The organism is Rhodoferax sp. U11-2br, assembly GCF_018619435.1.
In the GTDB taxonomy this organism is placed as follows: Bacteria; Pseudomonadota; Gammaproteobacteria; order Burkholderiales; family Burkholderiaceae_C; genus Rhodoferax.
On record NZ_JAHFZF010000014.1, the window covers coordinates 1 to 57671 of the forward strand.

Consider the following 57671-nt stretch of genomic DNA (forward strand, 5'->3'; position numbering starts at 1 on the left):
GGAGCTGGCCTTGCGCCAACTGGAGGCCGAACAAAGGCGCCAGCAGCTGGCTACCCAGGAACGCGAGCAAATGGCCTGTGAACGCCGCTTTGGCCAGACCGTGCGCCAGTACAAACAAGCCCTGGAACAGGTGCACAGCAACCCCAGGGAAGTGATGACGCAATGCCGGGGTATGGTCGATGGGTTTGTGACCGACATGTTGAGCTCGGGTGAGTCTGCCATCCGCCTGCTCTCCGACAGCATGGGTGACAAGCTGGCGCTGCACCCGGTCAACGTCAGCGTGATCGCCCTGCTGCTGGGCAAGCAGCTGGGCCTGAGCGCATCGGAGCTGACCGACCTTGGGCTGGCCGCGTTTTTCCATGACATTGGCAAATCCGAATTGCCGGATCGGGTGCGCTGGCTGGAGGACAGTTTTTCGGCCCACGAGAACAAGGCTTACCAGGAACACGTGGCCCTTGGCGTCATTCTGGGCAAACGACTGGAGCTGCCGCCCGCCGCCCTGGTTGCCATCGCCCAGCACCACGAGATGGCAGACGGCAGCGGTTTTCCCAAACGCATCCAGGGCGAATCGATGTCGAAGCTGGCCAAGATTCTGGCGCTGGTCAACCGCTACGAGGGCTTGTGCAACCCGAGCCGTCCCGCCGCTGCCATCACCCCGCATGAAGCGCTGGCACTGATTTTTGCCCAGTACCGGCCGCGCTTTGATACCACCGTGCTGCGCACCTTCATCCGCATGATGGGGGTGTACCCGCCGGGCTCGGTGGTGCAGCTCAGTGATGAGCGTTTTGCCACCGTGGTCTCGGTCAATTCGGCCCGGCCTCTCAAACCACGGATTTTCATTTTTGACCCACAGGTTCCCAAACACGAAGCCCTGTTGCTGGACCTGGAAAGCATGCCTGAACTGGGCATCAAACGCAGTCTCAAACCCAGCAGCCTGCCGCGTGCTGCATTGGATTACCTGTCACCGCGCCAACGCATTTGCTACTTTTTTGAGCGCGCCGTGGACCCCGCATTGGAAGGAACAGCAGCATGAAACGCATCTCCTGGAAGCCCCTGATCGAAGGGCTGCTGGAATCGGTCTGGCTGGTAGACCCGGTGGATTTGCGCATTCTGGCGGTGAACCAGGCCGGCTGTGACTTGCTGGGCCTGAGCCGGGACCAGATGCTGGGCAAACCCGTCATCGAACTGGCCGCATCCCCCGAAGACCAGTTCTTCTGGGAAGACGTGGCCCAGGGGCTGGTCGACAGCATCCATTCAGAAACCCTGTTGCGTGGCGCCGATGGGGTGGCGGTGGCCGTGGAGCGGCGTGTCAGCCTGGTCTGGCCGGAGGCTGACCGCTCGGTCTACTTGGTGGGCCTGCGCGACCTGCGCCAGCAGCGCCACACCGAAAACGAGCTGGAGAAACGTGTGGCCGAGTTGCGTGCCACGCTGGAGTCCACCGCCGACGCCATCCTGGTGAGTGACCTTGACGGTGTGATCCGCAACTACAACCGGCACTTTGCCAAACTGTGGTCGGTGCCCGAGGCGATGCTGCTGCACCGCGACGACAAGGCCCTGTACGCCCATCTGGCCAGCCAGGTCAGCGACCCTGCGCACTACCAGCAACGCCTGCAAGAGATCAACAACAACCCCTTGCTGGAAACCTCCGACATCCTGGTGCTCCACAGCGGCCGCGTGCTGGAGCGGGTCACCCAGTCGCAGTACAGCCGTGGCCAAGCCACCGGGCGGGTGTTTTCGTTTCGGGACATCACCCAGAGCCTGCAGACCGAATCCCAGCTCAAACTGGCGGCCAAGGTTTTCGAGTCCAGCCTGGAGGCGATTTTCATCACCAACCAGGAGCTGCGTATTCTGGCAGTCAACCCGGCCTGCGAAACCCTGACCAAGGGAGCGCAGGACAAGCTGCAGGGGGCCACCCCGAGCGACCTCTTTTTTGACCCGCAACACGCCGAGGTGGTCGCCGACGCCCACAGCAAGCTGCTCGAACACGGGCTCTGGCGCGGCCAGCTCTGCCTTCGCAAGTCAGACCTGTCGACCTGCGCGGTCCATGTCTCCTGGGTGCTGCTGCGCGACGACCACGGCCAGGTGTCACACACCATCTGCTTTTTCCGTGACCTGACCGAAGAACATGCGGCGCAAAAACGCATCGAACAGCTGGCCTACCACGACGCCCTGACCGGCCTGCCCAACCGCCTGCTGCTGTCGCAGCGTGCCGGTTTTGCGTTGCGCGTGGCCGAGCGCAATGGCTGCGAATGTGGTGTGTTTTTCATCGACCTGGACCGCTTCAAGAACATCAACGACTCGATGGGCCACACCTTTGGTGACCGAGTGCTGGTGGATGTGGCACAGCGGATCAAGAACTGCCTGCGTGAGACCGACACCCTGTGCCGCCTGGGAGGTGACGAGTTTGTGATCTTCCTGCAGGAGCTCGACGCCCGCGGTGCCGAGGTGCTGGCGCAGCGCATCCTGGACGCGATGGTGGAGGCCTTCCAGATCGACGACATGTCGTTTTCAGTGGGTTGCAGCATCGGTGTAGCGCTGTACCCGGAGGACGGCAAAACGCTCGACACCCTGATCAAATGTGCCGACACCGCGATGTACCTGGTCAAGTCGCGTGGCCGAGGCAGCTTCCGGTTTTACCAACCGCAGATGAATGTCAACCTGCTGTCACACCTGAAAATGGACCACGCCATGCGCCAGGCCATGGACAAGGGCCTGTTCCGGCTGCATTACCAACCGCAGATTTCACTGGCCAACGGCAGCCTGCAGGGCGCCGAGGCGCTGGTCCGCTGGACCGACGACGAACTCGGTGAGGTGCCACCCAGCATGTTCATACCGCTGGCCGAAGAGTCAGGTTTCATCACCACCTTGGGCACCTGGGTGCTGGAAGAGGCGGTGCGCCAGGCCAGCGTGTGGCAAAAGCGGGGCACACCCGTCACAGTGTCGATCAATGTGTCGGCGCTGCAGTTCCACCAGGCCGATTTTGTCGAGACGGTGGCGGCTGTGATTCGTACCGCCGGGCTGGCGCCGCAGCTGCTGGAACTCGAACTCACCGAGTCGATCCTGATCCGCGATGCCAACGAGACCATGGCCCGCCTGCACGCCCTGGCCGACCTGGGCGTGGCGCTGTCGATTGATGACTTTGGCACCGGTTACTCCAGCCTGGCGTATCTGAAGCGTTTTCCGATCTCCAAACTCAAGATCGACCGCTCCTTTGTCACCGGCCTGCCCGACGACGAGGGTGACCGCGCCATCGTCAGCGCCACCATCGGTATGGCGCGCGGGCTCAAATTGAAGGTGGTCGCCGAAGGGGTTGAGACCGAAGCCCAGCGCGACTACCTGGCCAGCCTGGGCTGTGAGTCGTTCCAGGGCTTCCTGTGCACCCCGGGCCTGGGTGTGCAAGCGTTTGAACACTTCATGACCCAGTTGCCTGACACAGCCAGCATGCCGCTGGACCGCCAGAGACTTACAATCTCATAAGCAAAAATAGGCATTCGCCCTTGCATACAAAGCCAAAATAGCTCCATTTTTTATAGCAGCTATCCATCCACACTGCCCCATGCAAGTCACCCGCATCATTGCCATCCGCCACGGTGAAACTGACTGGAACGTGGACAAGCGCATTCAGGGCCAGCTGGACATTCGCCTCAACGATGTGGGCCTGTGGCAGGCCACACGGGTGGCGCAAGCGCTCGGTGACGAAGTGGTGGACGCCCTCTACGCCAGCGACCTGTTGCGCGCCTGGCAAACCGCCCAGGCCATCGCCGAGGTGACGGGCTGCCCACCCAGCCCTCACGTGGGTCTGCGCGAGCGCGGGTTCGGCCAGTTTGAAGGCCTGACCTATGCCGAGATCGAGGCCAGCTGGCCCGACATGTCTCGGCAATGGCGCCAACGCGAACCGCTATGGGCCCCGCCAGGCGGTGAATCCCTGGTGGCGCTGCGCGAGCGGGTGTTGGCCACGGTCAGCGGCCTGGCAGCGCAACACATCGGCGGGCAGATCATTGTGGTGGCGCACGGTGGTGTGATGGACATGTTGTACCGGCTGGCCACCGGGCAGGGCCTGCAAGCCCCACGCGCCTGGGAACTGGGCAACGCCGCCATCAACCGCCTGCTGTGGACCCCCGACGGGCTCACCCTGGTGGGCTGGGCCGACACCAGCCACCTGGATCAGGCCGTGCGTGACGAAAGCATCAGCTAAAGCCAAGCAGCATCCAGGCGGCCCACCGGCCGCCTGAAACCCTACCCCTTTGGGGATAGAAGCCTTGTTTCCCAGCGACATTGGCAGCATTCTTGCGACGGCCATCCTGGCGCGTACCTGCGCTGCCGTCCTCTTTGTTGCTGAACTACCCAAGGAAACACTGTCATGAAACTGCGTCACTATCTGGTGCTGATGGGCCTGAGCTGTGCACTGGCCTCCCAGGCGGCCGAACTGCCCGAACTGCGTATTGGCACCGATGCCACCTACGAGCCGTTTGAATACAAAAGCCCCGACGGCAACATTGTCGGTTTTGAAGTTGACCTGGCCAACGCCTTGTGCGCCGAGATGAAACGCCGCTGTGTGTTTGTCGAATCGCCCTGGGACGGCATCATCCCATCCCTGATGGCCAAGAAGTTCGACATGATCCTGTCGGGCATGACGGTGACCGATGCACGGCGCAAGACCATCAACTTCAGCGACAAGATCACCGACATCCCCTACCGCGTGATCATCAAACGCGGCAGCGGCCTGGACGGCTCACCCAAGGCCCTGGCCGGCAAACGCGTGGGTGTGCAAAAAAGCACCACTGAAGCCGACTTTGCCGACAAATACTATGCCAAGGCCGGTGCCACCGTGACCCGCTACGACTCCACCCAGGACAGTTACCTGGACCTGGCCGCCGGTCGGGTGGACGCGCTGGTGGGCAACCTGGTGGAGATGCAGATGGGTTTTCTGGACAAGCCCGAAGGCAAACCCTTTGAGTTTGCCCCCTATGAACTCAAGGACCCGGTGATCCTGGGCTACGGCACCGGCATTGGCATGCGCAAGAGCGACACCAAGCTGTTGGCGCAGGTCAACGCCGCCATCAAAGCCATCCACACCAACGGCAGCTACAAAACAATTGCGGCCAAGTACTTCAGCTTTGACGTCTACGGCAAATAGGCCCAGCCGGGGCCCGGACCTCAGGTCACCGAATAACGCCCCGGCTTGTGGTTGACCCACAAAAACAGGCTCATCAGCACCGCCGCCAGCACCGAATAGGCCACCCGCTGCGGCGTCACCACCAGCAGCGCCAGCAGCACCACCACCGAGTCCACGATCATTTGCACCTTGCCCGCGCGAATGCCATGGGCTTTTTGCAGGTACAGCGTGACGATGGTGGCACCACCCAGGCTGGCCCGGTGGCGCGCCAGAAACAGGCAGCCCGAGCCCAGCAGCAAACCACCCACAATGGCCGCGTACAAGGGGTGGATCTGGCCAATCTCAAACACCTGGGGCGACCACTCGGTCATCAGCGACAACAAGGCAATCGCCAGAAAGGTCTTGAGCGTGAACTCACGCCCCATACGCGTCCAGGAAAACCAGTAAAACGGCAGGTTCACCACAAAAAACAGTTTGCCAAAACTCACGCCGGTGGCGTAGTGCAGAACAAAGGCCAGACCGGCCGTGCCCCCGGTCAGCAAACCGGCCTGGTTGAACATCAACAAGGCGAGTGACACAAACAAGGTGCCGGTAAAAATGCCTTGTGTGTCATCAAACACAGTGTGGCGCTCAGGAGGTTGTGGGTGGGGCGTGTCCATGGGTGAGGTCTTGCATGATTTGTGCCAAAAAGGGGGATAGTGTCGGTGCGAAAACCAGCCAAGGGGCGGCCCGGAACCTGAACGGTAGCGCGTTGTTCACAATAACCCACACGGCAGCCCACACCAAACGCCACAACGGCGCCACCTGAAACCGACTAAAACCATAGCTGCAACCCCAGGAAAGATCTGGGCTGAAGGCCAAATCCTGATACAAACCGGCAAAGCAGCCTGGCCCAGCAACAGGCTGACACGGAACTCATTTAACCTGGCCAGACTCCATCCTTCTTTGTGAACCAAGGACCGACCATGCAGCTTTCCAGATTTGCCCCCTTGTGCGTCGCGGCGGCGTGGGCCGCCAGCACCCTTGGCAGCCCCGCCTGGGCGCATGACGAGGCCACGCTGGACGCGATGGTCTCTGCCCACGGTGGGCAATTACGCATGGCAGGCATCTACCACTTCGAGCTGGTGGTGGCGCCTGTTGCGATGGCAGGCCAGGGGGTGACGGTTCAGGTGTATGTGACCGACCACCTGGGCCAGAACATCAACACCACCCAGGCCAGCGGTTCGGTCAGCTTCGTGAGCGGCACCCACCGCACCCAGGTCAGCCTGAGCCCCCAGGGCGACAACGCCCTGGCAGGCAGCCTGGCGCAGCGCCCCAAACCGGGCACCCAGGCCGTGGTGTCAATTGCCCCCGTGCCTGGGCAAGCCCCGCTGCAGGCCCGGTTCACACGTCTACAGGCCAAGCCGATACCGGCAGGCCACAAACCCACGAACCACGCGGAGATGCCCAAGGATGCGGCGCATCAGCATTGAGCCCCGTGGTTGGTGCGCCCCACCGGCCACGGCACGCTGACCTTGTGCACCCGTTGTGGACAATCTCACCGGCTTTTTGGGACACACTTTTTCAGCAGCACCAGGAGAATCTCACATGGCACAGTACACCGCCGACATCGTGTGGCAGCGCGAGGGCCAGGACTTCCTGGACAACCGCTACAGCCGCAAACACCTGCTGCGTTTTGATGGCGGCGTGGAGGTGGCGGGGTCCTCCTCGCCCCATGTGGTGCCACTACCGATGTCGGATGCAGCGGCCATCGATCCGGAAGAGGCTTTTGTCGCCTCGCTGGCGAGCTGCCACATGTTGTGGTTTCTGTCGATCGCGGCCAAAAAGCGCTTCTGTGTGGACCGCTACCATGACTCGGCAGTGGGTGTGATGTCCCAAAACGAGCAGGGCAAGTTGGCCATGACGGTGGTGACCTTGCGCCCGGCCGTCAGCTTTTCTGGCGAGAAGCAACCAACCCGCGCGCAGATTGAAGCCTTGCACCATGAGGCACACGAGGCCTGTTACATCGCCAATTCGGTGAAATCCGAGGTTCGCTGCGAACCCGTTGTCTGAAGCAGCCACCTGGCGCAGCCATTCGTCACCTCGCCAAACACTATCTAAGCGATAGCTTTCAGCCCTTATCTCAAAAGGGCTAGAGGCCAATTTCTTCTATAAAACCCGTGGACCAGCCAAGCCCGGCTCAGACACTGAACATGTCCACCCCACCAGCCTGATTCGCGGGGGGCGTCACGCCCAGATGCCGGTAGGCGGCCAGGGTTGCGATACGGCCGCGCGGGGTGCGTTGCAGGTAGCCCTGCTGGATCAGGTAGGGTTCGATCACGTCTTCAATCGTTTCACGCTCTTCACCGATGCTGGCGGCGATGTTGTCCAGCCCCACCGGGCCACCGTCAAAGCGGTGGATCACCGCCTCCAACAACTTACGGTCCATCAAATCGAAGCCTTGCGGGTCCACGTCCAGCATGGCCAGTGCGCGGTTGGCAATGTCGAGCGTGATCTCACCCACGCCTTTGACGTCAGCATAGTCGCGCACCCGGCGCAGCAGCCGGTTGGCGATGCGCGGTGTGCCACGGCTGCGCCGGGCAATCTCGAAACCGCCCTCTGGGTTGGTCGGCACATTGAGCAGGCCGGCGCTGCGTTTAACAATGCGCGCCAGCTCCTCAGACGTGTAGAACTCCAGCCGCGCCACGATGCCAAAACGGTCCCGCAGCGGGTTGGTCAACATGCCGGCACGGGTGGTGGCTCCCACCAGGGTGAAGGGTTGCAGGTCGAGCTTGATGCTGCGCGCCGCCGGGCCTTCCCCAATCATGATGTCGATCTTGTAGTCCTCCAGCGCGGGGTAGAGGATTTCCTCAACCACCGGGCTCAGGCGGTGGATCTCGTCGATGAAGAGCACATCGTTTTTTTCCAGATTGGTCAGCAGCGCCGCCAAATCCTTGGGTTTTTCGAGCACCGGGCCGCTGGTTTGCCGCAGATTGACGCCCAATTCGGCGGCGATGATGTGGCTCAGCGTGGTTTTGCCCAGGCCGGGCGGGCCAAACAGCAGCACATGGTCCAGCGCCTCGTCGCGTTTTTTGGCAGCGCTGATAAAAATCTCCAGCTGCTCGCGCGCCTTGACCTGGCCCACATAGTCGTCCAGCAACTTGGGGCGCAGGGCGCGCTCAATCGCCTCCTCGTTGGGTGAGGCGGGCGCGTTGGACACCACCCGTTTGGCGGGCGCCGGGGCAAAATCGTCGGTTTGGATACTCACTGCGGGCTCGGTTTCTGGGCAAAACAGGCACTATAGCGCTCAATACCTGGGCCAACTCTGCCGATAACATGCCATGCCCTCTTTTCATCGCCGTCAATCAGCCCGGGATTTGACATGAACACACCCCCCACACTGCAGCAGCCCAGACCACACAGCCTGGTGTTGGCCGCCAGCCGGTTTCACGCCCGTGGGTCGCGCCTGGCCTGGGCGCTGATGCTGGGTGGCTTGATGTGTGCCGGTGGCTGGTCGGTAAGCCACGCGGCCGACACCACCGACCACAGCGCCAAACCGACCACCGCCGCCAAGACCCCGGCCAAGAGAGTCTCGGCCCCGGTGGAAGCGAGCGCCGAGGCCGAACCGGTCGACCTGGGACAGGACATCAAAAAAGCCCTGCGCGACAAACTGATTGACCGCAAAAAACTGACCTTGGTGATCTCGGACAAACCCGAACCCGCGCCCAAAACCAGCAGCCCCACCCGATCAACAACACCTGCCGCCGCCAGCAGCCGCGCCAAAGCAGAAGAAGTTGTCATGCCCGAGCCCGCCGCACCGGCTGCCGTGGTGCGCCCGCCCGCTGTGGTCGGACGCCCTGCCCCGGTGGCGCACGGGCCGGTGATCAACCCACGCGACAGTCGCGAGTACATCCGGGCCAAGGCCGCCGCGCTGACCGGCCACACCTCACCAGCAGCTGCACACGACAAAGCTGACAGCGGCCATGGCGAGGTGCACTGGAGTTATTCGGGCACCACCGGGCCACAGGCCTGGAGCAAGCTGCAGCCAGAGTTCAGCACCTGCGCGGCAGGCCAGCGCCAGTCACCGATCAACATCGACGACACCGCCACCCTGCAAGGGCCGGCCGAAGCCCTGCAGTTCAACTACCAACCCTCCAACGCGGTGGTGGTCAACAACGGCCACACCATCCAGGTCAACCTGCAGGGCAACAACACCCTGACCGTGCGCGGCAGCACCTACACACTGCTGCAGTTTCACTTCCACACCCCGTCCGAAGAACAGGTCAACTACCGCAACTTTGCGATGGTGGTGCACCTGGTGCACCGCAATGCCGAGGGCCAACTGGCGGTGGTGGCGGTGCTGCTGGAGCCGGGTGAGGCCAGCCCACTGCTCGACAAGGTCTGGACCTACATGCCCTTGGATGTGAATGACACAGTGCGTACCCCTGCCGGGCTGATTGACGTGAGTGAACTGCTGCCCAAAGACCAGCGGTATTACCAGTTCATGGGCTCACTGACCACCCCACCGTGTACCGAAGGGGTGTTGTGGATGGTGCTCAAACAACCCAGCCAGGTCAGTCAGGCGCAGCTGCGCCTGTTCCAGCAGCTCTACCCCAACAACGCCCGCCCGGTGCAACCGCTCAACAACCGGCCAGTGCGCAGCGCCATGTAGCGCGGGCTGGCGGTTTTATTTCGCCAGGCTTTTGAGCGCCAGCTTGATGCCATCACTCACGCCCACGTCCTGCGGCAGGGCTTTGAGGGCAGCGGCGGCTTCGCGGTCGCTGTAGCCCAGCGCCAGCAGGGCCTGCAGGATGTCGGCCTGGGCGTCACTGGCCACACTGGCCACCACACCGATGTCTGGCCCGAGTTTGCCTTTGAGCTCCAACAACAGACGTTCGGCGGTTTTTTTGCCGATGCCCGGCACCTTGATCAGGCGCCCAGCTTCCTGCAGGGTGATGGCTTGTGAGAGTTCGGTCACACTCATGCCCGACAGCACCGAGAGCGCGGTGCGTGGCCCGACACCACTGATCTTGATCAGCTGGCGAAACGCCTCACGCTCGGCCGTGTTGGCAAAGCCATACAAAATTTGCGCATCTTCACGCACCACAAAATGGGTCAGCAGCGTGACCTTGGCGCCAATCTCGGGCAGGTTGTAGAAGGTGCTCATGGGCACCAGCACCTCGTAACCGACGCCGTGGCAGTCGATGATGACCTCGGGCGGGTTTTTGTTGTCCAGCGTTCCGGTGAGCTTGCCTATCATTTTTTACCTATCATCAAAAAGTCTTTGGGTCTGACGGAAAATCGACCCACGCAGGCAGGCCCAACAACCCAGCCGCCAGCCACGGCATGTTGGCCCAACCCCACGGAGCGGTGAAACCGCCGCCCCTATTCAGAGAATTATCAACGTGATCCTTCGCCACCTGTTTTCGCCCCTCAACAACACGCGCCTGAGCCACCTGTGTGGCCCGATGGACGCGCACCTGCGCACCATCGAGACCGCGCTGCAGGTGCGTATTGCACACCGGCACGAGCAGTTCAAGGTGGAAGGCCTCAAGATCCACGCCCAGCGTGCGATGGAGATGCTGCAAGCGTTGTACGAGATGGCAGCACGCCCGATTGAGCCACGCACGGTGCAGCTGATGCTCTCGGGCGACGGCGACGTGAATGGTGCCGACGGCCCATCCCTCAAAACCCGCCGCGCCGATCTGAAACCGCGCTCGATGAACCAGGCGCATTACCTGGACTGCATCGCCAGCTGCGACATCACCTTTGGCATCGGCCCGGCCGGCACCGGCAAAACCTACCTGGCGGTGGCCATGGCGGTGGACGCCCTGCAGCGCAGCACGGTGCAGCGCATTGTGCTGACGCGCCCGGCGGTCGAGGCCGGTGAACGCCTGGGCTACCTGCCCGGTGACCTGGCGCAAAAGATCGACCCCTACCTGCGCCCGCTGTACGACGCGCTGTATGACCTGATGGGTTTTGAGGCGGTGCAAAAAGCTTTTGAGCGCCAGACGATTGAGATTGCGCCACTGGCCTTCATGCGCGGGCGCACGCTCAATACCGCGTTTGTGATCCTGGACGAGGCGCAAAACACCACGCCCGAGCAGATGAAGATGTTCCTGACTCGTATCGGTTTTGGCTCCAAGGCGGTAGTGACGGGCGACGTGAGCCAGATCGACCTGCCTGCCGACCAGCTCAGCGGCCTGATCGACGCCGAACGCGTCTTGCGTGGTGTGGACGGCATCGCCATGTGCCGACTGACCAGCCAGGACGTGGTGCGCCACCCGCTGGTGGCCCGCATTGTGGACGCCTACGACGCACCGGGCCGTTTTAACCCGCACCCCCGTGTGGATGCCGACATCCTGCCCACATCGGTGGTGCCGGCACCACGTACCCGCAATCGCAAAGCGGCACCGTGATAGGCCACACAACTTATTGATAGCAACCAACCCTTATGCCATCAGGGCCAGAGGCCAATTTCTTAGACAAACCCGCCCCAACACACCATGAACCAACTCACCCTGTCCCTGCAATTTGGCAAGCTGGCTGATGCCGAGTTACACCGCGCTGCGCTGCCGCGCCACAAGGTCACCAAATGGATTCGCCACGCGCTGCAAGACGACGCCGAAATCACCGTGCGCATTGTTGACGCCGACGAGGGCCAGGCCCTGAACCGCGACTACCGGCAAAAAGACTACGCCACCAATGTGCTGACCTTTGACTACACCCAGGAACCCATCGTCACCGCCGACCTGGTGTTGTGCGCCCCGGTGGTGGCCAAAGAAGCCAAAGAGCAGAACAAGACCCTGGAAGAACACTACGCGCACCTGCTGGTGCACGGCGCCTTGCACGCCCAGGGCTGGGACCACGACGAGGACGAGGACGCCCAAGTGATGGAGCTGCGCGAAAGCGAGATCATGGCGCGCCTGGGGTTCGAGAACCCGTATTGACCCCGCCCCGGAACTCTGCGCCGCCACCCGACTCTGAGAGTCTTATGACGTTTCCAAAGTACCTGACCCGCTGGCTGATTGCTGTTTTATTCATAGCTATCAGCCCTTTACCTACCTGGGCTCAGGCACCAAAAAGCATCACAAACGTGGTCACCACCGAACAGGTGCGCGCCGAACTGATGGCCTACGCGCCCGATGGCGTGGACCCCGGCAAAACCGTCTGGGTTGGCCTGCAACTGGCCCACCAGCCACATTGGCACACCTACTGGAAGAATTCCGGCGACTCGGGCCAGCCCACCAGCCTGAGCTGGACTTTGCCCACCGGTGTGCTGGCTGGCGACATTGCCTGGCCCACACCCAAAATCCTGCCGACCGGCAACCTGGTGACCTATGGCTTCAACGGCACGGTGCTGCTGCCGGTGCCGCTGACCATCACGCCCGATTTCAAACCCTCGCTGCTTTCTTCGGAATTGGAAGTCAAGTTACAGGCCAGCTGGCTGGTCTGCAAACTTGAATGTGTGCCGCAGGACGGTGAATTTGTGCTGCGCCTGCCCACCAAAAGCTCTACAGCGCTCAACGCAGGTGTGTTTGAGGCCAGTTTCCAAGCCAGCCCCAAACCACTGGCTGGCCAAAGCCAGATCAGCATCGAAGGCCAGCAGCTCAAGCTGAGCGTCACAGGTCTGCCCGCCGCGCTGCAAGGCCAGAAGCTCGAACTGTTCCCCGAAGTCCCCGAACTGGTGGACGCTGGCGCCGTCTGGACGCAAGCCTGGACCGGTGCAACCTGGACCGCCAGCCTGCCGATCTCACCCCACCGCAGCGACAGCCCCACAGCGCTGCCACTGGTACTGGTGGCTGATGTGGCTGGGCAACGCAGCGGTTTTGCCACCTCCGCACCGATTCAAGGCACCTGGCCCGCCAACCCGCCACCCGGCCAGGCCGCAACAACGCCCGCTCTGCTGAACCCAACGCTGACCGCCGTTCCTGCCACACCCAGCGTGCCCACCAGCTTCTGGCTGGCACTCTTGGGCGCGCTGCTTGGGGGGATGTTGCTGAACCTGATGCCCTGTGTGTTCCCGGTGCTGGCGATCAAGGTGGTGGGTTTCACCCGCCACGCAGACGACCGGCACGGCCATCGGGTGAGCGGCCTGGCCTACAGCGCCGGGGTGGTGCTGTCATTCCTGGCGCTGGGCGCGCTGATGCTGGTGCTGCGCAGCGCGGGTGAACAACTCGGCTGGGGCTTTCAGCTGCAGTCCCCCGCCGTGGTGGCGGCGCTGGCAGCGCTGTTCACACTGATCGGGCTGAACCTGGCCGGGCTGTTTGAGTTTGGCCAGCTGCTACCCAGCCGTCTGGCCACGCTGCAGTCCAGAAACCCTGCCGTCAACGCCTTCCTCTCCGGCGTGCTGGCGGTGGCGATTGCCTCCCCCTGCACCGCGCCGTTCATGGGGGCGTCGCTCGGGTTGGCGCTGGCTTTGCCGCCCTTGCAGGCGCTGCTGCTGTTTGCGGCCCTGGGTGTGGGCATGGCGCTGCCGTATCTGGCGGCGAGCTGGTCACCCGCGCTGGCGCGCAAACTGCCCCGCCCCGGCCCCTGGATGGACACCTTCCGCCGCGCCATGGCCTTCCCGATGTTTGCCACCGTAGTCTGGCTGGTGTGGGTGCTGGGCCAACAAACAGGCATTGACGGCGCAGGCGCCCTGCTGGCGCTGCTGGTAAGCCTGGCGCTGGTGATCTGGGCGTTCACGCTGCGTGGTGCTGCACGCCTGCCAGTTGCTGCTGTATCGATAGTGATCTTGCTAGCTTTGACCTGGGCTATTGGCAAAAATGTCGTGCATTTTGCGGAGCCCACCAGCACCGCCAACACCAGCGCCAACAGCCGGTGGCAGGCTTGGGCGCCCGGCAAGGTGGACGAACTGCTGGCCAGTGGTTCACCCGTGTTTGTGGATTTCACCGCCGCCTGGTGTGTGACCTGCCAGTACAACAAAAAAACCACCCTGGCCAACATCGAACTGCTGGCCGACCTGGAAGCCAAAAAGGTAGTGCTGTTACGCGCCGACTGGACCCGCCGCGACCCGGCCATCACCACCGCGCTAGCGGCACTCGGGCGCAACGGCGTGCCGGTCTATGTGATGTACCAGCCCGGCAAAACGCCGGTGGTGTTGTCTGAGATCTTGTCGGTGGCCGATGTGCGCGGCGCGATGGTGGGCTTGTGATCTCCCCCTGCACACACGCCAGCCTAGCTGTCGAAAGCGCCCGCTTGACGACGACACCCATGTTACGAATTTTTACACTGCCTGCTTGAGCACTGCCCTCGTCCCCACGCGCAGCGCTCACAGGTGCCTTCTCCCAGCTGTTTTGCCGTGATCAGCCCCCAAAAACCTCCGTCCTGAGGGCCGTTGTGCCCCCTCAACGCTTCACATTGATCCGCGACAATGCTCGCTCCTCCTGAAAACACCATGAAAAACAAGACTTTTTCCCTTCTCCCTATCGTCCTCGCCATCGCTGCTGGCTCCATGTTTCCTGGCTCTGCCAGCTTCGCGGCAACACACAAAGCGACCAAACCCGCAGCTCACGCCACCAAAGCCACCGCCACCAAAAAGGTCGCCGCTGCCGCAAACGCCCTGCCGCCACTGGCTGCAGACAACACCTTGGCAGGCACGCCGCCCGCACTGCCCGCCAAAGCGTGGCTGTTGATGGACTTCGACTCTGGCGAGGTGCTCGCCTCGGCCAACGCTGACGAAGCACTGCCACCCGCCTCACTGACCAAGATGATGACCAGCTACATCGTCGAGCAAGCGTTACGCACCGGCAAGCTCAAACCAACCGACCTGGTCTCGGTCAGTGAGAACGCCTGGTGCCGAGGCTCCAGCACCGAGTCGTGTATGTACCTGCCACTCAACAGCCAGGCGACGGTGATCGATATCCTGCGCGGCATCATCATCCAGTCGGGCAACGACGCATCCAAGGCGATTGCCGAGCACATGGCCGGCTCCGAAGAGGGTTTTGCCAAGCTGATGAATGCCGAAGCCCAGCGCCTGGGCATGACCCACACCCATTTCATGAACCCCACCGGCCTGCCCGACCCGGACCACAAGTCGTCGGCGCGTGACCTCGCGATCCTGGCGCGCGCCATCATCCGCGACAGCGTGGACTACTACCCGATCTACGCGGAACGCGAGTTCAAGTACAACGGCATCAAACAAGGCAACCGCAACGCCCTGCTCTACACCGACCCGTCCGTGGACGGGCTGAAGACGGGCCACACGGACGCCGCCGGCTACTGCCTGGTCACCTCAGCCAAGCGCAACAACATGCGCCTGATCTCGGTGATCCTCAACACCCAAAGCGCGCAGGCGCGGGCTGATCAGACGCGAACCCTGCTGGGTTGGGGCTACAGCACTTTCGAGAAGGCCACCCCGATTCAACCCAACACCGTGGTCACCAAGGCCAAGCTCAGCTTCGGCAAGGCAGACACGGTCGACGCAGGCCTGGCCACACCGTGGATGTTGACCGTGCCACGCGGCCAGCAAGTGCAAACGGCGGTGGAACTCAAGTCGGACCTGGAGGCACCGCTGACCAAGGGTGCGGTGGTCGGCAAGGTGGTCGCCACCTCCAACGGCAAGCCCATCGGCGAAACCCCGCTGGTCGCGCTGGCCGATGTGGAACGCGCGGGTCTGATGCTGCGTTTGTGGCAACACGTCAGCCAGTTGTTTGGAAAGTAAACGCAGTCAACGTGGCATGGTCAGTGCTGACCATGCCAATTGCCACTGCATTGATAGCAGCCTCGTCAACAATAACGAGGGCTATCAGCACATGACGTGCTAAACACCTTAAAACCCAGTGACGCTTGCGCTGGCGTTTAGACCCACAGCTGGTGGTTGGGCTGGGTAATCGGCAAAAGCAGGCGGGTTGTCACTTTCCCCTGCTCAATCCCTTTGGGTGAAAAAGGGAGTTGGTCAGAGACGGGGGGCGGGTATTGCAGCGGAAAAGTCAGTCGCCAATACCCATTTCCAGGCAGTCAAGTGGTAGCCCTCCATCTACTCAAACATCCTACCTGCCACCCACATCTGAGCCCCAATCAAACTAACGTTTTCGACATCACTCCACCACTGCGACACCCTTTGCCGCCACAGTTCTGAACTCCCAATTTGTTAGCATCCAGAGCGCAACTATTGCCCTCGACCGCTGTTCAAGAAGAGATAAAGGGAGCGCATCTGATGAAACGACTGTTGGCCATGAGCCTATTGCTAGCGAGCGCAGCCATAGCGCAAGCAGCTACCACCTCGTCAGTTGCATCGGATAACGAACTGAACGCGTTCAAGGAACTGCAACAAAGCAAGTGGGAAGCTCAAAAAGAGCTTCAGTCCAAAGACATTGAGGCGGTTCGCCAACAAATCGCCGCCGTGGACAAGCGCGTAGATGACCAACTGGCGCAGCTAGGACAAAGCGTTGATCGCTTTGGCATGGTAATTTCCGTGCTGGGCATTGCCATCACGGTGCTACTGGTGTCGGTTGGGCTTCTAGGGTACCGCAATGCCCAATCTGATGCCAAACAAGCAGCGACTGATGCTGCAAAAAACAGCGCGGAAGAATGGCTTAAATCCAATACAACCAATCTCAACGCGCAAATTGAAACGCTAGAAAAAAAAGCTGCCCAAGTGCATGGGCAAATGGATCAGACTAAACAGAGCGTCATTGAGCACGAAGCTAAATTTAAGCAAGAAGCAGAGGAGGCAAGCCGCACCCTACAAGAGCACATTAACAAAATTGGGTCAGTCACCGCCATGAATAACGACCAATCCCAAGCGCTCGCGAGTCGTGACAGTGAGTTGAAAAACATCAACGAAGACAGCTACTCTTTCGACGACTGGAACACTCGCGCTTTCGCTGCCTACTCTGCTGGGAAATTGGATGATGCGGCCTATTTCTGGGCCAAAGCCTCAAATGTGCCGAATGCCGGCGCCACCAATGTCGCGCAGGTGCTATTCAATCGCGGCATCTCCCAAGCCAAACTGAACCAGCACGAAGCCGAAATTGCCACCTATGACGAGGTGCTGCGCCGCTTTGATGAGGCAACCGAGCCTGCGCTGATCGAGCAGGTCGCACGGGCCTTAGTCAACAAGGGCACAGCCCAAGGCCACCTGAACCAGTACGAGGCTGCCATTGCGACCTATGACGAGGTGCTGCGCCGCTTTGGTGAGGCAACCGAGCCTGCGCTGCGCGAGCAGGTCGCACGCGCCGCAAACGGTGCAGGCTTTGGCCGTTTGCTGATGGCTAAAACGCTTGGGGGGCCCAACGAACCGGCGGCGCAATTGCTATTGCAAGCTGCTTTGGCCAATCTGAACGATGGCGCGGCACGCTGCATCCAGCCCAACGGCATGCTGCTGGGCAACCGGGCTTATGTGCAATGTTTGCTTGGCAACACGACCGCAGCCGAAGGAGACTTTGCTGCGGCACTGCGAGCACCAGTGAATGGTGGCCGAGAGCTTTATGAAGAGACATTGAAGGACCTTGATAAGCATCCTTTGGCAGAGGATGCGAACATGCGTGCATTGGTGGAGCATGCCTGGGCAACTTATCAGTCAGAAAGAGCCTAGATCAGCGGGGCCTTGGACGACTGAGTTTTTGATCGCAAAACGCGACACAGGCGCACATCACGCCATTCATAAGAAATCAGCCTGTAGCCCTCATATCAAAAGGGCATGCAGCTATGATTTTTATATTTCATACATGCTCCTGATCCGATCAGCACCCCACCCAATAAGACTTTCTTAAGACGCCCTTTTTAAGCTTGTCCCCAGTTCATCACTGAGGGTCAAGCATGAAATTCCAACACCACATCCGCACGCTGTTCACCAGCCTGGCAGTTGCCCTGCCGCTGCTGGCCAACGCCAACCCGATCCTGGACAGCTACAAAGCCCAGGCCAAAACCGAGAACCCCGCGTTCAAGGACTTCAGCGCCGCTGCCGGGCAAAAGCTCTACAGCACCCAGGGGCCGAACCAGTTGTCGTGTTCGTCCTGCCACTCCGATTCCCCCAAAAACGCCGGTCAACACGCCAAGTCCAACAAGGTCATCGAACCGATGGCGCCCAGCGTGAACCCGCAGCGTTTCACCGACGCGGCCAAGGTCGAGAAGTGGTTCAAACGCAACTGCAACGACGCGCTGGGCCGGGCCTGTACCACGCAGGAAAAAGGCGACTTCATGAGTTATGTGTTGTCGGTCAAATAAGAAGGAAGGGAGCACGATGCCACACCACCCACTCTGGACAGTCGCAGCCATCTTCACGCTGGCCGTCAGCAGCCTGAGCGCCCAGGCCAAATACAACGGTGAAGACCGGGGCCGCCCGGTGATGCCGGCGCAAAACAATGCCAAATGGCAGGCCGAATGCAGCAGCTGCCACCTGGCGTTCCCCCCCGGTTTGTTGCCCGCAGCGTCCTGGCAAAAGATGATGGGCGAGCTGGACCAACACTTTGGAACCGACGCCTCGTTGTCCCCCGCTGACACGCTGGAGATCACCAACTACCTGGTCAAACACGCCTCCAACCGCTGGACGGCCAACACCGCGCCGCTCAAGATCACCGAAAGCGGCTGGTACACCTCCAAACACCGCGCCAAAGAAATTGACCCGGCCGTGTGGAAACGGGCCTCGGTCAAGAGCCAGTCCAACTGCATCGCTTGCCACCGTGACGCCGACAAAGGCGAGTTTGACGAGGACACCGTCCGTATTCCCAAATGAGCCCTGGTAACACACCTTTGCAGCCAACGCTGATCTGGGACTTTCCGACCCGCTTGTTCCACTGGACGCTGGCCGGCAGTTTTGCAGTGGCCTGGCTCACCGCCGAGTCAGACCCGTGGCTGGCCGTTCACGTGTTTTGTGGTTACCTGATGCTGGGGCTGGTGGTTTTTCGGGTGCTGTGGGGTTTTGCCGGTTCGCACTTTTCGCGTTTCGCCAGTTTTGCGCTGAGCCCCTCGCGTGGCTTGGCCTATCTGAAAGAGGTGATGGCGGGCCGCGCGGCCCGTTATGTGGGCCACAACCCGACCGGCAGCCTGGCGGTCTACCTGTTTCTGGCGCTCACCTTGGTGATTGGTGTGACCGGCATCTTGCTGCTGGGCGCTCAGGAACGCCATGGCCCGGCGGCGGGCTGGTTCAGCTTTGCCCAGGGGGACGGGTTCCAGCAGGTGCATGAGCTGGCCGCCATCGTGATGCTGGCGCTGGTGGGCGTGCACATCACCGGTGTGCTGATGGAAAGCCGGGTGCACCGGGAGAACCTGGCGCGCTCGATGGTTGACGGCCACAAGCTGGCCAGCCCGGACACCCCGGCGGGCCAGCCGCACAAGCGGGTGGCCTGGGTGATGTTGCTGCTGGTGCTGGGTTTTGGCGGCTGGTGGTTTGCGTATGCGTTACACAACCAATGGGCGGCACTGACCGGCCAGACCGTGGTGCGCCAGGTGCCGTTTGTGGGCCCCACCCTGGCCGACAACGCTGTGTGGCGCGAGGAATGTGGCAGTTGCCATGGGATGTTTCACCCCTCACTGCTGCCTGCACGCTCCTGGCAGAAGATGATGGCCGAGCAGGACCAGCACTTTGGCTCCGACCTGGCGCTGGACGACCCCACCACCCAGGCGGTGCTGGCCTTTATGGTGGACAACGCCGCCGAGCAGCAGGCAACCGAAGCCGCCTACAAGATCGGGCAGTCCATCCCGCCCGAGGCAGCCCCGCAGCGCATCACCGACACACCGTACTGGATCAGGAAACACCGTGAGATTTCAGCCGCCGACTGGGCCAACCCACTGGTCAAAAGCAAGGCCAACTGCGCCGCCTGCCACAGTGATGCCGACGCTGGCACCTTTGAAGACGGTGCCATGCAAGTGCCCCAGCCCAGCACCAAGAGCCGCCCGTCATGAAAACCAGGCCCCCGCGTCTGCACGCCCAGCGGCTACGATGGGGGCCCCACAAACGTCCGACCCACACCATGCGTATCCTGCTTGCTGAAGACGACCCCCTGTTGGGCGACGGCCTGCGCACCGGGCTGCGCCAGCAGGGTTTTCTGGTGGACTGGGTGCGTGACGGCTTGGCCGCAGAGCGCGAAATCGGCTACGACAAACACCAGGCCGCCGTGCTGGACCTGGGCCTGCCGCTCAAAGATGGCATGGAGGTGCTGCAGTCGGTGCGGCGCCAGAAGATCACCCTGCCGATCCTGATCCTGACCGCGCGTGACGCGGTGCCCGACCGCATCAAGGGGCTGGACGGTGGCGCCGACGACTATGTGGTCAAGCCGGTGGACCTGTTTGAGCTGGGCGCACGCCTTCGCTCGCTGGTGCGCCGCGCCCACGGCCACACACAAGATCTGCTGAGTTGTGGTGCACTGCAGGTGAATCTGGCGGCACGCACGGTCACGTTGTCCGGGCAAGCCGTGGGTTTGTCGATGCGTGAGTTTGACCTCTTGCATGTGTTGATGCTCAACGCCGAGCGGGTCATGTCACGCGAACAGCTGGAGCAGCAGCTCTACAGCTGGGGTTATGAGGTGGAAAGCAACGCGGTGGAGGTGCACATCCACCACCTGCGCAAAAAACTGCAGGCCGAGCTGATCCAGACCGTGCGTGGTGTCGGCTACACCCTGATGCCCCCCAAAGACACGCCGGTGGCGCCCGCAGCATGAGCCTGTTCAAGCGGCTGGCCTCACTGCAGGCGCGCCTGCTGGTGCTGTTGCTGCTGCTGATTTTTGGGGTGTGGGTGTCGGCGGCGGTGTTGACCTGGGTCGATACCCGCCATGAACTCGACGAGTTGCTCGACGCCCACCTGGCGCAGTCAGCCGCGCTGCTGGTGGCCCAGCAGACCGACGCCGATGCCGCCGAGCGCAGCCACAGACCCCATCGCCGCCACACCTTCGGCGATGACGAGCACCCGGACGCCCCCACCTTGCACAAATACGCCACGCGGGTGGCGTTCCAGGTGTTTCACGATGGCAAGTTAACGCTGCACTCCGGCTCCGCCCCCGACACACCGATGTCGCCGCAGCTGCGTGGTTTTGCCACGGTGGTACTGCCCGGGGCAGGCCCCTGGCGTGTGTTTGGCGCCCAGGGCAAGGAGGGCGATGTGCAGGTGTTTGTGGGAGAGCAGTTGCGCTCGCGCCGGTCGATCCTGTGGGCGATGATGCAGTCGCTGCTGATGCCCTTGCTGGTGGCCCTGCCGGTGCTGGCGCTGCTGGGCTGGCTGGCGGTACGCCGCAGCCTGACCCCCTTGCGCACCCTGAGCCAGGCGCTCGCCCAGCGCCAGCCGCAGAGTGTGGCGCCGCTGGTCATCACCGACACCCCGAGCGAGATGGCGCCGGTGGTGTCCTCCCTCAACAGCTTGCTGGCGCGTATTGGCCAGATGATGGTGGCTGAACGACGCTTCACCGCCGACGCCGCCCATGAGTTGCGCACCCCCATTGCCGCGATCCGCGCCCAGGCCCAGGTGGCGCTGGGCGCCGGGTCCAACGTGGCCGAGCGGGACCAGGCGCTGCGCCAGACACTGGCCGGGTGTGACCGCGCCACCCACCTGGTGGCCCAGTTGTTGACACTGTCACGGCTGGAAACCGCCGGCCACCCGCCGCAGGGTGTTCGGGTGGATGTGTGCCAGATTGCCCAGCGTGTGGCTGCCGATCTGGCCCCCGGCGCGCTGGCCCGCAAGCAGGTGCTGACGCTGGACACCAGCGCCACCGGCCCGATCAGCGCCGACGAGATGCTCACCGGGGTGCTGATCCGCAATCTGCTCGACAACGCGCTGCGCTACAGCCCCGATGGCGCCCAGGTCAGCCTGCGTGTGCACACCAGCGCGGGCTTGGTGCACCTGGAAGTCAACGACAGTGGCCCGGGCTTGCCCGCGGCCGATCTGGCGCGCCTGGGGGAGCGTTTTTTCCGGGGGCTGGGCAGCGGACAACAGGGCAGCGGGCTGGGCTGGTCCATCGTGCGGCGCATTGCAGAGGTCTACCGGGCGCAGGTTCTGGCCACGCCCTCCAGCCTGGGCGGCCTGTGTGTCACGGTGAGCTGGCCACTTGCGCCAGATCAAGAATCAAGGCAAATTTGAGTTTACATGTGTCAACCTGCCACGACACAATGCGACAATTCAGACATGACTACCACATCCACACCCTCCTTCGCCCCCCTCCAGAACGACACTTTTTTGCGTGCCTGTTTGCGCCAGGCGACTGACTACACGCCCATGTGGATGATGCGTCAGGCCGGGCGTTTCCTGCCGGAATACCGTGCCACCCGCGCCAAGGCCGGCAGTTTCATGGGCTTGGCCACCAATGTGGACTACGCCACCGAAGTCACGCTGCAACCGCTGGACCGGTTCCCCATTGACGCCGCGATTTTGTTCAGCGACATCCTGACCGTGCCCGACGCGATGGGCCTGGGTCTGTCATTTGCGCTGGGTGAAGGCCCCAAGTTTGCCCACTCGGTGCGTGACGAAGCCGCTGTGGCCAAGCTTGAAGTGCCCGACATGGCCAAGCTGCAGTATGTGTTTGACGCGGTCACCTCGATCCGCAAAGCGCTCAATGGCCGCGTGCCGCTGATCGGTTTTTCCGGCAGCCCGTGGACGCTGGCCTGCTACATGGTCGAAGGCGCTGGCAGTGACGACTACCGCCTGGTCAAAACCATGATGTACAGCCGCCCGGACCTGATGCACAAGATTCTGGAAATCAACGCCGACGCGGTGGCGCTGTACCTCAACACCCAGATCGAAGCCGGTGCGCAGGCGGTGATGGTGTTTGACAGCTGGGGTGGTGTGCTGGCTGACGGCGCGTTCCAGGAATTCAGCCTGGCCTACACCCGCCGTGTGCTGGCCAAATTGCACAAAACCTGGGCTGGCGCCACCATCCCGAGCATTGTGTTCACCAAAGGCGGCGCCCTGTGGCTGGATGAGATGGAGCAACTGGACTGCAACGCACTCGGCCTGGACTGGACCGCCAACCTGACCAAGGCCCGCATCATTGCGGGTGGCAGCAAGGCGCTGCAAGGCAACCTGGACCCGAACGTGTTGTTTGCACCACCCGAAAAGATTGAGGCCGAGGTCATCAAGGTGCTCAACGCCTTTGGCACACCGCACAGCGGACCCGGCTTTGGCCCGACCCACATCTTCAACCTGGGCCACGGCATCAGCCAGCACACCCCACCCGAACATGTGGCGGCCTTGGTTGAAGCGGTGCACAAACATTCACGCCTGATGCGTGGCGCCTGCTAGTTGAGTCGCTGGCGGCTGGCTAGCACTTTTTGGCCTGTTTTTGGCAGTTTCCAGCAAAAAAAATTGCCACTTATGCACAAAATTGGTGAACCACAGTGCGGGTCACGAGCCCACCTATCAAGTACACTATCAAACGCATAGCAGTTGTAAGTAGTTGATTTTAAAGGGTTTTGAATTTTGCATGTTTTTTGGGCAGGCTAACAAAACCCTTGATTTACAAGGCCCGGCAGCCTCTATCGACGAGCTATCAACAAAGTTATCCACAGAAAACTTGGATGAACTTTAAACCCTCGCAGAATCAACGACTTAAGGCGAATTTCGCAAGTTCACTTGAACACCCCCTCCCAAGCTGAGCCAGTCGCCGCCACCCTGGTGTCGGTGCTGGTCCACACCCCGGCACACAGCCAGATGGCCGGTGCCCTGAGTTACACCAGTGAGCATGCCCTGCCCCCGGGCACCCTGGTGCGGGTGCCGCTGGGCCAGCGTGAGCTGCTCGGGGTGGTGTGGGAGCAGCACCCCATCAGCGAGGACACGCCGCCGCTGGACCCCAGCAAACTGCGGCCAGTTGCTGCGGTGCTGGACGCGCTGGCGCCGCTGAGTGTCCACTGGCGAACCCTGATCCACTTTGCCGCGAGTTATTACCAGCGCTCGGCCGGTGAGGTGGCGCTGGCCGCGCTGCCGCCGCAGTTGCGTGACATCAGCAGCCTGCAGCTGGCGCGCAAACTCAAAAAGAAGGCCAAGAGCCAGCTCAAGGCGCAGGCCGCACCCGCCACAGACGCCACCCCGCCTCAGGATATTCCTGAATTGGTAGCACTGACCCCAGAGCAGACAAGGGCTATTGGCCAATTTGACGCTAATACCGGGCCGTTTTTGCTGTTTGGTGCCACCGGCAGCGGCAAGACCGAGGTGTTCATGCGCTGCGCCGCCGATGTGCTGGCAAGCTCGGACGGCAGCCAGGTGCTGGTGATGGTGCCCGAGATCAACCTCACGCCGCAGCTCGAAGAGCGTTTCAAAGCCCGTTTTTGCGCCCAGTATGGTGAGGACGCGGTGGTGTCGATGCACAGCGGCCTGACCCCGGCGCAGCGCCTGGCGAGCTGGCTGGCGGCGCACAGCGGCAACGCACGCATTGTGCTGGGCACCCGCATGGCGGTGTTTGCCTCGATGCCGCACCTGGTACTGATCGTGGTCGATGAAGAGCATGACCCGAGTTACAAAAGCCAGGACGGTGCCCGTTATTCGGCGCGCGACCTGGCGGTGTACCGCGGCAAGCTGGAGGGCGCCAAGGTGCTGCTGGGTTCGGCCACACCCTCGCTGGAGAGCTGGTACCACAGCCGCCCGGCGGCCGAAGGCGGGCGTTACATGCGGCTGGAGATGCCGAGCAGGGTTGGCGCCAATGCCATCCTTCCCCTGGTGCGGCGTGTGGACATGAACCACCAGCCCAAGGGCTCAGTGATCTCGCCGCCGCTGCTCGACGCGATTGGCCAGCGCATCACGCGCGGTGAACAAAGCATGGTGTTCCTGAACCGGCGCGGTTACGCCCCGGTGCTGAACTGTGCCGACTGCGACTGGAAAAGCGCCTGCCCGCATTGCAGCGCCTTTCGCGTTTTTCACAAGATCGACCGCACGCTGCGCTGCCACCACTGCGGTTTCACCGAACGGGTGCCACGCGCCTGCCCGGACTGCGGCAGCCTGGACATCGCCCCGGTCGGGCGTGGCACCGAGCGGCTGGAGGAACAGCTGGCTCTGTTGCTCAGCGGCATGAGCCGCCCCGACGGCAGCGCGGTGCGGATTGCCCGCATCGACGCCGACACCACCAAACTCAAGGGTTCGCTGGAAAGCCAGCTGGCGCAGGTGCATTCGGGCGAGGTCGATGTGCTGGTGGGCACCCAGATGATTGCCAAGGGCCACGACTTTCGCCGCATCACCCTGGTGGCGGCGATCAACCCCGACGGTGCGTTGTTCTCGAGCGACTTCCGTTCCCCCGAGCGCCTGTTTGGCCTGCTGATGCAGGCGGCAGGCCGGGCCGGGCGCGACGCCAGCAACACCAGCCGCAGCGAGATGTGGGTGCAGACCTTTCACCCGACACACCCGCTGTATGAAACGCTCAAACAGCATGATTACCCGGCCTTTGCCGCCTCGCAGCTGGTGGAGCGCCAACAGGCGGGCATGCCACCGTTCAGCTTCCAGGCGCTGGTGCGCGCCGACGCCCGCACGCAGGAAGCGGCGCAGGCTTTCTTGAACAGCGCCAGCAGCGCCTGCGAGGGTCTGACTGAGTTGGCACCCTGGCGTGAACACATCACGCTGTACCCGGCGGTGCCGATGAGCATCCAGCGTGTGGCCAATGTGGAGCGCGCCCAGATGCTGCTGGAAAGCCCCTCGCGTGCGGCCTTGCAACGCTTTTTGAACGCCTGGCAACCGACCCTGCACGCCATGCGCAGCCAGCCGCAGTGCAAAGGCCTGCTGCGCTGGGCGATTGATGTCGATCCACTGCTGATTTAAAAGCAACAAGCCCTTATTGAATAAGGGCTTGAAGGGGTTTTGATGCATCAACCCGGTGTCACCCGAGGAGCTGGGGGCATCCGCCCCCGATGCGGCAGGGTCAGGCCGCTTTGGTGGCCACAATCACCTGGAAGTTGCCAAAAAACACCACATGCCGCTCGCAGCTGACGCCGGGCATCTCGTGCAGTAGGTTCACCGGGTCGTGGGTGCTCCACAGCGCCAGGCCATAGGGCTCAAACACCTTGAAATAGGTCCAGCTCAGGGCGCGCAGCAGCCAGGGGCGCGGGCGGTGGAACTCGGCCAGGTAGAGCTTGCCACCTGGGGTGAGCACCCGCATCGCCTCGGCCAAGGCCTCGATCTTGAGGTGGTGTGGCAGCTCGTGCAGCAGGAAAAACATGACATTGGCACTGACCGAGGCGTCGGCCTGGTTCATGGCGATGGCGTCGTCCTTCTGGTACGTGATCTTGCCGGTGTAGTCCAGCAACTTGCTCTTGGCGTGGTCGAGTTCGTTCTGGATGATGTCAGCCACCAACACCTTGGCCGCCCCGGCCTGCACCGCCGCCTTGACCACACGCGGCATCACGTTGCCAAAGGCGCAGGAGGTGATCAGCACCTGCTGGCCGGTCAAATCCGTGCGTTTGAGGCTGTGGGTGATGATGGACACCAAGCGGCTGTACTGGAACAGCAGGATGCCAGCAATGATGGGCTGGTAGTCCACCAACCGGATCAGGCGCATGTTGGAGTAGATGGGGTAGACATGGGCTGCTTCCTGCTGCAAGCGCCCCAAGGCACCACGCACCAGCAACGCCCCTCGTGTCAGGGTGAAAAAGAACAGCGCAATACTGGCCAAGGCGGCCACCACGCCAAACACGGTATACGTCAACCAGGGGTGCATGCTTTTCCTTTGCGATCACAAGGATCGTGTGTTTTTCAAAATATCGAGCGCCAAGGGTAGCTGGTTGATAGCCACTCGCAATTGAGCTTTGTCAGGCTTCTGTAAAAAAACGCGCCTGACCCGTCCTCTCACTGCCAACGCGGTTGACAGCGGGACCAAACAGGCCCAAAAACCCGGGGGCATGCCTCGGCTGGGTATGATTCGCCCCCTTTGCGCGTATCTCCTCCTCCATGTCCAGCCCCACCCCCAGCGGTCTCAACCTCGCCCAGCAAGAAGCGGTGAACTACCTGCACGGCCCCTGCCTGGTGCTGGCCGGGGCGGGTTCGGGCAAAACGCGGGTGATCACGCACAAGATTGGTCGGCTGATCCAGTCCGGCGTGCAAGCCAAACGCATTTTTGCGATCACCTTCACCAACAAGGCGGCCGCCGAAATGCGCGAGCGCGCCAAGGGGCTGATTGGTCGCGCGGCCAAAGACGTGGTGATCTGCACCTTTCACGCGCTGGGTGTGCGGCTGCTGCGTGAAGACGGCGCGGTGCTGGGGCTCAAACCGCAGTTCTCGATTTTGGACAGCGACGATGTCACCAGCATCCTCAAAGACGCTGGTGGCAGTGTCGACGCCGCCACCGCCCGCAGCTGGCAATGGACCATCAGCCTGTGGAAGAACCAGGGCATGAACTCGGCCAGTGCGCTGGCCGCCGCCAACAACGACAACGAGCGCATCATTGCCCGCGTGATGGCGCACTACGAAGAACGGCTCACCGCGTTCCAGGCGGTGGACTTTGACGACCTGATTGGCCTGCCGCTCAAGCTGCTACAACAACACGAGCAGGTCAGGCAGAAGTGGCAAGGGCTAGCGGGTCATTTCCTGGTGGACGAGTACCAGGACACCAATGCCACGCAGTACGAGATGCTCAAACTGCTGGTGGGTGGCAACGGCCCCGAACAGGCCCGCTTCACCGCCGTGGGGGACGATGACCAGTCGATCTACGGCTGGCGCGGTGCCACGCTCGACAACTTGAAAAAGTTACCGATCGACTTCCCCAACCTCAAGGTCATCAAGCTGGAGCAAAACTACCGCTCCACCTCGGCCATCCTGCGCGCGGCCAACAACGTGATTGGCCCCAACCCCAAGCTCTTCCCCAAGACGCTGTTCAGCGAGCTCGGCGAAGGTGAGCCGGTGCGGGTGGTCGATGCCGACAGCGAAGAACACGAGGCCGAGCGCGCGGTGGCGCGTATCCAGAGCCTGCGCGCCAACGGCCTGCCTCACGCCGGGCCGCAGTTCAAGGAATGGCGCGACTTTGCGGTGTTGTACCGCGCCAACCACCAGGCCAAACCGTTCGAGAAAGCCTTGCGCAAGGCGCAGATCCCGTACAAGGTGTCGGGCGGCACCAGCTTCTTTGACCGGGCCGAGGTGAAAGACCTGTGCGCCTGGTTTCGGCTGTGGATCAACAACAACGACGACCCGGCGTTTTTGCGCGCGGTGACCACACCCAAACGTGGCATTGGCCACCAGACACTGGGGCACCTGGGCGACTTTGCGTCCCGCTACAAACTCAGCATGTTTGGCGCCTTGTTCTCATCGAGCCTGAGCAGCGTGATCTCGGGCAAAGCGTTGGGCAGCCTGCACGAGTTTGGCCGCGAGGTCAACGACCTGGAGTTCCGCGCGCGCCACACCTTGGGCGTCGAGGCCGCCAAAACCTTTCTGATGGATTGGCTCAAGGACATCGGTTACGAGCAATACCTGTACGACGGAGAAGACAGTGAACAGGTGGCCAACGCCCGCTGGAGCAATGTGCTCGACTTCATCGACTGGATGAGCGGGCGCTGTGGCGGGCAGATCGACGACGCCTCGGGTGTGAACGCGGTGGGTGAGGTCAAGTCGCTGCTGGAGGTGGCGCAGACCGTGTCCTTGTTGTCGACCATTTCCGAGCAGGAAAAAGACCAGAACGTGGTCACACTATCCACCCTGCACGCCTCCAAGGGGCTGGAGTGGCCGCATGTGGTGCTGGTGGGGGTGACCGAGGGCATGCTGCCCTTCAAGTTGCGCGACAACCCCGACGCCGAACCGGCCGGGCCGACCAGCGCGTTGCAGAAAGCCCAGGCCATGGAGGCCGCCAACGAATCACTGACCACCCACCTGCAGGAAGAACGCCGCCTGATGTACGTGGGCATCACCCGCGCCCAGCGCAGCCTGGCGGTGAGCTGGACCCGCAAACGCAAAAAGGGCCGCGAGATGGTGCAGGCTCAACCCAGCCGCTTTATTGAAGAAATGGGCCTGGACCAGAACACCGTCAAAGAAGACCCGCGCGCCAAACTCAAGGCCTTGCGCGCCGAGTTTGCCCAGAAGGCTGCCGATGGCGCGGCGGCACGGGCGCAGGTGCGGTAGTCGGCCTATTGCCAACCGTAGCGCCGGATGTAAAAGCGCTTCATCAGCGTGGTCAGGCTGAAGTAACCCAGCAGGATAACCACCAGCCAGCCGTAATAAGCGACAGGCAACGCCTGCAACTTGAAATAACTCGCCAGCGGCCCCATCGGCAGCCACAGGCCCACCGCCACAATCGCCAGCGTCATGGCCATCAGCGGTGCAGAGGCATGGCTCTGAATAAACGGCAGTTTGGGTGTGCGCACCATGTGCACCACCAGGGTCTGGGTCAGCAAGCCCACCACAAACCAGCCCGACTGGAACAGGGTTTGCTGCGCGACGGTATTGGCCTGGAACACCCACCACATCACGGCAAAGGTCAACACGTCAAACAGCGAGCTGATTGGCCCGAAAAACAGCATAAAACGGCCAATGTCCGACGGGTTCCACTTCAAGGGCTTCTTCACCAACTCGGCGTCCACGTTGTCAAACGGGATGCCGGTCTGGGCAATGTCGTACAGCAGGTTTTGCACCAGCAACTGCAGCGGCAACATCGGTAAAAACGGCAAAAAGGCGCTGGCCACCAGCACACTGAGCACATTGCCAAAGTTGCTGCTGGCCGTCATACGGATGTATTTCAGCATGTTGCAAAAGGTGCTACGGCCCTCGACCACACCGTCGTCAAGCACCAGCAGGCTTTTTTCCATCAGGATGATGTCGGCCGCTTCTTTGCCAATGTCCACCGCCGAATCGACCGAGATGCCGATGTCGGCTGCGCGCAAGGCGGGCGCGTCGTTGATACCGTCGCCCATGAAACCGACCACATGGCCGTTGGCCCGCAGCGCCCGCACGATGCGCTCCTTGTGCAGGGGCGAGAGTTTGGCAAAGATGCCATGTTGCTCGGCCAGTACCTTGAGTGCGTCGTCGCTGAGGCCATCGAGCTGTGCGCCCAGCACCACCTGGGAGGCAGGCAAACCGACCTCGCGGCAGACCCGTTCGGTCACCAGTTCGTTGTCCCCGGTCAGCACCTTGACGGTGATGCCGTGTGCGGCGAGTTTTTTCAGCGCCGGTGCGGCGGATTCCTTGGGCGGGTCCAGAAAAGCGATGTAACCAATCAGCGTCAGCCCCGCTTCATCGCGCACCGAATAGGTGGTTTGGTCCGGCGGCAGGGTTTTGACAGCCACCGCCACCACGCGCAAACCTTCCGATCCCAACGCGTCGGTCACCGCCCGTGTCTGAGTCAGCAGAGCAGCGTCCAGCGGCTGGGTGGGCATGGTCCGCTCACCGTCCAGGCTGGCGTCCAGCGGGTCCGGCAACCGCACTTGGGTACAAATCGCCAGCACCTCTTCGACCGCACCCTTGCAGATCAGTTCGTGCTGGCGCTCCTGGCCATCCACCAGATTCGCCACCACCACCGACATGCGACGCCGCTCAAAGTCAAACGGGATCTCGTCGACCTTGTGATACGCCTCCTTGAGCTTGAGCTCGGCGGCCAGCTCCACATGGTCGAGCACAGCGTGGTCCAGCAGGTTTTTCAGGCCGGTCTGGTAGAAACTGTTCAGGAAAGCAAAGTTCAGCACCTCGTTGGTGTCCTGCCCGAAGGCGTCGGCATGGCGCGCCAGCGCGATCTTGTCCTGCGTCAGCGTGCCGGTTTTGTCGGTGCACAAAATGTCCATGGCACCAAAGTTCTGGATCGCATCGAGCCGCTTGACCACCACTTTTTTGCGCGCCAGCAGCACCGCGCCTTTGGACAAGGTGCTGGTCACAATCATCGGCAACATCTCGGGTGTCAGCCCCACGGCCACCGACAAGGCGAACAAAAACGCCTGCAACCAGTCGCCCTTGGTGAAGCCATTCACCACAAACACCAGCGGCACCATGGCCAAGGCAAAACGGATCAGCAACCAGCTCACGCTGTTGATGCCGGCCTGGAACGCGTTCGGCGCCGTCTCGGTGGCCGTCACGCTGCTGGCCAGGGTGCCAAAGTAACTGCGCCCGCCGGTGGCCACCACCAGCGCGGTGGCGGCGCCAGAGACCACGTTGGTGCCCAAAAACACCAGGTTGCGCTGCTCCAGCAGGCCGACCGGCGCAGCGCCAGCAGCGCCAGCAGCAGCAGCAGCAGCAGCAGCAGCACTGGCCTGGGCAAACTTCTCCACCGGCAGCGACTCACCGGTCATGGCCGACTGCGCCACAAACAGGTCGCGCGCGCTGAGCACACGGCAGTCTGCCGGGATCATGTCACCAGCGGACAGGGTGACCACATCCCCAGCCACCAGCTCACGCTGCGCGATCTCCTGCGGCACCGCCGCACTGGTGCTGCCCGGCTGGCGGCGCAGCACGGTGGCGGTGTTGCTCACCATGGCGCGCAGGCCTTCAGCCGCCCGGTGTGAGCGGCCCTCCTGCACAAAACGAATCACCGTGCTCAACACCACCATCACGCTGATGACCACCGTGGCTTTGGCGTCGGCACTCAAAAAGGACAACACCGCCAGCGCGGTGAGCAGCAGGTTGAACGGGTTGAGGTAACAGCGCCACAGATGTAGCCACTCGGGCACCGGGGCTTCATGCGCCACATCGTTGGGGCCGTCGCGTTGCAGGCGGCGGGTGGCCTCGGCCGTGTCCAGACCGTCGGCCCGCGATTGCCACCGGGCCAGCACGTCAGCGGGTTCACCCGCTGCGGCCGACAGCAGGTCGGACCCCACCCCCGGGACAACAGGCGCCGCAGCAGGCCCAACACGCTGCGGGCTTCGGACACCCGGCGTGGGCCGCCGCTCAAAGTGCCGCTTGGCACCCCGGCGGCGCAGAAAACGGCTGAAACCCTGGGTGAGTGCCTTGTGCATTGATGGGTATCCTGACAACCACTGGAGCCAAACAGCTTACGCCGGGCACCGCCAAAAGTCTGTATGCCGTCCAACACAGCGCTTGGTGCCGGGCGGCGGCCTCCACGACAGACCGGTCTGTGTGCCAGCACACAGACCCTTGACGCCAAGGCGCCTATCGTGTGAGTTCCTGAGAACCGACTCCCCCCACCCCAACCTTCACCACCAGATCACCATGACCTACGAACGGCGCGCCCCTTTTCAAACCCTGGTACCAGCCACCACCGGCCAGACACCCCGGCTGCAGATGCGCGTTGGCTTCGAGATGATCTACGACTGCCCGGCACCAACGCCGATGATTCTGGCGCTGAGCATCCACCATTCCCGCGCGCCCGATCTGGTGCGCCCGGACCTGTTGTTCACCAGCCCGGCGGTGCCAGTGACAGCCTACCGCGACCTGTTTGGCAACTGGTGCAGCCGCATCGTGGCGCCACCCGGCCGGTTTGTGCTGAGCACCGACGCCCTGGTCAACGACAGTGGCGAGCCCGACGTGGTGGCCCCCTGGGCCACCCAGACGCCGGTGGAGCTGCTGCCTGAGTCCACCCTGGTGTATTTGCTGGGCAGCCGTTACTGCGAGACCGACCAGCTGTCCGAAATTGCCTGGCATCACTTTGGCCACGGCCCCACCGGCTGGGCGCGGGTGCAGGCGATTTGTGACTTTGTGCACCAGCGCATCGAGTTCGGCTACCACCATGCCCGGCGCACCCGCACCGCCTGGGAGGCCTACAACGAAGGTCAGGGCGTGTGCCGCGACTATGCCCACCTGGCGATCGCGTTTTGCCGCTGCATGAACATCCCCGCACGTTACTGCACCGGCTACCTGGGTGACATCCGAATCCCGGAGGTGCCCAGCCCGATGGACTTTGCTGGCTGGTTCGAGGCCTACCTGGGTGACCGCTGGTACACCTTTGACGCGCGCAACAACACACCACGCATCGGACGTGTGCTGATGGCGCGCGGGCGCGACGCCTGCGACGTGGCATTGGCCAGCACCTTTGGCCCCAACACCTTGAGCGGGTTCACCGTTTGGGCCAGCGAGGTGACACCGGAATGAGCTCTGTACGCCATCGCACAGATCACCCCCTGCGGCTCGAGCTAAGGTCAGATTCCTTCACAAGCTTGGGTGCCAGACAATGTCCATACGCCAGTCGATCTCCCCGCAGCAGCGCAACGCCTTGATGGACGTGTTGCGATTGCGCCTGACGTCTTTGGAGCAGCACAGTGGTACCCGGCTCGAAGATTTGACACAGGCCCAGCACGCCTACCAGACCTTGCAACAAGACCTGCACGATGCACCACAGCGCTCGGGTGAAGAGGAAGTCGAGGCCGCTGTGGCAGACATCAACAGCCACGAATTCAGCGCCGTCACGCAAGCCCTGCTGCGCATTCACGACGCCGACTATGGCCTGTGTCTTGACTGCCATTCGTCGATTGCTTTCGAGCGCCTGCAGCTGGAGCCGCAGGCGCTGCGCTGCACATCCTGCCAAACCCTTTATGAACGGAGTCATTGACATGAGCCTCTTTCACGCCGTGGTCTTTGTTGACCACCACAACGCCCAGGTGGTGCAATTTGGCACCGAACACGCCCAGGAGAACACGCTGCACGAGCATCAACACCTGACGCGCCAGCACGCCAGCAGCGTGCGCTCCGAGCACGAGTTCTTTGGTCATGTCTGTGACGCGTTGGAAGGTGTCACCCGGGTGCTGATCACCGGCGGGCGCCAGGGGCTGGCGGATTTCCGGCACTTTGTCGACAAACACCGGCCGCAGACGGCCAAACACATCGTCGGCTACGAGGTGGTGGGCCATCCCTCAGAAAACGAGCTGGTCGTGATTGCGCGCAAATACTTTGTCCAATACGACCTGATGGCTGGCACACCCCTGCCAAACTGAGCGCCAGCACACGCACCTGCACAACCCCGTGCCACGGGGTTGTGGGTGGCATCAGCCGCTGACAACACTACTTTATATGTAGCACACAGGGCAATCTGTCAAAGGGCTAGACCTCAAAAAATCCATCAACCAGCGCCAACATCCAGCCCGCGCCAGCACAGGCCAACGGGCCGGGGGGCGCATGACGTCACTCAGCTTCTGCTGCGGTCGATGGAGGCACGCAGACGGGCTGTGGCGTCACTCACGCCGATTTCAAATTCGCGCCAGCGGTTGGCCGCCGCCTGGTTGAGTTCGGACAGTTTGGCCTCGGCCGACTTCACATCAAGTTGCAGGGCCGTGATGTTCAGATCGATCTTGGCTTTGGCATCGGCGCTGGCGGCACCCGCCTGCTTCTCCAGCGCCACCAGCTTGGCTCTGCCGCGGGTGATGTCTTTCTCGGCAGCGGCCACAAACTGGTCGCGCCGGGCGGTGTCGTTGGCGTAGTCAAACTGGGGCATCGCCTTGATCAGGTCCACACTGGCACCTGCCATGACCAGCTTACCACTCTGGTCCTGGATCTGTGTGACCGGGACGGCCACGTCATGCCGCCCCATGCCGATGAAGCCACCGGCGCCCACGATGATGTAGGACACCGATCTGTCGGGCGCAATGATGATGTCCTGCACCTTGCCCACCTTCTGGTCTGCCTCGTTGTAGATGGTTTTGCCCAGCAGGGTTTTCTTGACACTCCAACCCAGGGCGACCTGGGTGGACTCCACCACGCTGATGCCGGTGGTGGTGCTACCACCCGCGACCTGGGCGATGGCTGGACCGTGGATGGCAAACGCTGCCACCAGGGCGAGCGTGAGGAGGGAGAGGGGTGTTTTCATGATGGAGCGCCTTTGAGGTGAGAGGAATGAATCCTGACCAGCCGAGATGGCTGGCGCGGCGGGTTCAACCCTGTTTGTAGGCGCTGCAAGCAGCTGGCGTCGGTACGCCAGCGCACCGGTGCGGCGTATCAGGCACCAAACATGAAGCTGGAGGCAGTGATGCTGCCAAAAAAGTCGTCCTGGTGGTAGACACAGCGGCCCGGGTCCTCACCCGCGGCGCCCACCGCCACCATCAGCGGAATCAGATGGTCTTCCTGCGGGTGGGCGCGGCGCGCGCCAGGCGCGGCCTCCCAGTCGAGCAGGCGACGGATGCGCTCTTGCGGGCTGGATGCCACCAGAGTCTGCTGCAGCCACTGGTCAAACGCGGCAGATGGTGCCCGACCCACCGGCCCCAGCTCACGCAGGTTGTGGTAACTCAGGCCACTGCCCAGGATCAGCACCCCTTCGTCGCGCAGCGGCGCCAAGGCCTGCCCCAGCGTGATGTGCTCCTGTGGGTCGTAACCCACACGCATCGACAGCTGCAGCACCGGCACATCGGCATTGGGGTAGATCACCGCCAGCGGGGTGAAGGTCCCGTGGTCATACCCGCGCTGCGGGTCCAACCGGGCGGTGAACCCGGCGCCCTGGATCAGCGCCTGCACTTGCTGCGCCAGCTCGGGCGCACCCGGTGCCGGGTACTGAATCTGGTAGGTGTGGGGCGGAAAGCCGTAGTAGTCATAAATCATCGGCGGCTTGGGGCAGCTCATGAGGGTGAACGCCGACTCTTCCCAATGGCCGGAGATCACCAGTAGCGCCTTCGGTCTGCCCCCCAGCTGGCCTGGCATGGCCTGCAGCGAGGCGGCCAGTGGGCCATAAGCCCCGGCCAGCTGCTCGGCCATCCACGGCCAGGGGCCGCCGCCGTGGGAAAGGTAATAGGTGGGCAAGCGTCGGGTCTGCGTCATAGGGCCATCCAGGTTGGGTGATGCACATTGGGCTACTGCCTGCCAAGATTACTTCAAAGCTTTGAGCAGCGCTTCAAACCGTGCGTGCAGTGACTTGTCGTGTGGTGTGACGGCAGGGATGGGCAAGCTCAGGCCCAAGAGCTGGTAGACCGCCATTTGCGCCACCCGCACCGAATACTCCACGGTGAACACCGTGTCCAGCGGCAGCTCGACAAACTGGCTGACAAAGGCCAGGTTGCGGGTGTGTGGTGGTACCGGCAGCGGCCGGTCACCCGGCGAACGTGGCATGAACATGCTGGTGATGAAGGGCATGCGACACGGGATGCAATTGGCGGTAGCCACCGTGTCCACGTCAAACAGCAGGTGGCCACACAGCTCCTGCAGAATCTCGGCCCCGGTGCAGTCGGCCATGGGTTTGGCGACAAAGTTGCCGACGCGGTCGGGAAACAGCCCATAACCCCAGAACACCTGCACATCCGCAGGCTGGTTGATGAAATGCGGCTGGTGCGCCAGCACGATGGACATCAGCCAGTTCGAGTCCTTGAAGGTCACCAGTCCACCGGTGCCAGCCTCGTTGCCACTGAAACGCTGCATCTGGTCAAAAAAATGCGTGTCCTTCAGTGTGACGGTGAACGACGCCCAGTACGACTGCGCCACGCAGCTGTTGAAGACCGCCGGGTTGCCCAAGGCAGGCCGCTCAAACGCAAGCTTCTCCCACAAGGCCCAGCCGCCGTCAATGGCTTTGCCCTGCTTGGGTGGCGCCTGTGTCATCGAGCCCAGGCTGGAGGCATCGGTCATCGAGCCGTTTTGCACCAACACCAGATCACCCGCTTCGATGGCGCGGATTTCCGGCTCGCCGTTCACCACACAATGCAGGGCAATCACCACCAACTCGTCGTTGTCAAGGCTGTGGTCCAAGCCGGTCACCGTGCAGTCGCCCATCAGCCGCACGCCCTGCCCCAACAGCCAATGCTGCAGCGGCAACACCAGCGAGTCATACTGGTTGTAAATTGTGCGTTTGACACCGGCCAAGGTCTCGATGCGCGAAAACTCCAGCAAGAACCGGTGCAGATAACGCCGGAACTCCACCGCACTGTGCCAGGGCTGGAAGGCAAAGGTGGTGGACCACATGAACCAGAACGGTGTCTCGAAAAACGCAGACGACAGGTGGTCGGTGATGCGGCTGGCACCCAGATCGGCCTCGTCCGCGCTGCTGAGCCTGAGCAGCTCCAGCCGATCCTGCATCGAAAACCCCATGGAACTCACCGGCAGCTTGGCACCACGTTTGTCCACCAGGCGGGCCATGTCGTGGGAGACATGTGTCTCGTTGAAGGCCATGGTTTCGTCAAACACACTCTGACCCGGCTGGGTCAGCGACGGGATCGACTTGAACAACGCCCAGGTGCACTCGTAGTTGTCGGTGGTCAGCATGCGCCCACCGCGCATCGAGTAACCACGTTCGGCGTCACCCGCACCGTCCAGGCTGCCGCCCATCAAAGGGCCGGCCTCCAGGATCGTGACGTTGGCGCCGGACCAGCCACCGTCGCGGATCAGAAAGGCGGCCGCTGCCAGCGAGCCGATGCCACCGCCCACCAGATAGGCATTGGATGTTGTGTTCATAGTGCAGATTCCTTGATTGGTTGATGTGGTGCGCCGTGCGCCATGTGCGCCAACGCCAGACACACCCGCCAACTTAATGCTGCGCCGCCTGCGGGTCTGTCTGGTGGGCAACACGCAACCACCTCGGTGCCAGCACCTGTCGCGGTTGTCGCTCAAGCCATGTCCGGGCTGCTGCCAGTGCAACGTCACGCCCGCAAGGCAAAATAGCGGGCCTTGCCCCGCTCACCAGTCACTTACCCGGCGCCGGTTTGACCACCACGCTGCCCGCCATGAAACCCTCAATCGCTCCACTACTGATAGCATTCAGCACCCTTTCCACCTGGGCTACAGCCCAGAATGCCATCACAAATCCGGCAAGCGACTGGCAGCAATGCAGCGCCCTGAGCGGGGACAACGACGCCCGCCTGCGCTGTTATGACCAATGGGCGGCGCAGCAGGCCACGGCGCGGGCGCCCCGTACCGAGGCTGCCTCAGCCAACAACCTGGCGGCCGACAGCGGCACACCAGCGGCACCGGCGCCACAGCCACCGGCCGTGGTCATCACCATGACCGCACCAGAGGAGCACAACTGCAAGAACACACGTTTTTCGGAACTGTCGCGTTTCTGGGAGCTGGAGACCGGCAGCGACTGCGGCACCTTCGGCATCCGTGGGTACAAACCGATCAGTCTGTCGGTGATCGGCGCCAACAGCGTCAACACCCAGCCCGATTCCTCGTTGGCCAACCACCGCGCCACCAGCGCCACCGACTACAACACCACCGAAACACGCATCAGCCTCTCGGTGCGCACCAAGATTGCCCAGGGCCTGCTAACCCAGGATCAGCCGCTCAAGCGCGACTCGCTGTGGTTTGGCTACAGCCAGCAGTCCAACTGGCAGATCTTCAGCGGTGATCTGTCTCGCCCGTTTCGCACCACCGACCACGAGCCCGAGCTGATCTACATCTACCCCACTGACCTGAACCTGCCGGGCGGCTGGCGGCTGCGCTACACCGGCCTGTCCCTCAACCACCAGTCCAACGGCCAGCCGCTGCCACTCTCACGCAGCTGGAACCGCGCGATTGTGATGGCCGGGCTGGAACAAAGCTCGGAGTTCCAAGTGCTGGGCAAACTGTGGTACCGGCTGCCCGAAAACGAGGCCTCTGACGACAACCCGGAAATCAGCGACACCATTGGCCGCGCCGAACTCACCGGGCTGTGGAATGTGGACACCCAAAACACCCTGGGCCTGACACTGCGCCACTCGCTGCGCGAGCAGGCCAACGGCTCAGTCAAGCTGGAGTGGCTGCGCCGCCTGGGAGGCAGCTCCGGCAACAGCAGCCAGCCCAATGGCCTGCGCTTTCACACCCAGCTGTTCTCGGGTTACGGCGATTCGCTGATTGACTACAACCGCCGCCGCACGGTGCTGAGTGTGGGCCTGAGCCTGGTCGACTGGTAGCTCCTGAATAAATAGCGACTTACCCTTTATCGAATTGGGATGGAGGCCTATTTTTCAATCCGTTACAGTGGAATATCCGGGCCTGGAGGCTGGGGCCTGGATTTCACGATAGCATCCCACCATGTCCAGCACACCCACCTACCAGTTCCACGTCCAGGTCAAGCCACGTTACCTGCCCGAACAGTCCGACCCTGAGCAAGGGCTGTACTTTTTTGCCTACAGCATCACGGTGCGCAACACCGGCACGGTGGCAGCGCAGCTGATTTCGCGTACCTGGAATGTGAACGACGCCGACGGCCACCACGAGAAGGTCAAAGGCCTGGGCGTGGTGGGACGCCAACCGCTGCTGCAGCCCGGTGAGTCGTTTGAATACACCAGCGGCACCCGCCTGAACACACCCACCGGCACCATGCACGGCAGCTTCTTTTGTGTGGCCGAAGATGGTGAAAAGTTTGAGGTGGACGTGCCGATGTTTGTGCTGGATGCCCTGAGTGCCAGTGGTGGCAGCCGCACTTTGCACTGACCACCGATGACACGCCCGATTGACCTGCCCGAACTGCTGGCGCAACTCGACCCGAACGTCCCCCTGGTCCAACGCCACCTGTGGCTGATCCGCCTGGCAGAGTGGCTGCGGGGTGACGCCAGCTCGGTGGCCACCACCCACGCCAGACTGGCGCTGCTGCTGGATGCGCTGCAACAGCGCCAGAGCACACGGGCGCTGTTGCAACAGTGGTGGCAAACCCTGCTCGAGACGGTGGACGCCACCGCCTTGCTGGCCGACCACGGCTTTGCCTCGCGCAGCGCCTTTGCCAGCGAACTGGCCGAACGCATACGCCTGAAGCTGCTGCCCGGCACCCCCGAGACCAACGACGCCTCAACCCTGTTTGCGCTGGTACTGCACCACCCCTTTGATGCCGAGTGGATCAGCAGCCTGGATGCCCATCTGCTGGCGCGACTGGCCGATCTGTTGCAAACCGGGCCCGAGCCGGCCCCCAAACGCACGGCCTGGCAACACCCGCTGTTTGCCAACCCGGAGCCGGGCAGCCCGGCGCCCACGGCTTGGCAAGCCACCCTGATGGAGGCGCTGCATTTTTGCACCGGGCAAATCCGCGCCACTGGTTTTTCGCCCGAGCTGCGCCTGCGCATGAGTGCGCTGGCGCGCCAGTCTGGCCCGTTCCACGCCCTGGCCGCCGACCTGGAGGCGCTGGAAGTCACCTGGCGCCAGAACCCGCAGCAGGCCACGGCCAACTGCCAACAGGCCCTGCAGCATTTCCAGAAACAGCTCGATGAATGCCGCCATGCGGCGGCCTCGGTCTACACCCATCTGGATGCCCACGGCATCTCGGTCAACCTGGTGTTCCAGCTGCGCCAGCTGCGCGAACGTGCGCTGCGCATCCGCGCCCTGCTGGACTGCCTGTTTTCAGCCACACCCCAACAACACACCGCCCAGCTGCTGGGGCATCTGGTCAGTGTTGGGCAAGACCGCCTGAGTGTGCGCGCCCTGATTGCGGCCAACTCCTCGATGCTGGCGTCCAAGGTAGCCGAACGCAGTTCGGAGACCGGGGAACACTACATCACGCGCACCCGCGCCGAATACACCCAAATGCTGCGTGACGCGGCCGGTGGTGGTGCGGTGATGTCGATCACCACGATGATGAAATTTGTGGTGCTCTCCATGGGGCTGTCGGCCTTCTGGGGTGGCTTTTTTGCGGGTATGAACTACGCCCTGAGTTTTGTGCTGATCCAGCTGATGCATTGGACGGTGGCCACCAAACAACCCGCGATGACGGCACCGGCCATGGCCGCCAAACTCAAGGACCTGGGCCGTCCCGGTGCCATTGAAGGTTTTATTGACGAGGTGGCGCATTTGATGCGCTCGCAGGTCGCGGCCATTGTGGGCAATCTGGCCATGGTGGCCCCTTATGTGCTGCTGATCAGCACCGTGTTGTGGCTGACCCTGGGCCGCCCGATGATCGACGCGGCCACGGCACACCATGTCTTGCACGACCTGACCCTGCTGGGCCCAACCGCGCTGTTTGCGGCGGGCACCGGGGTGCTGCTGTTTGCGTCGAGCATCATCGCGGGCTGGACCGAGAACTGGTTTGTGCTGCAACGCCTGGACTCGGCCCTGCGTTACAACCCGCGGATCACGGCGGTGCTGGGTGTGGTCCGCGCCGACCGCTGGGCCAGTTTCATGCGCAACAACATCTCGGGCCTGACCGCCAACATCTCACTGGGCCTGATGCTGGGTCTGGTGCCGGCCTTTGCCGGCTTTGTCGGGCTGGGCCTGGAAGTGCGCCACGTGACCCTGTCCACCGGGCAACTGGCGGCCGCAGCCTCCAGCCTGGGGGCGGGCATTTTCTACATGCCCGCTTTTTGGTGGTGCCTGGCAGCAGTGGCCTGCACCGGTGTGCTCAACGTGGCGGTGAGTTTTTACCTGGCCTTTTTGCTCGCCTTGCGGGCACACAACGTCAGCGGCGTGCAACGCAGCGCCATTTACGCCGCCCTGCGCCACAGGCTGCGCCATCAGCTGCGCAGTTTTTTCCTGCCCGTGCCCGAGCCAGTGGCCACCACGCAGTCCGAGCCCACGACGCCTGCAGCCGCGTCGCACGAGCCCGCCACCCACCACACACCCGGACACGATGACAACCATGGGTGAGTTCGACCTGATTGCACGTTATTTCAAACGCCCGGTGCGCCAGGCTGTGCTCGGTGTCGGTGACGACTGCGCCCTGATGCAACCGCGCCCAGGCACCCAGATGGCGATATCGAGTGACATGCTGGTGTCAGGCCGCCATTTTTTTGCCGATGTGAACCCGCGCACCCTGGGCCACAAATCACTCGCGGTGAACCTGAGTGACCTGGCCGCCTGCGGCGCCCGGCCGCTGGCGTTCACCCTGGCGCTGTCTTTGCCCGAGGTGAACGAGCCCTGGCTGGCCGCGTTTGCCGAAGGCCTGTTGGCCTTGGCCGATGCCCACGGCTGCGAGCTGATTGGCGGCGACACCACCGCCGGGCCACTGAACATCTGCATCACCGTGTTTGGTGAGGTGCCAGTGGTCAACGGCCGCTCACAGGCCCTGCTGCGCTCAGGCGCCCAAGCGGGTGACGACATTTATGTGAGTGGCACACTGGGTGACGCGCGGCTGGCGCTCAATACCTTGCTGGGCCAGATCGACCTGCCACCCGAGCTGCTGGCCACGGCCCGCGCCAGGCTCGAGACCCCCGCACCACGGGTGGCGCTGGGCCAGGCGCTGTGTGGGGTGGCCACCGCCGCCATCGATGTCAGCGACGGCCTGCTCGGTGACCTGGGTCATATCCTGGAATGTTCTGGCATGGGCGCATGTATCGAGGCCGACACTGCCATCAAATTGGTAGCCTCCTACCCTGATAGCAAAAGGGCTACGGGCCAATTTGACTTAAAAATATCCACAGAACAATGGCGCAGCCTGGCACTGGCAGGCGGCGACGACTACGAGCTGTTGTTCACTGCCCCTTCGGCACAGCGGGCGGCGGTGGCCCAAGCCGGGCAGGATAGCTTGACACCGGTGACGCGCATTGGTCAGATCCGTGCAGAGTGCGGACTGCAACTGGTGGACAGCCAGGGCCAAACCTTGCCCAATCACTACGCGTCGTTTGACCACTTCGCCTGAGTCCTTGGGCGCAGCCCGCGCCCTCACCCCGACCTGAGCACCCTGCGTCGGTTCTGGCACGCGCTAGTGATCTACGTGCTGGTCTGACACTTTCCCCAAGTGCGCCCACAGCAGCCAAGGCTCATCGGCCTGCAGCGCCAACCACCATTGACTGATGCGATCGGCCAAGGTCTCCCCAAGATGGAAAAAATGCACACCGGCGGCAAACAACACATATTCAATGATCACCAACGGGCCTTGCCTGCAGACCACGTAACCCCAGAACAAGAGAAGCAGCGCAGACAGGAGGTAGATCAGCGCGCCGACCAGGCTCAAGCGGCCCTTGTAGCGCTGCAAGTCTGTGGCATGCCCTCTGGGAACTTTCGATACCCATAGCACCAAAAAATACAGCAAGAACATCAGCCGAGCTAACCAACCACGTCGAAAACGGGCCATCTGCAAATGCTGCTCGGCAGCTTGCCCAGAGCGATGTTGAAGCAGACCGGCGTCTCTGGGGGTCAATGCTTGCAACTGGTCTGATTGGTTGGCGCTTTCGATCTTGAGGAGTTTGAACCTCTTCCAGAACACCATCACAGCTGAGATCAAAATCACACTGACAGCGATGAACAAGTTCGTCGTCGAGTGCCACAACTCCTTGGGGTTGAATTCACCACCTTGTTTGTACTGCCCCTCAAAGGAAATCAGGTTGTCCAAAGCCATCGCGTGGACGTGAACACCCGGCAAACGGCCATGGACCGGCGAAACAATGTTGTCACCCACCGCCTTCAAATCGGCACCGATCATGACCATCTTGTCGGCCACTGCCTCATGCAATTCCTCGGGTGAAAACCCATGCCCCTTGAAGCTGCGTGCGGGCAACACCTGGTTGTAAGGACAGACATCCAGCCTTTTCTCGCGCGAGAACCACCCAACCAGCATCTTGGCCCCAGGAATGATCTCCCAGCCATGCCATTGATCACGACAGACGGGTGTCAACGCCGCACCCGGCTCCGATCGCCCCACCATCGTCTGCACATTGGTGGGCGCCGCCTTGGCCCCCCAGATCAATGCCAGGGGTGTGCCCACATCCGCAGGGCATTCGGGTCTGAAAAAGCGCCGGTACAAGGTCAAGGCTACCGACGCGGGTGCGCTGGAACACGTCAACGGCAATTGCGCCTTTTCCCGCTGCTGCGTGATTTGCTCGGACTCAAAAACCAGGGGGTAAGACCATTGCGTCTGGTCCAGTGCATCCGGTGAAATGTTCGACAGGACGGGGACAACACATGGCTGACCATCCACTTTCTGGTTGAACAGAAACGCTTCGGATCTGGAGGTCAGTGATGTGTTGGCAAAGGTTGCCAGGAAAAACGGGACACCAGCCTGGGTGGCCCGACATGCGGCCTGTGCCAGACTATCCAGTTCCTTTTGGGGTTTGTCATCCAGAAACAGCACATCCAGAAAGATGGCCTTGGGCTGGTGTTTGAGCAAGTGATCGATCAAACGCTGGTAGTAGTCCAGAGGCACCGGCCAATTCAGACCATATTCCTTCAAGTCACTGTCATCTATCGTGAGAACGGTCACACGCTTTTGCCCTGTAGCAGGGTAAAAGAGTGTCAGGGTTGGTGCATAGATTTTGGTGAGTCCACGTTTGACCAACTCGTCAATGAGCAAACGGTCCGACAACCAGGCCAGAAACAAGCCGGTCAACACGGTGACAAACACCACCCAGACAGAACGGCGCCAGGACAAATGGGGAGGCAGCACGACGGCGGACATCGGTGTCAATTGCCGTTGGCGGCACTGACGCACTCATCACGCCGGTCTGCCTGCTTGAAAACGCATTCGTTGCGCACACTTTCGGCTTCCTTGACCAAGCCGTTGCGCCGGTACAGTGCAATCAGCTTGGGGTAGGCCGAGGGCGCCCCGGAGAAGCGGTTGAAAGCGGACTGCCCCACCTTGAGGATGTCTTGGCTTTTGCCCTGGTCCTTGAAATAGGTGGCTGCGGAGTCATACGTTTCCCAGACACTGTCTGGGGCCTGGAAGCTGCGTCTCAGATAGGACTCGGCCTCGATCTTTTTCCCCTTGCCTCGGTACGCTTCATACAGCAGCTGGTTGGGCAAAGCGTGCGAGGCAATCACGGATTTTTTGCTGACCAAGGGCGTCAACTTGCGCAAAGCATCGTCAAACTGACGCTGCTGCACCAATGTCCTGGCCAAATAGGCCTCGCGGTACCCGTCGATCACGGCTTTGACATCGGGTGCTGCCTTGACCGCCTCCAACGGCTTAGCCGTCAACGCCACCTGGGGCACCTTTTCTTTGTACGCCTTGACAAAATAGTCGTCGATGGCCTCCTCGCGCTTGTCACCGCTGTCGTGGCTGGCCTTCAGCTGCCCCAGCACATCGTTGACGGCAAAGTTGAGTCCCTGCTGGATCCCCTGGTCAAACTTGCCCGCCTCCATCAGCGTTTTCATGGCTTCTTGCTGAAGCTTGAAGTCCTCCGCGTGTTTGGTGGCTTGCTCGGCATCCCACTTGGCAACCAGCGCCAACCAGCCCAACATGCCGTCCGCATAGCTGTAACCGGCCTTGATCATCAAATCCATGCCCAACTGGTCAGCCTCGGTTTCCTGCCGTCGACCCCAGGCCGGGCCAAGGGCACCATCGTTGAGCTTGATGAGCAACTCCATCTTTTTCAACGCATCGGTTTGTGATGGGGTGAAGGCTTGCGTGGTGGTTCCCGAGTTGACTTTTTCCAGCGCATTACGCACCGCCATGCCCGAAGCTACCAGAGTCGACAACTGTTTCTGGGTACGACTGATGGCATTGCTGTCATGGTGACGCAACAAGACATGCGACAACTCGTGCGCCAGAAGTGCTGCGAGCTGGTCTTCGGATTTGAGAGAGCGCAGATACCCGGCAGACAGGTAGATGTTGCCGTCGGCAGAAGAATAGGCGTCCAGTTGTTCGTTGGCGACGAGCAACACCTGCCCAGGAACCTGATCAACTTGGCTGGCAGTTTTTAATTTGACCAAAATACGGTTGGCGTACTTGGTGAAGCTTGGCACCGACAAAATGCCGCGTGTGATGCGCGCTTCATCAATGTCTTTTTGTTCCCCTATCGCTTCGTTGGATTTCTCGTACACACCGGGTTTCAGATCCGTGATCATGGGGGTATCACGTGTCCCTGTCACCACATTGCTCACCCCTTTGCCAAGACCACTGAAAAATCCACCAATCCCGCCAAAAAAGGATCCCCCGGTTGCAGGGGCACTGGCTGGCGCGGCGGACGGATCAGGAGGATTCCATTCCGCGTGCACCGCCAGCGTGGTGCACGCCGCTGACAACACCAAGACCCTTGTTGTATCGCGCAAAAACTGTTTTCCAGCCATCAAACACATGAACCATCCTCCCTCAACTCAGCACCAAGCCAAGCGGTTTTCTGAATTGGACTATTTACAGCCTTCGTTGGCACCACGAATGCCACCAGAGACCAGCTTGGCATTGGCCTGGTTCACCGTCAGGCAGCTGGCTTCCAGGGTCTCAGGTTTGATCTTCAGCTGTTTGCGGTCCAGCCAGACTTGCTGACCATTCACCTTGACCCGAACAAAGCCCTGGTCAGAGATTTCATAGACCTCAGGAGAGACTAAGACGTCTTTGATGGAGACCGGTACCAATTCCTGTTTTCCCTCTGCATCCGAAAAAGCCTTGATGGAGGTCCGGGACCCCATCGCGGCCTCGATGCGTTCGATAGCTGAGACATTGGCAGCCAACACACACAACAATAAAAGTGTCAAAAGTCTGTATTTATTCACACATCCCCCAGTTTTTTTACCCTAAGGAAAATACTAGCATGGGGAATGTTTCCAACAGAAACAAATGCAACAATTGCTCAGAAACTGTTGCATATGTAGCGACCAAGCAGCCCACTCAGTTCAACACCGCCCACACCAGAGCCAGCCCGGCGGCCCACAAGTCCAGCGATGGGCCGTCGTCCCCCAACACCAGGCGGCCACTCTGATTGGCTTTGGCATCGCGTGCGGCCTGCTGGCGGTCGCGCTCCAGCATCACCAACGCATCGGCCAACTGCGGCAGCTGGACACCCCCTTGCGCCCGGGCGGCAGATTCGTAGCCCACCAGCGCCCGCTCTACCGCCTGCGGGTCCAGCAACGACAAAGCGCTTCGGCAATAGGGGCAGGCGTGGTCGGTGCGCAGGTCGACCGGCGCGCCGCAGTTGCTGCAGTTGATCACTTTCAGGCGCTGCGCCATGTCGTTGATTTCAGCGGTGCTAAGTTGCCGCACAAAGCCTTTTTCGATCATGAACGCTGCAAAGCTGCTGAAGCGGCCATGCCGCTGTGGGCAGCGGTGGGTGATGTAGCGGCCACTTTTGACCACATCAAACCCCTGCACCAGGGCGCGGCGACAGTGCGGGCAGCTCAGCTGTTGCGGCAGCGCCTTGGCGCCTTCATGACGGTGCGCGTGCAACAGCTTGAACAGCTCCACCACCGCAGCCGGGCTGAGTTTGAGGTTCTCTTGCGGGTCAAACCAGAGGCCACGGCAGGCAAAACACAGGTCCAGCTCCAGATGGCCCCCGGCCACACTGGCCAAGGTGTGGGTGTACATCGGGTCGTGGCAAGAGGGGCAGGCGCGCGAAATGGGCATGGTGCGGTGCAAATGCTATGGCAGACGCAGCATCCTAATCGCTCAGCTAGGCTCTGACGCCTTGTTTTGAGCCAAATTAGCCTGCAGCCCAGCTAACACAAGCACAAACAGCTACTGTAGAAATAGCAGAACAAACAGTAGCCAAGCCTCAGAGCAGGAAATTCTTGGTGGCACCGGTCAGCAGCGTCTGTTCAGCGCCGGTTTCGTCCTTGAGGTCCACCCCGGACAACTGGCGATGGCGCGCCTGCGTCAGCAGATAAACCAGCTTGTGAGCCGCCTCTGCATAACCCAGACCGGCCGGGCGCACATTGGAGATGCAGTTGCGATTGGCGTCCGTCAGGCCCACACGGGGTTGCCAAGTCAGGTACAGGCCCATGCTGTCGGGCGAACTCAAGCCCGGGCGCTCACCAATGAGCACCAGCACGGCCTGGGCACCCAGCAGTTCTGCCACCTCGTCGCCAATTGCGACGCGGCCCTGCTCGACGAGACACACCGGGGCGATGGTCAGCTGCTGGGGCACAAGGCGCTCAAACATCTGGGTCAGAAAAGGCACAGCGTTCTGGCTGATGGCCAGCGCCGACAAACCATCCACAACCACCACGGCAAGGTCATAGGTGCGCTCGACGGATGACGCGAATGCCGGTCGTGGCAAGGCGGTCAGGCGCTCGCGGGAGGCCGCATCCAGCCTGCGCCCCAGATCCGGGCGCTGCAGGTAGTGCTGGCGATCGGTGGCGGCGCTGTGCAGAACTTGGCAAGACGCCACCGGGTTGCGCAATGCCGCATCAAGCGTCTGCGCCAGCGTGGTCACATCGAGCGCCAGGTGCACCGCATCACGCGCCTGGGCGTGGGCCAGCTGAAACTCCAGGTGCGCGGTCGTGGGCAGGCTGACACCCGCGCGCCCCAGCGCAATACGCGCATCGGTGAACTGGCGCAGCGCAGCCCAGGAGTTGGTCGTGACAGGAGGTTTCGGATCATTCATCGTCAGGTCGCTTCAGTTCAGGCGCAGCAACGCCTTCTGGAACGCGGCAGGCAGGGTCGCGTTGAGCCGGAAGTGTTCATCCGCGCTGAAGATCTGCATCTTCTGCAACCAGGCCTCGAACTCGGGCGCGGGTTGGAGCCCCAGCACCCGGCGCACATAGAGCGCGTCGTGGAACGAGGTGGTCTGGTAGTTGAGCATGATGTCGTCCGAGCCGGGAATACCCATGACAAAGTTGCAACCGGCCACACCCAGCAGGGTCAGCAACACGTCCATGTCGTTCTGGTCGGCCTCGGCGTGGTTGGTGTAACAGACGTCACACCCCATCGGCAGGCCCAGCAGCTTGGCGCAGAAATGGTCTTCGAGCCCGGCGCGCATGATCTGTTTGCCGTCAAACAAATACTCCGGCCCGATGAAACCGACCACGGTGTTGACCAAGAGCGGCTTGAAGTGGCGCGCCACCGCATAGGCACGCGCCTCGCAGGTTTGCTGGTCCAGACCATGGTGGGCGTTGGCCGACAGGGCGCTGCCCTGGCCGGTTTCGAAATACATCACGTTGTCACCGACCGTGCCGCGCTGCAAGGACAAGGCGGCGCTGCGCGCCTCGGCCAACACATCCAGGTTGACACCGAAGCTGCGGTTGGTGGCCTCGGTGCCACCAATCGACTGGAACACCAGGTCCACCGGCGCACCGCGGCGGATGGCTTCGATGGTGTTGGTCACATGCGTGAGCACGCAGGACTGGGTCGGAATCTGGTATTGCGCGATGATGTCGCTCATCATCGTCACCAGTTTGATGACTTGCGGCACGTTGTCGGTGGCGGGGTTGATGCCAATCACCGCGTCACCACTGCCGTAGAGCAAGCCGTCAAGCAGGCTGGCGGCAATGCCGGTGGCATCGTCGGTCGGGTGATTTGGTTGCAGGCGTGTGGCCATGCGACCAGGCAGGCCGATGGTGTTGCGGAACCGCGTGACCACACGGCATTTTTTGGCAACCAGGATCAGGTCCTGGTTGCGCATGATTTTGGAAACCGCGGCTGCCATTTCGGGGGTAATACCTGGCGCCAGCGCCGAAAGCACCGCACTGTCGACCTCGTCACCCAGCAGCCAGTTGCGAAAGTCACCCACCGTCAGGTGGCTGATCGAGGCAAAAGCCTGGGCATCGTGGCTGTCGAAAATCAGACGGGTGATTTCATCGTCTTCATACGGCACCAGCGCGTCCGTCAGGAAGGTCTTGAGCGGCACATCGGCCAGGGCCATCTGGGCCACAACACGCTCTTGCGCACTGCTGGCGGCCACACCGGCCAGCAGGTCGCCCGAGCGTGCGGGTGTGGCCTTGGCCATCAGGTCCTTCAAATCGCGAAAGCTGTAGGTTTTGGCTCCGACGATGTGGGTGTACTGATGGTTTTGCACGGTCACAAGCTCAGGTTGGATCTGCAGCCAGGCTGTTCAGGGCGATGGCCTTGCTGCGGTGGTGGCTGGTCATCAGGAAATAGCCGTAACCGATGGCCAAAAAGCCCAGAAAAAGACCAAAAATCAAGGGGTTGTAATAAATCATTGTAGCCATGCACACCGCGGCACCCAGCAGCGCAAAGGCCGGGAAATACGGGTAAAACGGTGCCTTGAACGGGCGCACCATGTCAGGTGCGGTGCGGCGCAACTGGAACAGGCTCAGCATGCTGATGATGTACATCAGGATCGCGCCAAACACCGACATGGTGACGATGTTGGCGGTCAGAGTGTTGCCACCAATCTTGATCAACTCGTCGCTGTAGATGGCAGCAATACCGATCACACCACCAGCCAGAATCGCGCGGTGGGGTGTCTTGAAACGTGGGTGTAACTTGGCAAAAAACGGCGGCAAATACCCCTCACGCGACAGCGCATAAATCTGGCGTGAATACCCCAGAATGATGCCGTGGAACGATGCCACCAGACCAAACAGGCCCAGCCACACCAGCATGTGCAACCAGCCGCTGTTTTCACCCACAATCATCTTCATGGCCTGCGGCAGTGGGTCGTTGATGTTGGAGAGTTTGGTCCAGTCGCCAGCACCACCGGCAAACACCATCACCCCAATGGCCAGCACCACCAGGGTCAGGATGCCCGCGATGTAAGCAATCGGAATCGAGCGCTTGGGGTCTTTGGCTTCTTCAGCGGCCATGGCCACCCCTTCAATCGCCAGGAAGAACCAGATCGCAAACGGTATTGCGGCAAACATGCCGGGAATCGCCGCCAGGCTGAAACCATCCTGCCCGGACCAGCCTCCCTTGGTGAAATTGGCCATCGAGAAGCCCGGTGACACCACGCCCATGAACACCAGCAGCTCAAAAATGGCGAGCAGCGTCACCGCCAGCTCAAAGGTGGCGGCAATCTGGACCCCGATGATGTTGAGCGTCATGAACACCACATACGCCCCGAGCGCGGCGAGTTTGGGGTCCAGCGCCGGAAACTGCACGTTCAGGTAAGCCCCAATCGCCAGTGAAATCGCGGGTGGCGCAAACACAAACTCAATCAAGGTGGCGGCACCGGCAAGGTAACCACCCACCGGGCCAAAGGCGCGTTTGCTGTAGGCAAACGGGCCACCGGCGTGCGGGATCGAGGTGGTCAGCTCGGTGAAGCTGAAGATGAAGGTGGCGTACATCGCCGCGATGAACAGCGAGGTGACGGTGAAGCCCAGCGTGCCGGCCGAGGCCCAGCCAAAGCTCCAGCCAAAGTATTCACCAGAGATCACCAGGCCCACGGCGATACCCCAGAGTTGCAGGGTGCTGAGCACCGGTTTGAGCACATGGGTGCCACTGTGGTGAGAAGGGTCCAACGGATTCATTTTTGGGTACTCCAATCAAGTTCAAAGTGCTTGCAGGAAGAAGAAGGGTGTGGGCATGGGGTTTGCTTGTGGTGATCTTTATCCAGACCCGCTTTTTGGCGTTATCGAAATTCGGCAAAGTTGCCTTGATGCACTTCACACGTCTTGCCAGCAGCGGTGCGCCGGGATGCCCCCCAACCATCCGACTCATGAGGACGCACACACCATGGTTTCAGCCTCTTCCTGTGTAACCACCAGCCCCCTGGCCGCTGATGCGCCAATTGCGGGCAAAACGCACCAGATTCGCACCATCCAGGCTTTTGATGCCGACGAACACGCCCACAACCTGACCGACTGGGAACAAAGTTACGACCAGATCACGCCGGGCCACTTTCATGGCCGCCTGACCGAGCTGCAACTGCCCCAGATGCAGGTGTTTCGTGAGGACACCAGCCAGGCGGTGCACCAGTCCTGCTGCGTCTGGCCCGACACCTTCTGGTTTGGCCTGCCGGTGCAGACGGGTCAGACCCGCATCAATGGCCGACTGGTCGGCCCACATAGCATCATGGTGCGCCCGGGCCACTGCGAGTTTGAGTTACAGACGCCGTCTGACTATGTCATCTACGGCATCGTCATGCGCCAGGACAACTTGCAGCATGCCGCCGAGCGGGGTGGCTGCTTGATCGACTGGGCAAAGCTGGCCCAGGCCGAAGTGATGCAGGTGGCGCCCCACCCTCACCAGCGCCTGCTACAAAGGCTGGCCGGGCTGCTGCAGCACGACGGCCCCTACACGGACCCGGCCTGGCGCCAGCAGCTTCTACTCAACGCGCTGCTGGCACTGCTGGACACCAGCAAGGTGGACCCCGCCGTCAGCAACAGCTTTCAGCGCCGCCAGCGCATCGTGGCCAAGGCGCGCGATCTGGTGCTGTCGCAACACGACCAGACGCTGACGGTGCCAGAGCTGTGTGAGCGCCTGTTTGTCAGCCGCCGGACTCTGCAGTATTGTTTTGAGGATGTGCTGGGCATGAGTCCGATGCAGTACCTTCGCCTGGTCCGCCTCAACACCGCGCGCCGGAGGCTGCGGCAAAGCAGCGCCCAGCCCGTCAGCGTGCAAGACGTGGCAGCCGACCTGGGCTTCTGGCACGTCAGCCAGTTCTCCTGCGATTACCGCAAACTGTTTGGGCAGACACCATCCCAGTCCAGGCAAATGCATTGACCGGCACACCCGCCTGCGTGATGGTCGGGGGCCAAACACACGCGGGATAATCGTGTGATGCAGATCACCCCGGATGACACCCAGGACAGCGCCGCGCCGCGTGCGCCCGTGGCCCCCAGCGCACGTTTCATGATGGCGCACCCGGCCCATGTGCTGGCGCTGGGTTTGGGCTCGGGGTTAAGCCCCAAGGCGCCCGGCACCGCTGGCACCTTGTGGGCCTGGCTCAGTTTTGCGCTGCTGCACAACCGCCTGTCCGACCCGCAATGGGGGCTGCTGATTGGCCTGGGGACTCTGGTGGGCTGGTGGGCCTGCAGCGTGACCGCGCGCAACATGCGGGTGCTGGACCCTGGCAGCATCGTCTGGGACGAGGTGGTCGCCTTCTGGCTGGTGCTGTGGCTGGCCAGCCCGATGGGCTGGTGGGCGCAGGTGGCGGCGTTTGTCCTGTTCCGGTTTTTTGATGCGGTCAAACCCGGCCCGGTGGCCTGGGCCGACCAGCTGTTTCATGACGTGGACCCAGCCACCGACCCAGGCGCCTGGCGCAAAGCCGGCTGGGGCATCATGCTCGACGATCTGGTGGCGGCGTGTTGTACGCTGCTGGTGATTGCGCTATGGCGGGTGTGGTGATGCCTGACTTACTCTCAAATCAAGAGCCATCAGCCCAGCTTGTATGCGGGCTAGTGGCCGATTTCTTATCTAAGAAACAGTGGATGCTGGCCACCGCCGAGAGCTGCACCGGTGGCCTGATTGCCGCTGCCTGCACCGACCTGGCGGGCTCGAGCCTGTGGTTTGAGCGTGGTTTTGTGAGCTACTCCAATGCCGCCAAGACCGAGCTGCTGGGTGTGCCCGCCAAGCTGATTGCGCAACATGGCGCGGTCAGTGAACCCGTGGCGCGCGCCATGGCAACGGGTGCGCTGGCCCATTCACACGCCCAGGTGGCGGTGGCCGTGACCGGTGTGGCCGGGCCCGGCGGTGGCAGCGTGGACAAACCGGTGGGCACCGTGTGGTTCGGCTGGGCCACACCAAGCGGCCTGTTCAGCGAGAGCCAACACTTTGCCGGTGACCGCGCCGCCGTGCGGGCCGCCACGGTGCAGCATGCGCTGACCCGACTGCTGGCGCTGCTGACATAAGCCCCCTCGACCTCACACCTTTTGTTGTTGGAAACCTGCCATGACATCCCTCAAAACCCTGGCCCTGTTGACCCTTTTGACGACCTCAACCCTGTGCAACAGCTGGGCCGCAGGCCCCGGCCCGGCTGCGACCAACCTGTTGACCGGTGAGGTGCTGGAGGTGAAAGACGTCGAGAGTTACACCTACCTGCGCCTCAAAACCCAGGACGGTGAAACCTGGGCGGCCGTGGGCAAAGCGACCGTCAAAACCGGCAGCCAGGTGCGCATCGAAAACCCGATGGTGATGGCCAACTTTGAGAGCAAGGCGCTGCACAAGACCTTCAAGACCATCGTGTTTGGCAACCTGGTCCAGATCCCCAGCATCATGCACATGGCGCCCGCGCCCACAACAAACCTGGGCCCGATCAAGGTGGCCAAAGCCAGCGGCGCCAATACCTACACAGTGGCCGAGCTGATCAGCCAGGCCAGCAGCCTCAAGGACAAAGCGGTCACCCTGCGTGGCCAGGTGGTCAAGTTCAACCCCGAGATCATGGGCAAAAACTGGATTCACCTGCAGGACGGCAGTGGCAGCGTGGCCGCCCAGACCCACGACCTGCTAGTCACCAGCCGCGCCACGGCCCAGGTCGGTGATGTGGTCACGGTCTCGGGCACGGTGCGCACCAACAAGGACTTTGCTGCGGGTTACAGCTACAAGGTCATGCTGGAAGACGCGCTGCTGACCAAGCCTTGATTGCTATATTTTCAGCAGCTACTAGCCCTCAATATACAAGGGCTACATGCTGATTTCATTGAAAACACCTGGGCATCTCGGCCCCCTCTTCCCATGGACTTTGTAAGCGGTTTTGCCACCGGCCTGGCGCTGATTGTGGCCATCGGTTCCCAGAATGCCTATGTACTGCGCTGCGGCATCCGGCGCCAGCATGTGCTGGCCCTGGTGCTGTTTTGTGCTCTGTCGGACGCGCTGCTGATCGTTGCTGGCATTGGCGGCGCCGGGGTGTTAATTCGCGGCAACACGCTGTTGATGGATGGGGCGCGTTATGGCGGCGCGTTGTTTCTGGCCAGTTATGGCGCGCTGGCCGCGCGGCGCAGCTGGTTGGGCAGCCAGATGCACCTGGACAACGCCGCGCCAGTGACCCTGGCCACCGCGCTGCTGGCCTGTTTTGGCTTCACCTTTTTGAACCCGCATGTGTATCTGGACACCGTGGTGTTACTCGGCGCGATTGCCAACCAGCGACCCGACCCGGGGCGCTGGGTCTTTGGCGCTGGGGCCATCAGCGCCAGCTTCTGCTGGTTTGCCGCGCTGGGTTTTGGGGCCCGTTACCTGGCCACGCTGTTCCAGACCACGCTGGCCTGGCGGGTCCTCGACGGCCTGATTGCACTGGTGATGGCCACGCTGGCAGCGATGCTGCTGGTTGGGTGAAGCTCAGGCGGCCTGCACGTCCACCAGACAGTCGTAAAAGGTCGGCGCGTTGCCCAGGTCGGTCAGCGCCTGGCTGGTGAGTTGGTTCACGTTGTGGCCATCCAGCCCGAACTTGCGCCACCAGACGCCCAGGCCCACCACCACACCGGGGCGCGCACGCGCGTTCAGGCTCAGGCGGCAGCGGTGTTCACCACGTGTGTTGAACACCCGCACCAGCGCACCGTCTTGCAGCTGGCGCTCGGCGGCATCGGCTGGGTGCATTTCCAGCAGCGGTTCACCTTCACTTTGGCGCAGGCTGCCCACATTGACAAAGCTGGAGTTCAAAAAGTTACGCGCGGGTGGCGAGATCATCGCCAGCGGGTAAGTTTGTGAACTGCCCGCAGACTCGTGGTTGGGCACATGGTCGGGCAAACCATCCAGGCCTTGATCGGCCAGGCGCTGGCTGAAAAACTCGCATTGGCCCGACGGTGTCGGAAACCCACCCTGGGCAAAGGGAGCCTCAGGCAAAGGCAGCGTGGCAAAACCCTGGTCCAGCAAGGTGTTGAAGTCGACCTTGTCGCCATAGGCTTGACGGCACAGGTCCTCGTCACTGTCGGTAAAACACGGCTCGGTGAAGCCCATACGACGGCTGAGTTCGCGAAAGATCTGGGTGTTGGGCCAGGCCTGGCCCACCGGCTCAATCGCCGGGCGATTGAGCAGCGCGTCTGTGTGGCCGTAGGCAGAATGCACGTCCCAGTGCTCGAGCTGGGTGGTGGCGGGCAACACATAGTCGGCGTAATCGGCGGTGTCGGTCTGGAAATGCTCCAGCACCACGGTGAACAAGTCCTCACGCGCAAAACCGGCCACCACCTTGGCTGAATCGGGGGCAATCGCCACCGGGTTGCTGTTGTAGACGATCAGCGCCTCGACCGCCGGGCCAAATTCCGGGCTGGCCGGGCGCAGCAAATCGTTGCCAATGGTCGCCATGTTGATGGTGCGTGATGGCCGCCCGGCGCGCAGGTCGGGCCGCTCCAGCGCCGCGCGCTGCACCGGAAAAGCGCCTGAGTTGCTCAGCAACACACCCCCAGCGCGGTGCCGCCAGGCACCAATCAGCGCGGGCAACAGGGCAATCAGGCGCACCGCGTTGCCACCACCATGCACCCGCTGCAGGCCGTAGTTCATACGAATGGCAGCAGCCTGGTCGCTGTTGGCAAACGCGCCGTAGTCCCGCGCCAGCGATTCGATCTGCGCGGCCTCGATACCACACACCGCAGCGGCACGCTCGGGCGGCCACGCCAAGGCGCGCTCGCGCATCTGCTCCCAGCCCAGGGTGTGGCGCGCCAGGTAGTCGTGGTCGAGCCAGTCGTGAACAATCAGCTGCTGCATGATGGATAGCGCCAAAGCCCCGTCTGTTCCGGGCAAGAGGGCAATATGTTCATGGCACTTGTCGGCGGTTTCACTCTTGCGCGGGTCGATGCAGATGAGCTTGGCGCCATCGCGTTTGGCCTGGCTGGCGTAGCGCCAGAAATGCAGGTTGCTGGTGATCGAGTTGCTGCCCCAGATCAGGATCAGCTTGGACTCCGCAAAAAACTCGACCCGCATACCAACCTTGCCACCCAGTGTGTGCACCAGCCCCACGCCACCGGCCGCGGCGCAGATGGTGCGCTCCAGTTGGGACGCGCCAAGTTTGTTGAAAAAACGCCCGGCGATGCTCTCGCCCTGCACCAGACCCATGGTGCCCGCGTAGCTGTAGGGCAAGATGGCCTGCGGGTCACGCGCCGCAATAACCTTCAGGCGCGCTGCGATGTCGTCCAACGCCTCATCCCAGCTCACCGGCGCAAACTGGCCCGAACCTTTGGGTCCAACGCGTTTCATCGGCTGCAGCAGGCGATCCGGGTGGTAGGTGCGTTCGGTGTAACGCGACACCTTGGTGCACAGGCTGCCCCCGGTGTGCGGGTGCGCCGGGTTGCCCTGCACCTTGATCGCCACGCCGTTTTCCACCGTGGTCAGCAGGGAACAGGTGTCAGGGCAGTCGTGGGGGCAGGCGCCTCTGACTTGGAAGGAATGGGGGGCGGTGGTGCTGTGGGGCATGGCAGGCTTTTGAATGGCGAAATGGGTGAAAGAGCATATCCGGCTTTGGATACGTCTCTTGCAGAAAGGGTGGCTTTGGGCCCAGCGCGTGCGGCGGCGGGTGGCATGGAGGCAGACCGAGCCAGGCGCCTCATACTGGGGTACCAGAAATCGGCGCCCAGCCCGGTCCGCCCCCATGCTGCAAACGGTTGTGGTGTGCAAAAAGACTGAAAACCAGATACTGGCCCCAAAGCGACGGCGGCACCAGTTCATTGGTTTCGGTATTCCAGCTCGGCGCTCACAAGCCGCAGTTCAAGCCGGGGCGGGTATGGCCAGGGGCCGATTTCTGGTACCCCAGTATGAGGCCCCTGGCCATACCCGCCCCGGCGCACCAACACCGCTGGATGAACAGAACCAACGGAACAAGCACCAACAGCATCACCAACAAGAAGGACTCAGCACCCGCTTCATAATGCCATCACTGCCCTTCGGCCTAACTGCAACCTGCCCAGCCCGCCATGAAACTCATCGACGCCATCACCCAAAACAGCCCCAACATTGCGACCTTGCGACGCGACATCCACGCCCACCCGGAGCTGTGTTTTAAAGAAGTCCGCACCGCCGACTTGGTGGCGACCAAACTCACCGAATGGGGCATCCCCGTGCACCGCGGCCTGGGCACCACCGGCGTGGTGGGCATCCTGGACGGGCGCGACGGCGGCGCCTGTGGCCACGCGCTGGGCCTGCGTGCCGACATGGACGCGCTGCCGATGCAAGAGCTCAACACCTTTGCCCACGCCAGCACCCACCCCGGCAAAATGCACGCCTGCGGCCACGACGGCCACACCGCGATGCTGCTGGCGGCGGCCCAATACCTCAGTAGCCACCGCGACTTTGACGGCACCGTCTACCTGATCTTCCAACCCGCCGAAGAAGGCGGCGGCGGCGCACGCGAGATGATCAAGGACGGTCTGTTTGAGCAATTTCCGATGCAGGCTGTGTTTGGCCTGCACAACTGGCCCGGTTACGAGAGCGGCAGCTTTGCCGCGAGTTCAGGGCCAGTGATGGCCTCGAGCAACGAATTCAAGATCACCGTGCGCGGCAAAGGCGGCCACGCGGCGATCCCGCAC

49 protein-coding genes (1 of these 49 running past the window's edge) are annotated in these 57671 nt (G+C 62.1%); 33 read left to right on the top strand and 16 right to left on the bottom strand.

Annotated features, from left to right (window positions below; all coding sequences use genetic code 11):
• The 4 genes from KKO72_RS10635 to KKO72_RS10650 form a co-directional block, all read left to right on the top strand.
• Window positions 1-1033: HD-GYP domain-containing protein (locus KKO72_RS10635; protein ID WP_214938064.1), on the top strand; the 1033-nt coding region annotated here is incomplete at its 5' end.
• Window positions 1030-3477 carry an EAL domain-containing protein gene (locus tag KKO72_RS10640; RefSeq protein WP_214938066.1) on the top strand — a complete coding sequence of 816 codons (2448 nt, stop codon included), beginning with the start codon at window positions 1030-1032 and terminating at the stop codon, window positions 3475-3477. The genes KKO72_RS10635 and KKO72_RS10640, both read left to right, overlap by 4 nt.
• A gap of 79 nt (window positions 3478-3556) precedes the next feature.
• Window positions 3557-4195, top strand: coding sequence for a histidine phosphatase family protein (locus tag KKO72_RS10645; RefSeq protein ID WP_214938068.1), 639 nt, complete (start codon window positions 3557-3559; stop codon window positions 4193-4195).
• A 165-nt stretch (window positions 4196-4360) separates the two neighbouring features.
• On the top strand, window positions 4361-5137 hold the full coding sequence (locus tag KKO72_RS10650) for a transporter substrate-binding domain-containing protein (protein ID WP_214938070.1): 777 nt from the start codon (window positions 4361-4363) through the stop codon (window positions 5135-5137).
• Between the two features lie 20 nt (window positions 5138-5157).
• On the opposite strand, the gene KKO72_RS10655 is transcribed toward KKO72_RS10650, so the two are convergent.
• The gene (locus KKO72_RS10655) at window positions 5158-5775 is read right to left on the bottom strand and encodes a YitT family protein (RefSeq protein ID WP_214938072.1); all 618 of its coding nucleotides are present in this window, start codon (window positions 5773-5775) and stop codon (window positions 5158-5160) included.
• Between the two features lie 306 nt (window positions 5776-6081).
• Between KKO72_RS10655 and KKO72_RS10660 the strand changes: the two genes are divergently transcribed.
• Both KKO72_RS10660 and KKO72_RS10665 read left to right on the top strand, forming a co-directional pair.
• Window positions 6082-6588 (top strand): hypothetical protein, encoded by a 507-nt coding sequence (locus tag KKO72_RS10660; protein WP_214938074.1) that lies wholly within the window; start codon window positions 6082-6084, stop codon window positions 6586-6588.
• A gap of 115 nt (window positions 6589-6703) precedes the next feature.
• On the top strand, window positions 6704-7168 hold the full coding sequence (locus KKO72_RS10665) for an OsmC family protein (RefSeq protein WP_214938076.1): 465 nt from the start codon (window positions 6704-6706) through the stop codon (window positions 7166-7168).
• Window positions 7169-7295: 127 nt separating this feature from the next.
• Here the strand turns inward: KKO72_RS10665 and ruvB are convergent, their stop codons facing one another.
• Window positions 7296-8363 carry a Holliday junction branch migration DNA helicase RuvB gene (ruvB, locus tag KKO72_RS10670; RefSeq protein ID WP_214938078.1) on the bottom strand — a complete coding sequence of 356 codons (1068 nt, stop codon included), beginning with the start codon at window positions 8361-8363 and terminating at the stop codon, window positions 7296-7298.
• Between the two features lie 114 nt (window positions 8364-8477).
• Between ruvB and KKO72_RS10675 the strand changes: the two genes are divergently transcribed.
• Window positions 8478-9767: a carbonic anhydrase gene (locus KKO72_RS10675; protein WP_214938080.1), complete on the top strand. Its 1290-nt coding sequence runs from the start codon at window positions 8478-8480 to the stop codon at window positions 9765-9767.
• Between the two features lie 15 nt (window positions 9768-9782).
• On the opposite strand, the gene ruvA is transcribed toward KKO72_RS10675, so the two are convergent.
• Window positions 9783-10355 (bottom strand): Holliday junction branch migration protein RuvA, encoded by a 573-nt coding sequence (gene ruvA, locus KKO72_RS10680; protein ID WP_214938082.1) that lies wholly within the window; start codon window positions 10353-10355, stop codon window positions 9783-9785.
• A gap of 145 nt (window positions 10356-10500) precedes the next feature.
• Here ruvA and KKO72_RS10685 point away from each other — a divergent pair, with 145 nt between their 5' ends.
• The 12 genes from KKO72_RS10685 to priA all read left to right on the top strand — a co-directional run bounded on the left by KKO72_RS10685 (window position 10501) and on the right by priA (window position 25766).
• The gene (locus tag KKO72_RS10685) at window positions 10501-11514 is read left to right on the top strand and encodes a PhoH family protein (RefSeq protein ID WP_214938084.1); all 1014 of its coding nucleotides are present in this window, start codon (window positions 10501-10503) and stop codon (window positions 11512-11514) included.
• 87 nt (window positions 11515-11601) lie between these two features.
• On the top strand, window positions 11602-12045 hold the full coding sequence (gene ybeY, locus KKO72_RS10690; protein ID WP_214938086.1) for an rRNA maturation RNase YbeY: 444 nt from the start codon (window positions 11602-11604) through the stop codon (window positions 12043-12045).
• A 44-nt stretch (window positions 12046-12089) separates the two neighbouring features.
• On the top strand, window positions 12090-14252 hold the full coding sequence (locus tag KKO72_RS10695; protein ID WP_214938088.1) for a protein-disulfide reductase DsbD: 2163 nt from the start codon (window positions 12090-12092) through the stop codon (window positions 14250-14252).
• Window positions 14253-14495: 243 nt separating this feature from the next.
• The gene (locus KKO72_RS10700) at window positions 14496-15761 is read left to right on the top strand and encodes a D-alanyl-D-alanine carboxypeptidase family protein (protein ID WP_251140585.1); all 1266 of its coding nucleotides are present in this window, start codon (window positions 14496-14498) and stop codon (window positions 15759-15761) included.
• Between the two features lie 495 nt (window positions 15762-16256).
• Window positions 16257-17636 (top strand): hypothetical protein, encoded by a 1380-nt coding sequence (locus KKO72_RS10705; protein ID WP_214938090.1) that lies wholly within the window; start codon window positions 16257-16259, stop codon window positions 17634-17636.
• Window positions 17637-17860: 224 nt separating this feature from the next.
• On the top strand, window positions 17861-18268 hold the full coding sequence (locus KKO72_RS10710; protein WP_214938092.1) for a DUF1924 domain-containing protein: 408 nt from the start codon (window positions 17861-17863) through the stop codon (window positions 18266-18268).
• A gap of 16 nt (window positions 18269-18284) precedes the next feature.
• The gene (locus KKO72_RS10715; protein ID WP_214938094.1) at window positions 18285-18776 is read left to right on the top strand and encodes a diheme cytochrome c; all 492 of its coding nucleotides are present in this window, start codon (window positions 18285-18287) and stop codon (window positions 18774-18776) included.
• The gene (locus tag KKO72_RS10720; RefSeq protein ID WP_214938096.1) at window positions 18773-19945 is read left to right on the top strand and encodes a cytochrome b/b6 domain-containing protein; all 1173 of its coding nucleotides are present in this window, start codon (window positions 18773-18775) and stop codon (window positions 19943-19945) included. The genes KKO72_RS10715 and KKO72_RS10720 overlap by 4 nt, the downstream gene beginning before the upstream one ends.
• 68 nt (window positions 19946-20013) lie before the next feature.
• Window positions 20014-20700: a response regulator transcription factor gene (locus KKO72_RS10725; RefSeq protein WP_214938097.1), complete on the top strand. Its 687-nt coding sequence runs from the start codon at window positions 20014-20016 to the stop codon at window positions 20698-20700.
• Entirely contained in the window at window positions 20697-22109 is a 1413-nt protein-coding gene (locus tag KKO72_RS10730) for an ATP-binding protein (RefSeq protein WP_214938100.1), read from the top strand. Before KKO72_RS10725 ends, KKO72_RS10730 begins: the two co-directional genes overlap by 4 nt.
• Before the next feature lie 45 nt (window positions 22110-22154).
• Window positions 22155-23267: a uroporphyrinogen decarboxylase gene (gene hemE / locus KKO72_RS10735; RefSeq protein WP_214938102.1), complete on the top strand. Its 1113-nt coding sequence runs from the start codon at window positions 22155-22157 to the stop codon at window positions 23265-23267.
• Window positions 23268-23597: 330 nt separating this feature from the next.
• Window positions 23598-25766: a primosomal protein N' gene (priA, locus tag KKO72_RS10740; RefSeq protein ID WP_256445085.1), complete on the top strand. Its 2169-nt coding sequence runs from the start codon at window positions 23598-23600 to the stop codon at window positions 25764-25766.
• Window positions 25767-25866: 100 nt separating this feature from the next.
• Here the strand turns inward: priA and KKO72_RS10745 are convergent, their stop codons facing one another.
• Window positions 25867-26661 carry a methyltransferase domain-containing protein gene (locus tag KKO72_RS10745; protein WP_214938104.1) on the bottom strand — a complete coding sequence of 265 codons (795 nt, stop codon included), beginning with the start codon at window positions 26659-26661 and terminating at the stop codon, window positions 25867-25869.
• Window positions 26662-26891: 230 nt separating this feature from the next.
• On the opposite strand from KKO72_RS10745, the gene KKO72_RS10750 reads away from it, so the two are divergent.
• Entirely contained in the window at window positions 26892-29048 is a 2157-nt protein-coding gene (locus KKO72_RS10750) for an ATP-dependent helicase (protein WP_214938106.1), read from the top strand.
• 5 nt (window positions 29049-29053) lie between these two features.
• On the opposite strand, the gene mgtA is transcribed toward KKO72_RS10750, so the two are convergent.
• Window positions 29054-31864 carry a magnesium-translocating P-type ATPase gene (gene mgtA, locus KKO72_RS10755; RefSeq protein WP_214938108.1) on the bottom strand — a complete coding sequence of 937 codons (2811 nt, stop codon included), beginning with the start codon at window positions 31862-31864 and terminating at the stop codon, window positions 29054-29056.
• 280 nt (window positions 31865-32144) lie between these two features.
• Between mgtA and KKO72_RS10760 the strand changes: the two genes are divergently transcribed.
• From KKO72_RS10760 to KKO72_RS10770, 3 genes are all read left to right on the top strand, one after another.
• Window positions 32145-32957: a transglutaminase family protein gene (locus KKO72_RS10760; protein ID WP_214938197.1), complete on the top strand. Its 813-nt coding sequence runs from the start codon at window positions 32145-32147 to the stop codon at window positions 32955-32957.
• Between the two features lie 79 nt (window positions 32958-33036).
• On the top strand, window positions 33037-33414 hold the full coding sequence (locus KKO72_RS10765; protein ID WP_214938110.1) for a TraR/DksA C4-type zinc finger protein: 378 nt from the start codon (window positions 33037-33039) through the stop codon (window positions 33412-33414).
• A 1-nt stretch (window position 33415) separates the two neighbouring features.
• The gene (locus KKO72_RS10770) at window positions 33416-33796 is read left to right on the top strand and encodes a hypothetical protein (protein ID WP_214938112.1); all 381 of its coding nucleotides are present in this window, start codon (window positions 33416-33418) and stop codon (window positions 33794-33796) included.
• A gap of 191 nt (window positions 33797-33987) precedes the next feature.
• Here KKO72_RS10770 and KKO72_RS10775 read toward each other — a convergent pair whose 3' ends face one another.
• From KKO72_RS10775 to KKO72_RS10785, 3 genes are all read right to left on the bottom strand, one after another.
• Window positions 33988-34665: a PRC-barrel domain-containing protein gene (locus KKO72_RS10775; RefSeq protein WP_214938114.1), complete on the bottom strand. Its 678-nt coding sequence runs from the start codon at window positions 34663-34665 to the stop codon at window positions 33988-33990.
• A gap of 128 nt (window positions 34666-34793) precedes the next feature.
• On the bottom strand, window positions 34794-35606 hold the full coding sequence (locus KKO72_RS10780; protein WP_214938116.1) for a class III extradiol ring-cleavage dioxygenase: 813 nt from the start codon (window positions 35604-35606) through the stop codon (window positions 34794-34796).
• Window positions 35607-35654: 48 nt separating this feature from the next.
• Window positions 35655-37226 carry an oleate hydratase gene (locus KKO72_RS10785; protein ID WP_214938118.1) on the bottom strand — a complete coding sequence of 524 codons (1572 nt, stop codon included), beginning with the start codon at window positions 37224-37226 and terminating at the stop codon, window positions 35655-35657.
• A gap of 269 nt (window positions 37227-37495) precedes the next feature.
• On the opposite strand from KKO72_RS10785, the gene KKO72_RS10790 reads away from it, so the two are divergent.
• The 4 genes from KKO72_RS10790 to thiL all read left to right on the top strand — a co-directional run bounded on the left by KKO72_RS10790 (window position 37496) and on the right by thiL (window position 42312).
• Entirely contained in the window at window positions 37496-38662 is a 1167-nt protein-coding gene (locus KKO72_RS10790; RefSeq protein WP_251140586.1) for a phospholipase A, read from the top strand.
• A 121-nt stretch (window positions 38663-38783) separates the two neighbouring features.
• A complete protein-coding gene (apaG, locus tag KKO72_RS10795) occupies window positions 38784-39185 on the top strand; it encodes a Co2+/Mg2+ efflux protein ApaG (RefSeq protein WP_214938122.1) in 402 nt (133 codons plus the stop codon).
• A gap of 6 nt (window positions 39186-39191) precedes the next feature.
• The gene (locus KKO72_RS10800) at window positions 39192-41321 is read left to right on the top strand and encodes a site-specific recombinase (RefSeq protein ID WP_214938124.1); all 2130 of its coding nucleotides are present in this window, start codon (window positions 39192-39194) and stop codon (window positions 41319-41321) included.
• Window positions 41314-42312 carry a thiamine-phosphate kinase gene (gene thiL, locus KKO72_RS10805; RefSeq protein ID WP_214938199.1) on the top strand — a complete coding sequence of 333 codons (999 nt, stop codon included), beginning with the start codon at window positions 41314-41316 and terminating at the stop codon, window positions 42310-42312. Before KKO72_RS10800 ends, thiL begins: the two co-directional genes overlap by 8 nt.
• 63 nt (window positions 42313-42375) lie before the next feature.
• Here thiL and KKO72_RS10810 read toward each other — a convergent pair whose 3' ends face one another.
• The 7 genes from KKO72_RS10810 to eat all read right to left on the bottom strand — a co-directional run bounded on the left by KKO72_RS10810 (window position 42376) and on the right by eat (window position 50750).
• Window positions 42376-44067 carry a CHASE2 domain-containing protein gene (locus KKO72_RS10810; RefSeq protein WP_214938126.1) on the bottom strand — a complete coding sequence of 564 codons (1692 nt, stop codon included), beginning with the start codon at window positions 44065-44067 and terminating at the stop codon, window positions 42376-42378.
• Between the two features lie 5 nt (window positions 44068-44072).
• Window positions 44073-45455, bottom strand: coding sequence for a M48 family metalloprotease (locus KKO72_RS10815; RefSeq protein ID WP_214938129.1), 1383 nt, complete (start codon window positions 45453-45455; stop codon window positions 44073-44075).
• A 282-nt stretch (window positions 45456-45737) separates the two neighbouring features.
• A complete protein-coding gene (locus KKO72_RS10820; protein ID WP_214938131.1) occupies window positions 45738-46082 on the bottom strand; it encodes a hypothetical protein in 345 nt (114 codons plus the stop codon).
• A gap of 133 nt (window positions 46083-46215) precedes the next feature.
• Entirely contained in the window at window positions 46216-46947 is a 732-nt protein-coding gene (locus KKO72_RS10825; protein WP_214938133.1) for a zf-TFIIB domain-containing protein, read from the bottom strand.
• 148 nt (window positions 46948-47095) lie between these two features.
• Entirely contained in the window at window positions 47096-47926 is an 831-nt protein-coding gene (eutC, locus tag KKO72_RS10830) for an ethanolamine ammonia-lyase subunit EutC (protein WP_214938134.1), read from the bottom strand.
• A 12-nt stretch (window positions 47927-47938) separates the two neighbouring features.
• Entirely contained in the window at window positions 47939-49336 is a 1398-nt protein-coding gene (locus KKO72_RS10835; RefSeq protein WP_214938136.1) for an ethanolamine ammonia-lyase subunit EutB, read from the bottom strand.
• Window positions 49337-49346: 10 nt separating this feature from the next.
• Window positions 49347-50750, bottom strand: a complete 1404-nt coding sequence (eat, locus tag KKO72_RS10840; RefSeq protein ID WP_214938138.1) for an ethanolamine permease — start codon at window positions 50748-50750, stop codon at window positions 49347-49349.
• Between the two features lie 205 nt (window positions 50751-50955).
• Here eat and KKO72_RS10845 point away from each other — a divergent pair, with 205 nt between their 5' ends.
• The 5 genes from KKO72_RS10845 to KKO72_RS10865 all read left to right on the top strand — a co-directional run bounded on the left by KKO72_RS10845 (window position 50956) and on the right by KKO72_RS10865 (window position 54492).
• Window positions 50956-51945: a helix-turn-helix domain-containing protein gene (locus KKO72_RS10845; protein ID WP_214938140.1), complete on the top strand. Its 990-nt coding sequence runs from the start codon at window positions 50956-50958 to the stop codon at window positions 51943-51945.
• A 57-nt stretch (window positions 51946-52002) separates the two neighbouring features.
• The gene (locus tag KKO72_RS10850; protein WP_214938142.1) at window positions 52003-52569 is read left to right on the top strand and encodes a phosphatidylglycerophosphatase A; all 567 of its coding nucleotides are present in this window, start codon (window positions 52003-52005) and stop codon (window positions 52567-52569) included.
• Window positions 52569-53072, top strand: a complete 504-nt coding sequence (locus KKO72_RS10855) for a CinA family protein (protein WP_214938143.1) — start codon at window positions 52569-52571, stop codon at window positions 53070-53072. Before KKO72_RS10850 ends, KKO72_RS10855 begins: the two co-directional genes overlap by 1 nt.
• Window positions 53073-53112: 40 nt before the next feature.
• Window positions 53113-53802, top strand: a complete 690-nt coding sequence (locus tag KKO72_RS10860) for an OB-fold nucleic acid binding domain-containing protein (RefSeq protein WP_214938145.1) — start codon at window positions 53113-53115, stop codon at window positions 53800-53802.
• A 93-nt stretch (window positions 53803-53895) separates the two neighbouring features.
• On the top strand, window positions 53896-54492 hold the full coding sequence (locus KKO72_RS10865; RefSeq protein WP_214938147.1) for a LysE/ArgO family amino acid transporter: 597 nt from the start codon (window positions 53896-53898) through the stop codon (window positions 54490-54492).
• A 3-nt stretch (window positions 54493-54495) separates the two neighbouring features.
• Here the strand turns inward: KKO72_RS10865 and KKO72_RS10870 are convergent, their stop codons facing one another.
• The gene (locus tag KKO72_RS10870; protein ID WP_214938149.1) at window positions 54496-56562 is read right to left on the bottom strand and encodes a molybdopterin-dependent oxidoreductase; all 2067 of its coding nucleotides are present in this window, start codon (window positions 56560-56562) and stop codon (window positions 54496-54498) included.
• Window positions 56563-57059: 497 nt separating this feature from the next.
• Here KKO72_RS10870 and KKO72_RS10875 point away from each other — a divergent pair, with 497 nt between their 5' ends.
• A protein-coding gene (locus KKO72_RS10875; RefSeq protein ID WP_214938151.1) for a M20 aminoacylase family protein crosses the window boundary here: on the top strand, window positions 57060-57671 show its 5' portion. The gene runs 591 nt beyond the window's last position; only the first 612 of its 1203 coding nucleotides appear in the window; its start codon is at window positions 57060-57062; the stop codon falls past the right edge of the window.

Bases quoted from the DNA above. Each gene is read 5' to 3' on its own strand.
- KKO72_RS10825 (WP_214938133.1), bottom strand. From the start codon at position 46,947: ATGCCCATTTCGCGCGCCTGCCCCTCTTGCCACGACCCGATGTACACC.
- KKO72_RS10645 (WP_214938068.1), top strand. From the start codon at position 3,557: ATGCAAGTCACCCGCATCATTGCCATCCGCCACGGTGAAACTGACTGG.
- KKO72_RS10790 (WP_251140586.1), top strand. From the start codon at position 37,496: ATGAAACCCTCAATCGCTCCACTACTGATAGCATTCAGCACCCTTTCC.
- KKO72_RS10810 (WP_214938126.1), bottom strand. From the start codon at position 44,067: ATGTCCGCCGTCGTGCTGCCTCCCCATTTGTCCTGGCGCCGTTCTGTC.
- KKO72_RS10655 (WP_214938072.1), bottom strand. From the start codon at position 5,775: ATGGACACGCCCCACCCACAACCTCCTGAGCGCCACACTGTGTTTGAT.
- KKO72_RS10785 (WP_214938118.1), bottom strand. From the start codon at position 37,226: ATGAACACAACATCCAATGCCTATCTGGTGGGCGGTGGCATCGGCTCG.
- KKO72_RS10855 (WP_214938143.1), top strand. From the start codon at position 52,569: ATGCCTGACTTACTCTCAAATCAAGAGCCATCAGCCCAGCTTGTATGC.
- ruvA (WP_214938082.1), bottom strand. From the start codon at position 10,355: ATGATAGGCAAGCTCACCGGAACGCTGGACAACAAAAACCCGCCCGAG.
- eutC (WP_214938134.1), bottom strand. From the start codon at position 47,926: ATGAATGATCCGAAACCTCCTGTCACGACCAACTCCTGGGCTGCGCTG.
- KKO72_RS10675 (WP_214938080.1), top strand. From the start codon at position 8,478: ATGAACACACCCCCCACACTGCAGCAGCCCAGACCACACAGCCTGGTG.
- KKO72_RS10725 (WP_214938097.1), top strand. From the start codon at position 20,014: ATGCGTATCCTGCTTGCTGAAGACGACCCCCTGTTGGGCGACGGCCTG.
- KKO72_RS10780 (WP_214938116.1), bottom strand. From the start codon at position 35,606: ATGACGCAGACCCGACGCTTGCCCACCTATTACCTTTCCCACGGCGGC.
- KKO72_RS10870 (WP_214938149.1), bottom strand. From the start codon at position 56,562: ATGCCCCACAGCACCACCGCCCCCCATTCCTTCCAAGTCAGAGGCGCC.
- KKO72_RS10770 (WP_214938112.1), top strand. From the start codon at position 33,416: ATGAGCCTCTTTCACGCCGTGGTCTTTGTTGACCACCACAACGCCCAG.
- KKO72_RS10730 (WP_214938100.1), top strand. From the start codon at position 20,697: ATGAGCCTGTTCAAGCGGCTGGCCTCACTGCAGGCGCGCCTGCTGGTG.
- KKO72_RS10640 (WP_214938066.1), top strand. From the start codon at position 1,030: ATGAAACGCATCTCCTGGAAGCCCCTGATCGAAGGGCTGCTGGAATCG.
- KKO72_RS10765 (WP_214938110.1), top strand. From the start codon at position 33,037: ATGTCCATACGCCAGTCGATCTCCCCGCAGCAGCGCAACGCCTTGATG.
- hemE (WP_214938102.1), top strand. From the start codon at position 22,155: ATGACTACCACATCCACACCCTCCTTCGCCCCCCTCCAGAACGACACT.
- KKO72_RS10720 (WP_214938096.1), top strand. From the start codon at position 18,773: ATGAGCCCTGGTAACACACCTTTGCAGCCAACGCTGATCTGGGACTTT.
- KKO72_RS10700 (WP_251140585.1), top strand. From the start codon at position 14,496: ATGAAAAACAAGACTTTTTCCCTTCTCCCTATCGTCCTCGCCATCGCT.
- KKO72_RS10665 (WP_214938076.1), top strand. From the start codon at position 6,704: ATGGCACAGTACACCGCCGACATCGTGTGGCAGCGCGAGGGCCAGGAC.
- KKO72_RS10850 (WP_214938142.1), top strand. From the start codon at position 52,003: ATGCAGATCACCCCGGATGACACCCAGGACAGCGCCGCGCCGCGTGCG.
- eat (WP_214938138.1), bottom strand. From the start codon at position 50,750: ATGAATCCGTTGGACCCTTCTCACCACAGTGGCACCCATGTGCTCAAA.
- KKO72_RS10695 (WP_214938088.1), top strand. From the start codon at position 12,090: ATGACGTTTCCAAAGTACCTGACCCGCTGGCTGATTGCTGTTTTATTC.
- apaG (WP_214938122.1), top strand. From the start codon at position 38,784: ATGTCCAGCACACCCACCTACCAGTTCCACGTCCAGGTCAAGCCACGT.
- KKO72_RS10815 (WP_214938129.1), bottom strand. From the start codon at position 45,455: ATGATCACGGATCTGAAACCCGGTGTGTACGAGAAATCCAACGAAGCG.
- ybeY (WP_214938086.1), top strand. From the start codon at position 11,602: ATGAACCAACTCACCCTGTCCCTGCAATTTGGCAAGCTGGCTGATGCC.
- KKO72_RS10710 (WP_214938092.1), top strand. From the start codon at position 17,861: ATGAAATTCCAACACCACATCCGCACGCTGTTCACCAGCCTGGCAGTT.
- KKO72_RS10775 (WP_214938114.1), bottom strand. From the start codon at position 34,665: ATGAAAACACCCCTCTCCCTCCTCACGCTCGCCCTGGTGGCAGCGTTT.
- KKO72_RS10705 (WP_214938090.1), top strand. From the start codon at position 16,257: ATGAAACGACTGTTGGCCATGAGCCTATTGCTAGCGAGCGCAGCCATA.
- KKO72_RS10750 (WP_214938106.1), top strand. From the start codon at position 26,892: ATGTCCAGCCCCACCCCCAGCGGTCTCAACCTCGCCCAGCAAGAAGCG.
- KKO72_RS10800 (WP_214938124.1), top strand. From the start codon at position 39,192: ATGACACGCCCGATTGACCTGCCCGAACTGCTGGCGCAACTCGACCCG.
- KKO72_RS10660 (WP_214938074.1), top strand. From the start codon at position 6,082: ATGCAGCTTTCCAGATTTGCCCCCTTGTGCGTCGCGGCGGCGTGGGCC.
- KKO72_RS10845 (WP_214938140.1), top strand. From the start codon at position 50,956: ATGGTTTCAGCCTCTTCCTGTGTAACCACCAGCCCCCTGGCCGCTGAT.
- thiL (WP_214938199.1), top strand. From the start codon at position 41,314: ATGGGTGAGTTCGACCTGATTGCACGTTATTTCAAACGCCCGGTGCGC.
- mgtA (WP_214938108.1), bottom strand. From the start codon at position 31,864: ATGCACAAGGCACTCACCCAGGGTTTCAGCCGTTTTCTGCGCCGCCGG.
- KKO72_RS10650 (WP_214938070.1), top strand. From the start codon at position 4,361: ATGAAACTGCGTCACTATCTGGTGCTGATGGGCCTGAGCTGTGCACTG.
- KKO72_RS10715 (WP_214938094.1), top strand. From the start codon at position 18,285: ATGCCACACCACCCACTCTGGACAGTCGCAGCCATCTTCACGCTGGCC.
- KKO72_RS10865 (WP_214938147.1), top strand. From the start codon at position 53,896: ATGGACTTTGTAAGCGGTTTTGCCACCGGCCTGGCGCTGATTGTGGCC.
- KKO72_RS10860 (WP_214938145.1), top strand. From the start codon at position 53,113: ATGACATCCCTCAAAACCCTGGCCCTGTTGACCCTTTTGACGACCTCA.
- KKO72_RS10745 (WP_214938104.1), bottom strand. From the start codon at position 26,661: ATGCACCCCTGGTTGACGTATACCGTGTTTGGCGTGGTGGCCGCCTTG.